The following is a 55561-nucleotide window of genomic DNA, read 5'->3' on the forward strand; positions in this document are numbered from 1 at the left end:
AACGTCGAATCTCTTACGCGGTCAACGGCAGGTCGGCGGGCCGTCGGATGTAACCCGTTGGTTCAACTTCGACACCCGCACCGGCGGCTGACGAGTCAGGCGCGGAATGTCCGGCGTACATCCCCCAATGTGCGAACGCACATCTCATAGTATTGCGGCGTTGGGCTTCGCTTCCCATCCGCCGGAGCGCGCGGCATAGGCGTCGCGAAGGCATCTCTTTCTCGTCACGGTTAATACGCCTCGTCGCGTCACAGGCCAGTGATGGAACAGCGCTGCTATGGTTACGGAATCGTAGGTTTGTCGCGTCTCCGTTTGTTGGTTTCCGTCTGCGATCACATCGCTAGATGACGGGAGCGCCGCCTATGGTGCAAAGCGTTTCGGACCGTTCGAGCCCGGCCAGGTTGCTGTTGTGCGACCGCGGGACAGCGGCGGGCGCTGTGGACGGTGTCTGGTGGCCTGCCAGCACCGACCTGCGAAAAGTTCTCCCCGACCTGGTCACAGTGCTTTCACGACTGATCGGAGCCGTGCATCGCGTGGTCTACGACCCCATGGTCTGGCCGAATGCTCCGTCGCGGATCATTCGGGGGAATACAGCGGTCGCGGTGGACCCGTACGCCATGGTCGCGTCCGACACGATCTACCTGATGGGCACCCATTCCCGCGACGCCGTGCTCTACGTGCTGGCGCCCTCGAGCCGCAAAGACATCGCCGGCCAACTGCTTCGCACGGTTTCTGATGCCCACGCGCCGATGAGCGCGGACATGCTGAGACGGTTGGTCAACGACATCTCTAACGTCGAACCTGTCAGGGGGCAGCGGTGAGCAGATTCTGCGACACCATGTACGCCAATGCTGAAGCCAGCACCAGGGGCCTGGTGACCGGCGAACCGGTCGCGCCGGTCCGGCACACGTGGCAACAGGTGCACCAGCGCGCACGTCGTATCGCCGGTGGCCTGGCAGCGGTGGGTGTGGGACACGGCGATGGCGTGGCGGTACTGGCCGGCGCTCCTGTGGAGATTGCGCCCACCGCTCAGGCCGTCTGGATGCGCGGGGCCCATTTGACGATGTTGCACCAGCCGACACCGCGCACGGATCTGGTGCTGTGGGCCGCCGAAACGGGTGCGGTGGTCGGCCTCATCGGCGCCAAAGTCGTGGTGGTCTCCGAACCGTTTCTGGTGGCGGCCCCGGTGCTGGCCGAAAGCGGCTTTCACGTCGTCACGATTGCCGAGCTTCTGGCGTTCGACCCGATCGACCCGTTGGACGTCGGCGAGGACGATCTCGCGCTGCTGCAGCTGACGTCCGGTTCGACCGGCTCGCCGAAGGCGGTGCAGATCACGCACCGCAACCTGGTGTCCAATGCCGAGGCGATGTTCAAAGGCGCCGAGTACGATTTGGAAACCGATGTCATCGTCAGCTGGCTGCCGTTGTTCCACGACATGGGGATGACCGGCTTCCTGGTGGTGCCGATGTATTTCGGTGCGGAGTTGGTCAAGGTGACCCCGATGGACTTTCTGCGGGACACGCTGCTGTGGGCCAGGCTCATTGACAAGTACAAGGGCACCATGACCGCAGCGCCGAACTTCGCCTACGCGTTGTTCGCCAAGCGGCTGCGTCGCCAGGCAAAGCCCGGTGAATTCGACCTGTCCACGCTGCGGTGGGCGCTCTCGGGCGCCGAGCAGGTCGAACCCGCCGATGTCGAGGATCTGTGCGATGCCGGGGCGCCGTTCGGGTTACGGCCGGAGGCGATCCTGCCCGCATACGGGATGGCCGAAACCACTGTGGCCGTGTCGTTTACCGAATGCGGTGCGGGCCTGGTGGTCGACGAGATCGACGCCGACCTGCTTGCGGTGCTCCACCGTGCGGTACCGGCGACAAAGGGGCACACCCGGCGCTTGGCGACGCTCGGTACATTGCTGGACGGCCTCGAGGCCAGGGTCGTCGACGAGTTCGACGTCGTCTTGCCCACCCGCGGTGTCGGAGTGATCCAGGTTCGCGGAGAACCGGTTACGCCCGGCTATCTGACCGTGGGCGGTTTCATCCCGGCCCAGGACGAGCAGGGGTGGTATGACACCGGGGATCTCGGCTATTTGACGAAGGACGGCCGCATCGTCGTGTGCGGCCGGGTCAAAGACGTCATCATCATGGCGGGCCGCAACATCTATCCGACCGATGTCGAGCGGGCCGCCTGCCGCGTCGAGGGCGTGCGTCCCGGTTGCGCCGTCGCCGTGCGACTCGATGCCGGACATTCGCGGGAAGGGTTCGCGGTCGCCGTGGAGTCCAACGCGTTCGAGGACGGCGCCGACGCGCGACGCATCCAGCATCAGGTGGCCCATGAAGTGTTCGCCGAGGTCGACATGCGACCGCGCAACGTCGCGGTGCTCGGCCCGGGCACCATACCCAAGACACCGTCGGGCAAGCTGCGGCGGGCCCACGCGCTGTCCCTTATCGGCCGGTAGCTTCAGGTCGGGCTACGCGGAGACGCGCTGCGGCGCTTCGTTCTTCATCTGGTTGAACAGGTCGACGTAGTAGGGCAGGCACTCGGCCATCGCCTGAGCTGTGGTGAACAGCGGCCGGTACCCCAGATCGCGCTCGGCTTTGGCGATCGAGAAGTAGTTGTCGAGGTAAAGGCGTTCCACGCCAAGGGGTTCGATCATCGGCTTGGGCAGGCCGAAGCGGAAGTGCATCCACTGCCAGGCCGTCATCGCCAACCACGCCAGCCGGCCGGGGACACGGATGCTGGGATAGCGCTGGCCGCAAGCTTCCACGACCGGGCGGGAGAACTCGAACATGTTGACCGGCTCACCGTCGTTGATGAAGTAGGCCTGACCGGGAGCCGTCCCGCCCGGCACCAGATGCTCGGCGGCCAGGATGAAGCCGTGAACCAGGTTGTGCACGTAGGAGTTGTCCAGCTTGACGTTCTTGCTGCCGACCAGCACCTTGACGTGACCGGCGAGCACACTTTCGAACACCTTGCGGAACATGGTCTGATCGCCGCGGCCCCAGATCCCGCTGGGCCGAACCGAACACGTCAGCAGGCCGTCAACGCCGTTGGCGGCTAACACGAACTTCTCGGCCACGACCTTGGTCTCGGTGTAGAGGTCGTTGAATCGCTCGGTGTAGGGCAGGGTTTCGTCACCGCCGGAGAGCTTCTTGCCGCCCATCACCACGCTGTTGGACGCGGTGTAGACGAACCGCTTCACGCCCGCACGCTGCGCCGCGCGCACGAGGTTCTCCGTACCGTGCACGTTCACCGCGAAGCTGCGCTGCCGGTACTCCTCGGTGACCGACGCCCCGCCCATCAAGTCGATGATCGCCGCGGTGTGAAAGACGGTGTCGATGCCTGCCACCGCCGCCGCCACGGTGTCGGGGTCGCGGATGTCGCCGTCGAGCACCTCGAGGCGCGGATGCCGGGCCAACGGCGACGGCACCCGGTCAAACGAGCGCACGTGATGTCCGCGGTTCAGGAATTCGGTCACGAGGTTGGCGCCGACGAACCCGGATCCCCCGGTAACCAGCACGCGGCCCAGTTCAGTGGTCAACGCTGAATCGCCCATGGAGAAGAAGCGTAACTGAAACGTGTTACAGTTTCGACCCTTCAATGGCCTAAAATTTGAATCTTCAATCTTCGTCGGTGTCCTTGGAGGCCAGCGCCTCTTCCACTCGCTTACGGGCTCCAGCTAAGTGTTCTTCACAGCGTTTAGCTAGTTCTTCGCCGCGTTCCCACAGTTTCAGCGACGCTTCTAAGTCGAGCCCGCCCTGCTCGAGCTGGTGCACGACGGCGATCAATTCGTCGCGGGCTTCTTCGTACCCCAGTTCACTAATGGGCTTCATTCGACTGTCCCTTCTGGGCCTTCGCTCACCGCCGAAATCGCGCCGTCCGTGACGCGGATGCGCAACCGGGTGCCCGCGGGCGCGTCCGCCGTCGTGCGCAGCACGTGCGTCTCCGGCATGGTCTGCACGACGGCGTACCCGCGCGCCAGCGTCGCCGCGGGCCCCAGCGTAGAAAGGCGCGCGGACAGGTGGCCGATGCGATCGCCCTCGGCGGCCACCAGCCGGGTGATGTCGCGTCGGGCGGCGGCAAGGGTGCGGTGCACCTCGTCGGCGCGCGCGGTGATCGCGGCCAGCGGTTGCGCCAGCACTGGCCGGCTTCGCAACTGGTCCAGTGTGTGCTGTTCGCGGTGCACCCAGTTGCGTAGTGCGCGACTGCTGCGACGGCACAGGTCGGCGATGAGCGCCGCCTCGGCGGCGGCGTCAGGCACGATGCGCTTGGCCGCGTCGGTGGGGGTGGCCGCACGCAGATCGGCCACCAGATCGCACAGCGGGTTGTCGGGTTCGTGGCCGATCGCGCTCACCACGGGCGTCGTGCACTTGGCGATCTCGCGGCACAGCGTCTCGTCGTAGAACGGCAGCAGATCCTCCACGCTGCCGCCGCCGCGGGCGATGACGATGACGTCGACGTCGGGGTCGGCGTCCAACCCGCGTAGCGCCTCGACCACCTGGGGCACGGTGTTGGGGCCCTGCACGGCGGTGTTGCGAACGGCAAACCGCACCGCGGGCCAGCGGTTGGTGGCCACCGAGATGACGTCGCGCTCGGCGTGGCTGCCGCGGCTCGTGATCAGCCCGACCGTGTTGGGGAGGAACGGGATCGGCCGTTTGAGCCGCGGGTCGAACAGCCCCTCCGCGTGCAGCAGCTGGCGCAGGCGCTCGATGCGGGCCAACAGTTCGCCGACACCCACCGCGCGAATCTGGTTGACGCGCAACGAGAACGATCCGCGCCCGACGAAGAAGTTCGGTCGTCCGAGCATCACCACCCGGGTGCCCTCGGTGAGCTTGACGGGCGCGTTGAGCACCAGCTCGCGCGGGCAGGTGATCGACAGCGACATGTCGACCGACGGGTCTCGCAGGGTGATGTAGGCAGTGCTGGAGTTCGGTCGCGTGGACAGCTGGGCGACCTGACCCTCGACCCACACCGTGCCGAGGCGCTCGATCCAGTCCTTGATCTTCATCGATACGGAGCGAACCGGGTACGGGTTCTCCGGCGACTGGCCCTGCTCAGCGTCCGTCATCGTCGCCGGCCCGTCGAGGCGATCACTTGGCCGACGCGCGGGTGATCCTGTTGGCTAGCAGGGTCTGAAACGGTGCGCGCGCCTTGGTGGCTTCCTCGTACGCCAGCAGGGCTTCCAGGTCGGGCACCCGCAGCGACGCCAACCGCGCGCGCAGCTGGGCCAGCGTGAGCGACTCGTAGTCCAGCTCGGTGACGATTTCCGGCGTCCCATCCGATGCGACCGAGACGTTGTTGACCCGGGACTCGGACGCAGGCGTGTCGGGCTCCCCGTGGCTGAACAGCGCGAAACGGCCTTCGGTGCGACGCTCCCCGTCGGAGCCTGCGGAGTCCTCGAGGTCTTCGTCGAACGTCGCCCACTCCGGTTGCTCGTCCTTGGGCGGGAACATCGCATCGAGGGTCTCGTCACCCTTGATGACCAGGTCGGCCACGTCCTGCTGCATCTTCATCACCAGATGCGCGACCTGGCTGGCGACCGTCATCGGATACATCAGGATGGTCTGCGGAAGCTTGCGGGTTTCCTCGATGGCGGTGACCGCTGCCCCAACCAGCAGACGGACCCCATACGGTGCAGTTGCCATGGCCCCCAGCCTACGGCTGGCTGCTGCGCTGGTCTGAGACGGCTGCCGATGCGTACCCTGGGTGCCATGCCGCCGACAATTGACATGGGGATTCCGGGCGTCAGCCAGACGGCAGCGGGCTCGGTGACCGGTGGTGTGACGGGCAAACGGGTGTTGCTGGCCGAACCGCGAGGTTACTGCGCCGGCGTGGATCGGGCCGTCGAGACCGTGGAGCGTGCGCTGGAGAAGCACGGCGCGCCGGTCTACGTGCGCCACGAGATCGTGCACAACCGCCACGTCGTGGAAACGCTCGCCAAGGCGGGCGCGGTGTTCGTCGACGAGACCGACGAGGTGCCCGAGGGCGCCATCGTGGTGTTCTCCGCGCACGGCGTCGCGCCGACGGTGCACGCCAACGCCAAGGAGCGCGAGCTCAAGGTCATCGACGCCACCTGCCCGCTGGTGACCAAGGTGCACAACGAGGCCAAACGGTTCGCCCGCGACGACTACGACATCCTGCTGATCGGCCACGAGGGCCACGAAGAGGTCATCGGCACCGCGGGCGAGGCGCCCGACCACGTCCAGCTGGTCGACGGGCCCGACGCGGTCGACCAGGTGAGGGTGCGCGACGAGGACAAGGTGATCTGGCTGTCGCAGACCACGCTGTCGGTCGACGAGACGATGGAAACCGTGCAGCGTCTGCGCGAACGCTTCCCGAAACTGCAGGATCCACCCAGCGACGACATCTGCTACGCCACCCAGAACCGCCAGGTCGCGGTGAAGGCGATGGCACCGGAGTGCCAGCTGGTGATCGTTGTCGGGTCGGCCAACTCGTCGAACTCCGTGCGGTTGGTCGAGGTCGCGCTGGGGGCGGGTTCAGACACTGCCCACCTGGTCGACTACGCCGATGACATCGACCCCGCCTGGCTCGACGGGGTGACGACGATCGGTGTTACCTCCGGCGCGTCGGTGCCCGAGGTGCTGGTGCGCGGTGTTCTCGAACGGCTCGCGGAGTACGGCTACGGCACCGTGCAGCCGGTGACGACCGCCAACGAGACGCTGGTGTTCGCCCTTCCCCGTGAGATCCGGCCCGCCAGGTCATAACCGCGAGAAGACGCAGAAGCGGCCAAAACCATGGCGATTAGGACACTTCTACGTCTGCTCGCCGGGGGACTGGCGCTCGTGCTCGTCCTCGCCGGCTGCTCGAATGCCCAGGATCGGCTGACCGCCGCGGTCAACGAGTTCGCCGAAGCGCTCTCCAAAGGCGACGCGTCGGCCGCCGGTGCGCTCACCACGGACCCCACGCAGGCGTCGGGCACGCTGGCCGAACTGTTCGCCAGCCTGGGCACCGACGTGCAGGTTCAGGCTCAAGCCGCAGAGCCTCGGGAGGACGGCGGCGCGACGTTCACCCTCGACACGACGTGGAAGTTCCGCGACGGCCAGACCCAGTGGAACTACACGACCACCGGCACCGCGGTTGAGTCGGACGATGAGTACAAGATCGACTGGAATCCGGCCACCGTCGCACCGGGCCTGGACGCGGGGTCGCTGTCCAACAGCACGCTCGTCCCCAGCCCGGCGGCGCGGGTGCTCGACCGCACCGGCGCGGAACTGTTGACCCAGCACATCGTCACGCTGGTCAACGTATCGCCGGGCGCGGACCTTGGCGCGCTGGCCGCGCTGCTGAACCCGCTCGCGCCCGGCATCACCGCCGAGTCGCTGCGACAGCACCTCGCTGAGGCCGGTGGTCAACCGATCACCGCAATCACGTTGCGCCAAGAGGACTTTGAGCCGATCGAGTCGCAACTGACGAGCCTTGCCAACGTCACGCTGTCCCCGCAGACACGGCTGCTGGCGGTCGACAAGACGCTAACCTCACCAACGCTGGCCGGGTTGTCGGACCTGTGGCAGCAGCGCACCGAGGCCGCGTCCGGGTGGGCGGTGAACGCGACGACCAGCGCGGGGCCCCGCCGGGTCGGCGGGCAGGACCCCGAGCCGGTCGGCGACATCAGCAGCACCCTCGACATCGGCATGGTGCGCGCGGGGGAGCAGGCCCTGGCGGCTCTGCCGACCCCGGCGGCGATCGTGGCCATCCAGCCCTCGACCGGTGAGCTGTTGGCCGTCGCGCAGAACGCGGCCGCCGACGCGCAGGGACCCATCGCGCTGACCGGGCTCTACCCGCCGGGCTCGACGTTCAAGACCGTCACGGTGTCGGCGGCGCTGCAGGCCGGCCAGGTGACCCCCGACAGCGTCGTCGCCTGTCCGGGCACCGAGAACATCGAGGGCCGCCAGATCCCCAACGACGACAACTTCGACCTCGGGCAGGTGCCGTTGCACACGGCGTTCGCGCGGTCCTGCAACACCACGATGGGCCGGCTGGCGGTGAACCTGCCGCCCGACGCGTTGACCAAGGCCGCCGAGCAGCTCGGCCTGGGCATCGACTACACCGCGCCCGGAATGACGACCGTCACCGGCTCAGTGCCCGTCGCCGACACGGCCGCGCTGCGCGTCGAGGAAGGCATCGGTCAGGGCAAGGTCACCGCGTCACCGTTCGGCATGGCGTTGGTGGCGGCCTCGATCGCGCGCGGCTCGGTGCCGGCGCCGGCGATCGTGGCCGGCCAGCCCGGAACGCCGGATCGGACCCCGGAGCCGCTGGCGGCGACGGTCGCCGAGCAGGTCAAGGCGATGATGCGCGAAACCGTCACCGACGGGACCGCCGCCGAGCTGCGCGACATTCCGGGCCTGCTGGGCAAGACCGGGACCGCTGAGTACATCGACGACACGCATGCGCACGGCTGGTTCGTCGGGATCCGGGGCGACCTGGCGTTCGCGGTACTCGTCAGCGACGCAGGCAGTTCGGGGCCCGCGGTGAACGCCGCGGGCAGCTTCCTGCGCGCGCAGGGCTAGATGTCGTACTCCCAGCTTTCGGCGTCGCGGCCGCGGGTCGGGCGCCGACGGGTGCGGTAGCTCGCACGGTCGTCGTCGCCCTCGGCACCGCGATAGCGCACCCGCGAGATCGGATGGTGTGTGCCGTTTCCGTTTCTGGTGTGCGGTTCGCGCGGCTCGTAGTAGTCGTCGTAGCGGCGGGGACGCTCGGGACGCTCGTAGGCCGAGCGACGGTCAGCCGGCGGTGGGCCCGGCTGACGCGGGTTGGCCGCCTTGCGAGGGCGTCGCCGCGGGGGCGGTGGCGGCTCGGCCTGGCGGTTGGCCCTGCTGCGGCGCGGACGCTCGGCGAGCGGGTCGAAGGGTTCGCCCTCCGGCGGCCGGACATGGCGCGAACGCGACGGCGTCGTACTTCTGGTCGGTTTTCCGCTGCGCCCCGACGTGCCGGCCGGGGTCCTGGCAGGGCGGCGTGGCCGGTCGGGGCGTTCGGCCCGTTGGGGCCGTTGGGGTCGCGCCGGCCGCTCGGCGGTGCGCCGCTTGCGTGGCGGTTCCGCGGCGGCCTCGTCGCCGTCGGCGCGGGGGCGGGCCAACAACGACGACAGTTTTGTGGTCAGCGTCGACGCCAGCGCGGGCTTGTCGGTTTGCGGGGTCGACTTGCGCGTCGCCACGCCGTAGTACCAGCGCGCCGCGCCGATCAGCAGCACCGCTGCCGACGTGAAGAACATCAGCGGGAAGCGTTCGATGAGCGGATAGCCGCAGTTGATCAGCGCGTCTTTGACGCTGGTGATCTGGGCGTTGTGGAACAGGAAGTACGCTGTGGGCACGGCGCCGAACAAAATCAGCGGTGGCTGGATGACGGCGGTGAACAGGCCGGCCTGACGCACCGCGAGCACCGCGGCCAGGCAGCCGAGCACATAGCAAGCCGCGAACACCGTGCTCAGTTCTTTGCTGCCCGACCCGGCGTCGAACGCGAAGCCGATCGTCGTCGCGGTGATAGCGATCAGCACGGCACCCCACCACGGAACACCCGGAAAGTTGGGATGCACGGAACGATGGCCGGCGGTCACTGCCGACCGTGCGCGCTGTGCTGACACAGGTAGACCGTACCGGCTCTTGCTGAGCGCGGCTGTCAGCGCGGTGCTGGCGTGCCCGTCACACTCTCCTAGACTCTGGACCCTGTGGGCCTGAATCTGGGAATCGTCGGACTGCCGAACGTCGGTAAATCGACGCTGTTCAACGCGCTGACGCGCAACGAAGTGCTGGCGGCCAACTATCCGTTCGCCACAATCGAACCGAACGAGGGTGTGGTGCCGCTGCCCGACCCGCGGTTGCCCGAACTGGCGAAATTCTTCGGCTCGGAGAAGATCATCTACGCGCCGGTGACCTTCGTCGACATCGCCGGGATCGTCAAGGGCGCGTCCGAGGGCGCCGGTCTGGGCAACAAGTTTCTGGCCAACATCCGCGAATGCGACGCGATCTGCCAGGTGGTGCGTGTCTTCACCGATGACGACGTCGCCCACGTCGACGGCCGTATCGACCCGAGGTCCGATATCGAGGTGATCGAGACCGAGCTGATCCTCGCCGATCTGCAGACGCTCGAACGAGCGTTACCGCGGCTGGAAAAGGAGGCGCGTACCCACAAGGACCGCCGCCCGATCCACGATGCCGCGGTGGCCGCTCAGGAGATCCTCAACGGCGGCACGACGCTGTTCGGGGCGCGCTTCGACGCGTCGCTGCTGCGTGAGCTGAACCTCTTGACCACCAAGCCGTTCCTGTACGTGTTCAACGCCGACGAAGCGGTGCTCACCGATGAGGCGCGCAAGGCCGAGCTGCGCGAGCTGGTCGCCCCGGCGGACGCGGTGTTCCTGGATGCGAAGATCGAGGCCGAGTTGCAGGAGCTCGACGACGAGTCGGCCGCCGAGTTGCTCGAGTCGATCGGCCAGTCCGAACGAGGTCTGGATGCCTTGGCGCGTGCGGGGTTTCACACATTGAAGCTGCAGACCTTCCTTACCGCAGGGCCGAAAGAGGCGCGGGCGTGGACAATCCGGCAAGGCGACACTGCGCCGAAAGCCGCCGGCGTGATCCACAGCGACTTCGAGAAGGGCTTCATCAAGGCCGAGATCGTGTCGTTCGACGACCTCGTCGAGGCCGGGTCGATGGCCGCCGCCAAGGCCGCGGGCAAGGTGCGCATGGAGGGCAAGGACTACGTCATGGCCGACGGTGACGTCGTCGAATTCCGGTTCAACGTCTGACGAGATGTCCCGCAATCTGGCTACGGAGTCGTGAAATGATCATCCGCGCCGCGATCGAGTAACCGATTGCCGGCCGTTCTTGTACCCCACCTGCCGCCGGCGCGCTATGACCGAGATTGCACACAGGGCAGTGGTCGCCGCGCAACAGCCCTGTGTGCATTCTCGTCGCTAGCGCCAGTTTGAAAGGCCCCCGGTGTCACCTGGCAAGCCAAGCGAACCCTGCCCGCCGAGACCGTGAGGCTCTCACGTGTCTTCGCCGCGGTCGGCATCGTCTTCGGCATCGTGTTCGTCTTGGTCAACGCAGGCGGGCTGCCCAGCCGCTGGGACGTCGTAGCCCGCGTCGCGGGCGTCGTACTGGCGATCGCCGCGGTCGCGCGGATGTTGCTCACCCACGCGCCCAAAGAGAACTGGTTGCTCGCGCTGGTCTCCGCGGCCGGATACCTCATCGCTGACATCGCGTGGGCGCCTCCTGCCGGCGCGGTGCTGGCCGGCGCGGCGCTGTTAGGGTTCGCGGCCGTGCCCAGCATGTCCCGTCCTCGTTCTCTCGCCGATCGTCTGCCCAGCGCCGAGGGTGACGTGACAGTCCGGCGACTGCGCCACGACGACGCCCAGGCTTTCGCCGCCGGCACCCGGGATCCTGCCGTTCGCCGCTACGGGCACCTTCCGTTGCCGCATTACTCACCGCGGATCGTGCGCGAGCAGATCGACGGCGTCATCGCCGACGGTCTGGCCGACGGCTCGCTGGCGGTGCTCGCCATCGCCGACGCCTCCGCTGATGAGTTTCTCGGCAGCATCGTGTTGTTCGACATCGGCGAAACCCGTGCCGAGGTGGGGTTTTGGCTGTGTCCGGAGGCGCGTGGTCGCGGCGCCGCTCAGCAGGCCCTTGCTGCCGTCGCGCGCATCGCTGCCGGCGCAGGGTTGACCCACTTGACGGCCAGAACGGTCCCGGAAAACGCCGGATCACGTCGCGTGCTGGAAGGAGCCGGCTTCGTCCAAAAGGGTGAGCCGGAGCCACAGGTCACGCCGTCAGGAGAGGCGGCGATAGTGATGACGTTCACGCGTGCGCTGGATTGAACTATCCGGCCGCTGCCAGCTCCGGCTCGCGCACCTGGCGGCGCAAGGTGTCGAGTGATTTCGCGAGCAGCCGCGAGACGTGCATCTGCGAGATCCCCATGCGCTCGGCGATCTGCGTCTGCGTCATGTCTTCGAAGAACCGAAGGGTGAGCAGCGTGCGCTGCCGCTCCGGCAGCGCCGCGATCAGCGGGCGCACCGTTTCGAGGTCGAGCACTTTGTCCATGCCGGGGTCGACGTCGCCGAGCGTGTCCACCACCGCGCGCGAATCGTCGCTGGGCCCGGCCTGCACGTCGGTCGACAGGGTCGAGTAGTTGCTGCTGGCGATCGTCGCGTCGACCACCAGCTCACGCGGCACGTCCAGATGTTCGGCGATCTCCGAGGCGTTCGGCGCGCGGCCCAGTACCTGGGACAGCTCCGCACGGGCCCGCACCAGCTGTGCCTGGATGTCCTTGCACCGCCGCGGCACCTTGACCGCCCACCCGTGATCCCGGAAGTGGCGGCGCACCTCGCCCATCAGCGTCGGCACCGCGAACGACAGGAACTCCGCGCCGGTGTCGACGTCGTAGCGGTTCACCGCGTTGAGCAGGCCGACGCGCGCCACCTGAATGAGATCGTCGAGCGGTTCGCCGCGGTCCCGGTAACGGAAGGCGACATGGTCGGCCAACGGCAGGCAGCGTTCGATGATCGCGTCGCGCTGACGCCTGTACTGTGCCGAGCCTTCGGGAAATTTCTTGAGCCGCCGGAACATATCCGTCACATCTTTGTAATCGCCAGACAAGCCAGCCATGCGGCAATCCCCGTTCATCGAGTGAATTCGGCGGCTCTTGGAGCTGAACCTGATGACGGCCGTGTACCCCCCGAGAAGCGATGTTGAAACATCGCAGGTGCCAGGCATGAGAATCGGCCGCCACCGGAGGTCAAGCGGTGGCGGCCGAAGGGGATGGTCGTCACTTTCGAAACCATCCGCGGACAAAGTTAGGTTCTGCGCGCCGCAGATGAATCGGGTGTTTCCCTATGCCTGCACCGGCTCATGCCTGCACCGGCTCGTCGGCGACACATGCGCACGGCTCCTGCGAACCGTCGCCGAAGGTGTCCGAATCGGTGAGCACGGTGTAGACCTCCCACTTCTCACCGCCCGGCCCCGTCGCCCACACCTTGTCCTGGGTGGCGAAACAGCACGTCGTGCCGAGCTCCTCGGAAGTGAACAGACCCTCGCCGGACAACCGTGCGATCTCGGTGTGCACCTGCTCGCTGGTTTGCACCTCCACCCCGAGGTGGTTGATCGTGCCGCCCTGGCCGGGATTCTGCAGCAGAACCAGCTTGAGCGGCGGATCGGCGACGGCGAAGTTCGCGTAGCCGTCCTTGACCTTGTTCGGTGCGGTGTTGAACAGCTTCGAGTAAAAGGTGATCGCCTGGTCGAGGTCGTCGACGTTGAGGGCGAGTTGGATACGGGACATGATGAACCTTCCGGTGATGTGACATATATCGAACTGGCGCCGGTTACAGAATGCTCCTCCTTTTCGATATATGTCAAGAGACTTGGCTATGCTGGGTTCCATGCCGAAAGCACTGCCCATGATCGACATGTCCGCGCCGGTGTGCTGTGCCCCCGTGGCTGCGGGGCCGATGACCGATGAGGCCGCACTCGAGGTGGCACTGCGTCTCAAAGCGTTGGCGGACCCCGCCAGGGTCAAGATCATCTCGTTGCTGTTCGGCGCCGACGCCAGCGAGCAGAACAGCGGTGAACTCGCCGCTGCCCTTGACCTCACCGAGTCCACCGTCAGCCACCACATCGCCCAACTCCGCAAAGCCGGCCTGGTGGAATCCGAACGGCGCGGCATGAACGTCTACCACCGGGCGCACCGTGACGCCCTGGCGGCGTTGTGCGTCGTCCTCGACCCGAATTGCTGTACCTAAGGCGCCGAAAAGTTATGGGAGCACTTCGATTTCGGCGCTGAGCTGGTAGCCCGGCGCCAACGGCAGCGAATCGCCACTCCAAAACGATCCCGGGTCGAACCAGTTGAAGTGCTTCTCGGTGGACAACAAGCCCATCTCTTCGTAGGTGATGGCGACCGTCTCGGCGCAGTACGCGGTTTCCAGGCCGACGTTGAGCTTCTCGGCCTTCTTGCGTCGGCTGGCCTCGCTGACCTTTCTGTGCAGAAAGGGGATGCCGCGCGTCACGTCCGACACCGCGATCCGTCCGCGCAACCAGCGGCCGGTCAGCCGCGCAGTGCTGGGAAACGGGGTGCCGTCCATCCGCGCCACCACTTTCAGCGCGCGATCCTCCTGCTCGCGGTCGGCATGTGGGATCAACTGACGCAGCCAGCAGCGCTGGTGATAGTGGTGCACCCAACGTTCGACCACCTCACGGGCATCGTTGAGTTGCACGCCCCGATGGTTGTCGCCGGTCCACATGTCGGTCAGCTTGTCGCCCAGTTCGGCGTGCCAGATCAACGCAGGCAGGTCCTCGACCGCGATCGTCATGCCGACGTGGTTGACCGGGCTATTGGTCAACGACTGGATCGCGCGGTCGGGGCCCGAACGTCCGCGAAACAGCCACAGATCCCCGGTCCGGGTCTGGTCGAGCGCCTGCTGCAACGGCACCGCGGTTGGCCTCACCCTGGTAGCTTAGGCAGACTCATGCCATGCGCCGGATATGGAAATGGGTCGGGTTGGCCAGTGTCGCCGGCGTGGTGGCCGGCGGGGTGTTGGTCGCCCGCGACCAGCGCCGCCGAAATGCCTATACGCCAGAGGGCATCCGCGCCCGGTTGCATCAACGCGTCGCCGAAAGCGAACAACAACCAGATCAGTCGCCGACGGCGTAGAGCCGCTGTGCGCCGCTGAAACCCTTGAGCTCGGCGTCGCTGCCGTCGTCGAACGCGATATCGGGGGCGTCGGCGAGGGCGTCGCGCACCACCTGGCTGACCAGGATCTGGCCGCCGCTCGCCTCGCCGGCCACCCGCGCGGCCATCGCGACGTTGCGTCCGAACAGGTCGTCGCCGCGACGCACCGACTTGCCCATGTGGATGCCAATCCGAACCCGAATCCGGTTGGGCTGGCGTCGAAGTGAGCGTTGTATGTCGATGCCGCACCGCACTGCCTGCTCGGGTTGCGCGAAGGCCACCATGAAGCCGTCGCCCTGGCTCTTCACCACATGCCCGGAGTGGGTGTACACGTGCCTGCGCACCATCTTGTCGTGTCGGCCGATGAGCCGCACCCATGCGCGGTCCCCGATGCGCTCGTTGAGCGCGGTGGACTCCTCGATGTCGGTGAACAGGATGACCACCACGCCGCTGGTAGCGAGCCGGGCCAGGTCAGGGCGTTCGACCTCGGCCCAGTCGGCCAGATCCTCGATCGACGATCGCACGGCGGCACCCAACCCGTCCTTGCGCAGGATGTTGGCGGTCTGCCACACCTGTTTGACCGCCTCGCGCCCGCCGGTGAGCAGCATGTTCTTGGTGTCGACGCGCCGGCGCGCGTCGTCGAGCTCCACCTGCTGCCTGCGGTTTCGCCGCCACAGTACGACGAGTGCGACGGCCTGCACCACCGCGACCACACCGAGCGCGTAAGCCACGATCTGGGCTGTCATCACCGGTCAAGTATTGGATGCTGAACCTGTGAGGATCCCGAAGGCCCCCTATTACGAGAGTCGCTACATCCGCGCCAACCATCCCGAACTGGCGCAAGCCGTGTGGCTGCGCCAAACGCTGCTGCTTTCCACGGTCGCCGAGCCCGTCGCCGATGTGTGGGTGATGGTGTTCGACCCGGACGGCGCGGGCAACCGGGCGCTCAAGGAGCCCTACCCCATCGACCTGGCCAGCTACGCCGACGAACCGTGGTCGGCGCGCATCGGATCGGCCGTCCTCGACGACCGGTCCGCCCACGGCGTGGTGACCGGTGGTGGCCGCTCGTCGCGCTGGGACCTGCGGATCACGCCCGGCCCCGGGGAACCGGTCAAACTGCTCACCGAGCGGGCGTATGAGACGCGGTTCCCGACAGCGAAGACGATGGTGCGAGATCCCTTGGCGCAGTTCGATGGCCAGCTCGAACTCGACGACGTACCCATCGTGATGGACGGCTGGACCGGCAGCGTCAGCCACAACTGGGGCAGCAGGCACACCCCCGCCTACGCCTACGGGCAAATCTGTGGGTTCGACAATGCCCCCGACTCGACGCTGGAAATCGTCACGGCCCGCGCCGCCGTCGGGTCGCTGCTGTTGCCCGGTGCGACGCTGTTCGTGTTCCGCCATGCCGGAGAGGAATTCGCGGTGCGTTCGGTTCTGGGCAGCCTGCAGACCCACGGACGGTACCGGCCGTTCACGTGGACGTTCGGCGGCAGGGTGGGGGAGCGCATGATCGAGGGTGAGTTGATTGCCGAACCCGCCGACGCCATCGGTCTGACTTACACCGACACCGACGGCCGGTCCAAGTACTGCTACAACTCGGCTCTCGCCACATGTCGAATGCAGGTGGCAGGCAAGGCGTTCGAGCGTGCCGAGCTGGTGGCCGAGCGCCGCGCGATGTTCGAGATCCTCACTGACAACGCCGACGAGCGCGTCCCGCTGTCGGCCTAGCCGGTCCTGTTGCCGAGCAGACGCAAAATCCCCCAAAAGTGGTGCTGTTTAGGGGATTTTGCGTCTGCTCGCGCGGAGAAAGTCAGCGGCAGACGAACTGCACGACGACATCGGAGAACGCGTCGTTATCGTCGCCGGCGGCCGTGTGGCCGGCCTCGGAAAGTTCGACGAACTCCGCGCGGGGCACCTTCTGCAGGAAGTCCGCGACGCCTTCGGGGCTGACCACGTCGGACAGCTTGCCGCGGATGAGCAGGATCGGAATGGACAGGTTCATCACGGCCCGGTCGAGCTTTTCCACCCGCACGAACGGGTCGTCCATGGGCGCGGTCAAAAATGCCGGATCCCAGTGCCAGTACCACCGCCCGCCGCGCAGGCGCAGGTTCTTCTTCAACCCCTCCGGATTGCGCGGCCTCCTGCGATAGGGCAGATACGCCGCGACGGCGTCGGCGGCTTGCTCCAGCGTCTCGAAGCCGTCGATACCGCTGGCCATGAAGTCGCGGATCCGGGCGCTGCCGTCCTTTTCGTAGTGCGGCACGACGTCGACCAGCACCAAATTGGTCACCTTCTGTGGGCCGGCGGCGTCAGCGACCAGCATCCCGGTCATTCCGCCCATGCTCGCGCCGATCAGCGCCACCGGCCGGCCGATCTGGTCCACCACCCCCAGCGTGTCGGCGCACAACGCGTCGACGGTGTAGTTGGCGTTGGGTGCCCGGTCGCTGTCACCGTGGCCGCGGCTGTCCAGCGCCACCACGTGCAGGCCGTGATCGGCCAGGATCTGCCCGGTGTTTTTCCACGAGAAGCGGTTCTGGCCGCCGCCGTGCAGCAGCAGCACGGTGGGCCGGTCGACCGGCGGCGCATCGCGGTTCCATTCGTCGGCGACCAGGGTGATGCCTTCGCTGCCCCGAAACTGCACAGTGCGCGATTCGCTGCGGGTGGTGCTCACGGACATCCTCTCGGCTGGTTCCGAGCGCTCACGTTACCCAGCGGGCATTTGCGCCGATCTGCGGCCCGTGACGGGCGCGGCTCCCTACAATCCGCCGTGTGCGGTCCGATACGGGGGATGACCGCCGCTGCATCATCGAGGCGGCCTACCGGTGCCTGTCTGAACCGCACAGCGGTGCGATCCCGGTGGCCGCGATCCTGGCGCGGGCCGGGGTGTCGACGCGGGCGTTCTACCGCCACTTTCAGTCCAAGGACGAACTGTTCCTGGCGATGCTGCGCCACGAGACCGACGCGCTGGCTCAACGCCTGGACCACATCGCCGCGCAACCCTGCGGCGGTCCGGCCGCGCAGCTGGCGGCGTGGATCGACGGCATGTTCGCGTTGATCACCGACGACACGCTGCGGACGCACTTCACGGTGATCGACACCGATGAGGTCCGCGCCGCACGGGGCTACCGCGAGACCCGCGAAAAGGCCCACAGCGACCGGGAATGCTCCCTGGTGACGATCCTGCGCCGGGGCCGCGACGACGGAACGTTTCCGCTGGCCGACCCCGAACCCGACGCGGTCGCGATCAACGCGATCGTCAGCAGGGTGATGCCGAACCAGTCGTTTCGCGACCTCGAACGGGTCAACCAGACCAAGGCCCGGGTGCTCGACTTCGCGCTGCGCGCGCTGGGCGCCGAACGTCACCGATGAGTTCGGTCCGCTTCGGCGGTCGGTACTCACATGCCGACCATCACACCGTCCCTCTGGTTCGACAACAACCTCGAGGAGGCCGCGCAGTTCTACGTATCGGTCTTCCCCAACTCGTCGATCGAGAAGATCAGCCGCTACACCGACGCCGGACCCGGCACGCCGGGCCAGGTGGTTTCGGGCACTTTCGTGCTCGACGGCAACCGGTTCGTCGCCATCAACGGCGGCCCGCACTTCAGCTTCACCGAGGCGGTGTCGTTCCTCGTCAGGTGCAAAGACCAGCGCGAGGTCGACTACTACTGGGACCGGCTCAGCGAGGGCGGGGAGGAGTCGCAATGCGGCTGGCTCAGGGACCGCTTCGGGCTGAGCTGGCAGATCGTGCCGGACCGCCTCTACGAGCTGCTCGACGATCCGGACCCGACCCGGGCCGCCGCAGCGACGAAAGCGATGCTCGGAATGCGAAAGATCGTCGTCGCCGACCTGGAGGCCGCCGTCCGGGGTAGCTGACAGCGCCGCAGCCGCTTGGCCGGTTTTGGTGTCACGGTCTGGTGTTCGGCCGCAAATGCCGATATCCGTTTCCCCGCCGCCCACCCCTGTGTACCCTTGCGCCACAGCCATCACAGGCGCGTGTTGTTGGTGTCAGGGAAGGTCGGCGTTGCTATGGCGGTGCAGGGCACGCGGGTGAGAGCCGACTGATGGTCGCTGTCAACGCAATTGCCAAACCGGTGCGCGCCTTCGGTGGGTTCTATTCGATGGCCCTCGACACATTCGTGTGGATGTTCAGACCGCCCTTCGCATGGCGTGAGTTCATCTCTCAGGCGTGGTTTGTCGCGCGGGTGTCGATTCTTCCGACCCTGATGCTGACCATTCCGTACACGGTGTTATTGACGTTCACGTTCAACATCCTGCTGCGGGAATTCGGCGCCGCGGACTTCTCCGGTACCGGCGCCGCGCTCGGGACCGTCCGTCAGATCGGGCCGATCGTGACGGTGTTGGTCGTCGCGGGCGCCGGCGCTACCGCCATGTGCGCCGACCTGGGCGCCCGCACCATCCGCGAAGAACTCGATGCGCTGCGGGTCATGGGCGTGAATCCCATTCAAGCGCTGGTTGTTCCGCGCGTACTGGCCGCTACCTTGGTGTCGCTTGCGTTGTCGGCGACGGTGATCCTCGTCGGACTGGCGGGCGCCTACTTCTTCGTGGTCTACATCCAGAACGTCTCACCGGGTGCGTTCGCGGCCGGTCTGACATTGCTCATCGGAACCACCGATGTCACGATCGCGTTGCTCAAGGCCGCGCTGTTCGGCCTGTCCGCAGGCATGATCGCTTGCTACAAGGGCATTTCCGTCGGCGGAGGGCCAGCGGGTGTCGGCAACGCGGTCAACGAGACCGTGGTTTTCACGTTCATGGCCCTGTTCGCGATCAACATCGTCGCGACCGCGGTTGCGGTGAAGGTGACGTTGTGACAGTTTCGAGGCCGCATTCCCAGTTCCCCTGGCTGAAAGCCCGGTTCCGCAGCGTCGCCGATCCCTGGAACCGGGTCGGGATGCAGGCCAAGTTCTTTGGCCGGACCCTGAGTTCGATCCGCTACACCGTCGTTCATTATCAGGTCGAGTTGATCCGCATCATCGCCCAAATGGGCCTTGGCGCCGGGGCGCTCATCATCATCGGCGGCACCGTCGCGATCGTCGGGTTCCTCACCGTCACGACGGGCGCGCTGGTGGCGGTGCAGGGCTACACCGACTTCTCGGAGATCGGTGTCGAGGCCCTGACCGGCTTCGCGTCAGCGTTCTTCAATGTGCGCCTGATCGCACCGGCCACCACTGCGGTGGCGTTGTCCGCCACCATCGGAGCGGGCGCGACGGCACAACTCGGTGCCATGCGGATCAACGAGGAAGTCGACGCGCTTGAAGTGATGGGCATCCGAAGCGTCGCCTATCTCGCCTCCACGCGGGTCGTCGCCGGCTTTCTCGTGGTGATCCCGCTGTACTGCGTCGGTGTGATCGCCGCGTTCTGGGCGGCACGGTTCGGCACCACCGTGCTGTACGGTCAGTCGACGGGTGTGTACGACCACTACTTCCGGACGTTCCTCAATCCCACCGACCTGATGTGGTCATTCGGTCAAACCATCGCGTTGTCGGTGATGATCATGCTCGTGCACACCTACTACGGCTACACCGCCCGTGGCGGCCCGGCGGGCGTTGGCGAGGCCGTCGGACGGGCGGTGCGCACCTCGCTGATCGTTTCGGCCTTCGTGCTGGTGATGCTCTCCCTTGCGGTCTACGGTCAATCCGGCAATTTCAACCTGGCGGGCTGATCGATGGATGTCGAAGACGAAGGCCTGCATCCCGCTTGGTGGACGTTGATCCTCGCGGTGATCATCGCCGTCGCCATCTGGCTGACGTGGGCCCTGTTCGTCGGCGCCTTCAGGGCCACCGAGACCGTCACTTTGACATCTGAGCGCGCCGGTTTGGTGATGGAAACCGACGCCGATGTGAAGTTGCGCGGCGTGCAGGTCGGCCGGGTGTCGGCAATCCAGGGCGGCAGCACTCCGGTGTCCTTGAAACTCGAGATCGACAAGGACAAGATCGAGTACATCCCATCGAACATCGAGGCGCAGATCAGGGCGACGACGGTGTTCGGCGCCAAATTCGTCGACTTGATCTATCCGAGCGATCCCAGTTCACAGCGACTCACCGCCGGTCAGGTGATCCAGTCGCGCAATGTCACCGTCGAAGCCAACACGGTGTTCCAGAACATCGTCGATGTGCTCGAACAGGTCGACCCGGTCAAGCTCAACAGCACCCTGTACGCCCTCGCCGAGGGCGTCCGGGGGCAGGGCGAGCTGATCGGTGAGGCCACCACCGCCGCGAATCAAGTTCTGCTCGAAGTCAATCCACGTCACCAAACGGTGACCGAAGACCTGCGCGCGCTGCGCGATTTCAACGACACGTACAGCGCTGCAGCACAGGACATTCTGACCACCCTCGATGCCCTCAGCACCACGAGCGCCACGATCACGGGCCAGGCCAGCCAATTGGATGCGTTGCTGCTGGCCACCATTGGCCTCTCCAACAGCGGAATCAACCTGCTGGCGCCGAACCAGGCGAACCTGATCAAGTCCATCAACGTGCTCGAGCCGACGACGAACCTGCTGCACAAGTACAGCCCGGAGTACACCTGCCTGCTGACCGGCGCCAAGCACCTGCTGGACAACGGCGGATACGACGGACCGGGCGGTAACGGTCGGACGCTGGTTTTGGATGTGGCACTGGGCCTCGGCGACGACTCTTACCGGTACCCCGATCACCTGCCGATCATCGGCGCCAAGGGCGGGCCGGGCGGCAAACCCAGTTGCGGCTCGCTGCCCGTCGTCGCGGAGAACTGGCCGGTGCGCAACCTCGTCACGAACACCGGCTTCGGTACCGGACTCGACTGGCGGCCCAACCCCGGCATCGGCTTCCCCGGGTACGCCAACTACCTGCCGACGACCCGCGCTGTGCCCGAACCGCCGAGCGTCCGCAACCTCTTCGGTGGACCCGCGATAGGCCCGGTCCCGTACCCGGGGGCTCCGGCTTACGGTGCGGACCTGTACGCAGACGACGGCACCCCGCTGTGGCCGGGGCTGCCGGCCGCACCGCCGCCGATGGCGCCGCGGGATCCGGGCCCGGCGCCGGGTTCAGAGCCGTTCATCGTTCATTCGCCTGCGCAGATGCAGCCCACGCCGCTACGACCGACACCCTTGCCGACGCCGGCGCGACCCGGTCCGCCGTTCGGATGAGCCACCACGCCATGAGAGGTGAAACGCCATGTCCAGCATGAACGCCAGGGTCCGACGAGACGCAGTGCGTCTCGGCGTGTTCCTGGCTGTGTGCCTGCTCGGCGTATTCGGATTGTTCGCGGTCTTCGGCGAGTTTCGCTTCGGGGAAGCCACCAACAGCTATGTCGCCGAGTTCACCAACGTCACCGGGTTGGAGAACGGCGATTTCGTCCGCATCGCCGGCGTGGAGGTCGGCAGCGTGGAAGACGTTGCCATCCAACCCGATACCACGGCACGGGTGGAGTTCACCGCAGACGAGTCGGTGGTGCTGACCGAGGGCAGCAGGGCGGTCATCCGATACGACGATCTCATCGGCGGCCGCTACCTGGCGCTCGAGGAAGGCGCAGGCGGAGTCAAGAAACTCGAGCCCGGCGGCACGATTCCCTTCGCCCGCACGTCTCCTGCGCTCGATCTCGACGCGTTGATTGGCGGCTTCCGGCCGTTGTTCCGCGCGCTGGATCCCGATCAGGTCAACGCGCTGTCGGGTCAGCTGATCCAGGCCTTGCAGGGCCAGGGCGCGACAATCAACTCGTTCCTCGCCCAGACCGCGGCGCTGACAACGACTCTGGCCGACCGTGACCGACTGATCGGGGATGTCATCGTCAACCTCAACGTGGTGCTGGGATCACTTGGCGACCAGAACGACCAGTTCGCGAAGGCAGTCGACGCGCTCAGCGAATTGGTAGGGACGCTGGCGGAGCGCCGAGAGGACATCAGCAACGGGTTGGCGTACACCAACGAAGCGGCCGGAACGGTCGCGGATCTCTTGTCGCAGGCTCGACCACCGTTCAGCAAGACGGTGCAGGAGACCGACCGCGCGGCCGGAATCGTGGTGGCCGATCACGAGTACTTCGACAACCTGCTGAACACTTTGCCCGACGCCCATCAAGCGCTCGCACGCCAAGGGCTCTACGGCGACTTCTTCAACTTCTATCTCTGTGACATCGTGCTCAAGCTAAACGGCAAGGGCGGCCAACCGGTCTATGTGAAAGTCGCCGGGCAGTCCACCGGGAGGTGTGCGCCGAGGTGAAGTCCTTCTCTGAACGGAATCAGACCGTCATCGGTGCCGTCGGGCTGGTGTTGACGGTCGGCATCGTGCTCGGGGCGTTGAACTACGACCGGCTGCCGTTCCTGCAGGGCAGCGAGTACTCGGCCTACTTCGCCGAAGTGGGCGGGCTACAAGCCGGTAAGGCCGTACGTGTTTCGGGCTTCGAAGTCGGCCAAGTCAAATCCATCGAGGTGGACGGGCCCCGCGCCCTGGTGACGTTCACCGTCGACAGTGACATCCGGTTGGGCGATCGCACCGAGGCGGCGATCAAGACCGAAGGCCTGCTGGGCACGAAGATCCTCGAAGTGACCTCCCGCGGTGACGGCCAGCAGGAGGGCACGATCCCACTCGATCGCACGACGTCGCCCTATGAATTACCCGATGCATTGGGAGAATTGGCCACGACGATTAGCGGCCTGAACACCAACCAGTTGTCGGATTCGCTGAGGGTGCTCTCGGAGACATTCTCCGACACGCCGCCGGAACTGAAGATTGCGATCGAGGGGGTGGCGCGGTTCTCCGACACGCTGAATGAACGTGACGCGCAGCTGCGAGGTCTACTCGGCAACGCCAACAAGGCCACCACGGTGCTGGCCGAGCGCAGCAACCAGATCGTGAGTCTGGTCGCCGATACCAACGCGCTACTGGCCGAGCTCGAAAATCAAAGCGCCGCACTCGATGAGGTTTCCGGCAACATCTCGGCGCTCAGCGCGCAGTTGCAGGGCTTCATCGGCGAGAACCGCGAAACCCTCCGACCCGCCCTGGACAAGCTCAACGGCGTGCTGACGATCATCGACAACCGCAAGGAACGCTTGCAGAAGTCGCTCGAGCTGGTTACCGACTACGTGATGTCACTGGGTGAATCGGTGTCGGGCGGGCCGTTCTTCAAGAACTACGTCGCCAACCTGCTGCCGGGCCAATTCCTGCAGCCGTTCATCGATGCTGCGTTCTCCGACCTCGGCCTGGATCCCAATGTGAAGCTGCCATCGGAACTCAGCGACCCGCAGGTCGGGCAGCCGGGAACACCGGCGCTCCCGGTGCAGTTCCCGCGGACGGGCCAGGGCGGCGAACCGCGGCTGACGGTCCCCGACGCCATCACCGGCAATCCGGGCGATCAGGCGTGTGGACCGCCCGGGCTGCCATTGCCCGGCCCCGGCTGTTATCCATACCGTGAGCCGCTGCCGGCGCCGCCCCCCGGCGGGTCGCCGCCGGGGCCGCCCGCCGAGGCACCGCCGGGCCTGCAATCGACGCCCGATCCGACACCGTCTCCGGTCGCGGTGCCCGCTCCCGGTGGCGTCGCCCACCTTGCACCGGAAGAGGCCGGACGATGACCCGCGCCGCCCGCAACATGTTGGCCGTCGCGCTGGTGGTGATACTGGCCGGCGGCGCAATCGTGGTGTTCGGCAACACCGAACGGATCAACCGCACACACGTCGTCGCCTACTTCGACAACGCCAACGGCATCTACCCCGGCGATGACGTCAACATCGTCGGCGTACCCGTTGGCAGGATCGAATCAATCGAACCGCAGCCCGAGCGGGTCAAAATTTCGTTCTGGTACGACAGCAAGTACAAGGTGCCGGCCGACGCCAAGGCCGCGATCCTGTCGCCGACGCTGGTGACCGCGCGCGCCATTCAGCTGACCCCGCCCTACACCGGCGGACCGGTGATGCAAGACGATACGGTCATCCCGCAGTCGCGCACCGCTGTCCCGGTGGAGTGGGACGAGGTCCGACAGCAGTTGGAGAGGCTCGCCGAAACCCTGCAGCCGACCGAGCCGGGAGACGTGAGCCCGTTGGGATCGGTCATCAACACCACTGCCGAAAACCTGCGTGGTGAAGGCGCCAACATCCGGGACACCCTCATCAAGCTGTCGCAGGCCGTGACAGCCCTGGGCGATCACAGCACCGACATCTTCTCTACGGTCAAGAATCTCGCGATCCTGGTTTCGGCGCTGCAGGACAGCACCGACGTGATGCGCCAGCTCAACCAGAACCTTGCGAGCGTGACCGGACTGCTTGCCAACGACCCCAACGAGGTCGCTGACGCGCTGCGCGACCTCAACAACGTGGTCGGCGAAGTCCAGGCGTTCGTCGCCGACAACCGCGAAGCGCTGGGCACCACGTCGGACAAGTTGGCCGGGGTGACCCAGGCGCTGACCGACAGCCTCGCCGACGTCAAGCAGTTCCTGCACGTGGCGCCCAACACACTGCAGAACTACGTCAATATCTGGCAACCCGCCCAGGGGGCAGTGAGCAGCTTGCCGATGCTCAACAACTTCGCCAACCCGATTTCGTTCCTGTGCGGCGGAATTCAGGCGGCGTCCAGGCTGAACGCCGAGCAGTCGGCCAAGCTGTGCGTGCAGTACCTGGCGCCGATCCTGAAGAACCGCCAGTACAACTTCCTGCCCATCATGCAGAACGTCTTCTCCGGTGCCACGACACGACCGAACGAGCTGACCTACAGCGAGGATTGGCTGCGGCCGGATTACATCCCGCCGCAACCTGCCCCGGCAGCTTCACCGCCGCCGGCTTCAGGTCCACCGGCACCGGCACCGCCGCCGGCCGCGGGCCCGCCGCTGCCGGCGGAGGCACCGGTCTCCACGAACCCGGTCGATGGTCTGCACGGGATGATGGTGCCCCAGGGAGTCGGGCCATGATGCGGCGCAAGCTCTTTCGCAGAGTGGCGGTGCTGGCCGTGGCGGCCGCGCTGCTGTCGGGCTGTTCGGACTGGCAGGGGCTGAACTCGCTACCGTTGCCCGGCGTCGAGGGCACCGGGCCGGGTGCGTTCACGATCCAAGCGCAGATGCCCGATGTCGACAACATCGAGCCGAACTCGCGTGTCCGCGTCGGCGATGTGAACGTCGGCACCGTGCGCAAGATCGAACGCCAGGACTGGCATGCGCTGGTGACGATGGAACTCAACGGTGACGTCGAGCTGCCCGCGAATGCGACGGCCAAGCTCGGGCTGACCAGCCTGCTTGGTTCACTGCACATCGAGTTGGCACCGCCGACCGATGTGGCGCCGGTCGGCAAGCTGAAAGAGGGCTCGCTGATCCCGTTGGAGTCCTCGAGCGCGTATCCGAGTACCGAGCAGGCGCTGGCCGCCGTTGCGCTGCTGCTCAACGGGGGCGGCATCGGCAACATTCACGACATCACCGAGGCCTTGAGCGTCGCGTTCACCGGCCGCGAGAACGACCTGCGCAGCCTCATCGAGCAGCTCGACATCGCGATCGGCCATCTCGATGACCAGAAGCAGGACATCATCGACGCCGCCGAGAGCCTGAACAACCTGATGGGTCAGATTGCCGAGCAGAAGCCGGTGGTGGACAAAGCCCTAAGGACCATTCCCGATGCTCTGGCCGTGCTCAGGGACCAGCGGCAGAACCTGGCCGAGGTGCTGACCCAGCTCGGCCGGTTCAGCGCGCTGACCGCCGATTCGGTCGACCAGACCAAAGACGCTCTGGTGCAAGAGCTCAAGGACCTCGGCGTGGTGCTGGAGGAGTTGGCCGACGCCGGTCCTGCGTTGACCCGCGCGCTGAGCTTCCTACCGACCTTCCCGTTCCCCAAGGAGACATTGCTCAATTGGATGCGCGGCGACTACGCGAACCTGACGTTGGTCGTCGACCTGACGTTGAGCAGACTCGATGCGAGCTTCTTCACCGGAACGCGGTTCGAGTGCAACCTGACCTGGTTGGAGTTGCAATGGGGACGGACCATCGGCCAGTTCCCCAGCCCGTGCAACCACAACGTGCCGCCACCAGGCGGCAACCCGTTGGTTGCTCCGTACCGCTGGGATCAGGGGCCGTAGCATGCGAATGACCCGGCAGATCCTTATCCAGATGGCGATCTTCTCCGCCATCGCGATCCTGGCGTTGGGCATCATGGTCTTCGGATACATGCGGCTCCCTACGCTTCTCGGGGTCGGTCAGTACCGCGTCACGGTGGAATTGCCGGAGACCGGAGGGCTGTATCCGAGGGGAAACGTCACCTACCGCGGTGTCCAGGTCGGCGAGGTGAAAAGCGTCGAGCTGACCGATACCGGTGTCGAGGCGGTGCTGTCGCTGGACTCCGACGTCCCGATTCCCGCTGACCTCGAAGCCGAGGTGCACAGCGTGTCTGCGGTCGGCGAGCAGTACGTCCAGTTGCTTCCGCGTAGCGGCGAAGGTCCGGACCTGAAGGACGGCGACGTGATCCCGTTGGATCGCACCACGGTTCCGACGGATATCAATACGGTCCTCAACGATACGGCGCGCGGCCTACAGGCGATCCCGCAGGAGAATCTGAAGACCGTCGTCGACGAGGCTTATACCGCGGTGGGCGGGCTCGGGCCCGATTTGCGCCGGTTGGTCGGCGGCAGCGCCAAGCTGGCCATCGACGCCCGCGAGAACCTCGACCCGCTGCTCACGCTCATCGACGAGTCCAAGCCGGTGCTCGACACCCAGACCGAAACCGCCGGCTCGATTGAGGCGTGGGCGGCCAATCTGGCGAACATCAGCGGTCAAGTGCAGAGCCAGGATCCGGCGGTGAGAGGAATCCTGGCCAAGGGGCCGGGTGCTGCCGACGAGGTGCGTGCACTGTTCGACCGGCTGCAGCCGACGCTGCCGATCGTGTTGGCCAACCTGGTCAGCATCGGAGAGGTCGCGGTGGCCTATCAGCCGAGCCTCGAGCAGCTACTGGTGCTGCTGCCGCAGGGCACCGCGGTCACGCAGGCCGTGGGTGTGCACAAGCGCGGCACCAAACAGGACTACATGGGTGACTCGTTGATCTTCAACCTGAACGCGATCCTGCCTGCGTTCCCGGCGCCGCTGCCGCTGCCCCCGCAGAACCTGCCGCCGCCGTGTACGACCGGGTTCCTGCCTGCGCAGCAGCAGCGGGTGCCGGTCTTCGAGGACTACCCAGACCGGCCGGAGGGCGATATGTACTGCCGGACACCGCAGGACGCGCCATTCAACGTCCGCGGCGCCCGCAACCTGCCGTGCGTCACCGTGCCCGGTAAGCGCGCTCCGACGTGGCAGATGTGCGAGAGCGACGAGCAGTACGTGCCGCTCAACGACGGCTACAACTGGAAGGGCGATCCCAACGCCACGCTGTCGGGTCAGCCCATTCCGCATGTGCCCCCGGACGTGCCCGTCGACATCACGCCCCCTCCGCCGGGTACGCCGCCACTGCCCGTCGCCGCCGCCGAATACGACCCGGCCAGCGGCAGTTACGTCGGGCCGGATGGGAAGGTCTACACGCAGTCCAACCTGGCAGGTGGGTCGGCAGAAGAGCAGACGTGGCAGTCGATGCTGGTGCCGCCAGGGCGGTGATCGTCCCGCGGAACCGGCTCAGTCCATGATGTCGCGGACCCTGGTCTGCTCGTGGCCCCGAAGCATCGCTGCGCCTGCGGCTTCCATATGCCGACGCCAGTGCGCTTCGACGGCGTCGCCCTTGCGGGCCTCGACCAGGTCGGCCAGCTTCGTGTAGGACTTGAGCAGTTTCGAGTACTCCGCCTCGCTCATCCCGGTCTTGTTGTCGGCTCCGAGTAGCGCTGCGGCCGTGTGCCTTTCGCCGATCTCGTGCAGCATTCCGGCGATCATGCCCAGCGTCGCGTTCCCGGAGAGCTCGACCATGCGGCGGTGCAGGAGCGCAGTTGCCGCCGCCAGCGTGCCGTCCTCCCAGGCTTGCGGTACGGCGTCGATCAACGCGCGAAGCTCGCGGTGCGCCTCGACGGTGCCCTCCTCGGCGAGCAGCTTGGCCGCCGGCGGCTCGATCGCGGTGCGCGCCGTCAAGACGTCGGCGAGCGTGGTGCCCGACAGCGCCAGCAGCAACCCGGCCGGTCGCGCGACGATCTCGGCACCCGGTACCCGGACCCGCGCTCCGGTGCGGGAGCCGCGGCGCACCTCGACCAGGCGTTCGGACTCCAGCACCCGAACCGCTTCGCGCAGCGTGGGCCGGCTGACCTGGAAATGCGCCATCAACTCAGCCTCGTGCGGCAGGAAGTCGCCGTCCGTCAGCTGGCCCTCGACGACCATGCGTCGAAGCGTACGAGCCACGAGCTCGGCCGTCTTGGGCGACCGGACGGCCCCCGACGCCGGGTCGGGCGAGATCATCGGGGCGAGCGGTTCTCGTCGTGACACCGCAGGTTCCTCCTCGGTGCTTCAGTTGTAGCACTCAGTAAACCATGTCGGCCGTCCCTGGCGCCCGCGACGGCGAAAGCGTCGTCGGGTATGGGCCAAAGCTCCCAAAGACGGATCCCGATTTGGTAGGGATGTCCTGGACTTCTGAACTCCGACGATAAGGTGTCGCACGTAAGTTGGAGCCGATCTATGCAATCCACCCGACCAGGCCCGCTGGGCCGCAGAGGAACCTGATGGCAGACGATGCGAACCCCCCCGCGGGGAACCCGGACGATTCGACGTCTGAGGACCCCGCCGACCCCGGCCCAGTCGAGGCCACGGCCGACCCAGGCCCAGTCGAGGCCGAAACCGACGTCGTCGATACCGCTGCCGAAGGGGAGGACTACGACGCCGCCGCCGGCCACGAGGACTCCGCCCAGGAGGTCGCCGCCAAGCCGCGGATGTCGCACGTGCGGCTGGCCACGATCGTCGGTGTCGTCCTCGTGCTGGGGCTGGGCGGATTGGTCGGGTGGCTGGGCTATCAGGCCTATGAGGCGCACCAGGCCGAGGAACAACGTCAACTGTTCGTGCAGGTGGGCCGGCAGGGCGCGCTGAACCTCACGACGATCGACTGGGAGAACGCCGAGGAGGACGTGCAGCGCATCCTCGACTCGGCCACCGGGACGTTCTATGACGACTTCCAGCAGCGCTCGGCACCGTTCGTCGAGGTCGTCAAGCAGGCGCAGTCGAAGTCGGAGGGCACCATCACCGAGGCCGGCCTGGAGTCCGTATCGGGCGACGAGGGGCAGGTGCTGGTGGCGGTGACCGTCAACACCAGCAACGCGGGTGCTCCGGAGCAGCAGCCCCGGTCGTGGCGAATGCGGATCACCGTGCAGCAGATCGACGACGAGGCGAAGGTGTCCAACGTGGAGTTCGTCCCGTGAGCCGGCACAGCATGCCGCGAGGCGGCGACAAGGCAGGAACGCCGGACAAGACCGAGGCGACGGCAGAAGAAACCCAGGAGGCGGCCATTACCGAAACGGCTGAGGAGACCGTCGCGGATACGGCGGAGGACCCCACGGAAGCCCCAGCCGAGGACGTTGCCGCCGAGGAAGCCGAACCTGCCGCGACGGGTAAACGCCGGGTCGACTGGTCGCGTGTGCTGGCCTACGGCATCCTGCCCGGTCTGGCATTGGTGCTCGCCCTGGCCGCGGGCTACCTCAAGTGGCAGCACGATTCCGTCGACAATGCCGAAACCGTGCGTATCGAGTCGGTGCAGACGGCCAAGGACAGCACCGTCGCGATGCTGTCCTACAAGCCGGACACCGTCGGTGAACAGCTCAACGCCGCGCGCGACCTGCTGACCGGGGAGTTCCGCGACTCCTACACCTCGTTGATCAACGACGTGGTGATCCCAGGCGCCCAGGAACAACAGATCTCCGCGGTCGCCACCGTGCCCGCCGCGGCGTCGGTGTCGGCCGATCCGAACCACGCGGTGGTGCTGTTGTTCGTCAACCAGACGGTGGTCGTCGGCCAGGACGCTCCCACCGACACCGCTTCGAGCGTGCGGGTCGGATTGGAGAAGGTCGGGGATCGCTGGCTGATCTCGCAGTTCGACCCGGTGTAGTGGACGCGCCCGAGGTCATCGAGGTGGCGTCGCCCAACGTGACGCTGCAGGCGCTGACGTGGGGGCCGCCGGACGCTCCGATCGCCCTGTGCCTGCACGGGTTTCCCGACAGCGCCCACGGGTGGCGCAAGGTCGCACCGCAGTTGGCCGACGCGGGCTGGCGGGTGGTGGCGCCGTTTCTGCGCGGCTACGCACCCTCGTCGCTGCCGTCCGACGGCAGCTACCACGTCGGCGCGCTGATGGACGATGCGCTTCGGGTCCTCGACGCCGCGGGTCCGACCGGGCGCGACGTGTTCGTCGGGCACGACTGGGGTGCGATCGCCGGTGCCGGTCTGGTCGCGATGTCCGACAGCCCGTTCACCAAGGCCGTGATCATGTCGGTGCCCATGCCCGCGTCGTTTCGGCCGCTGGGCCGCGTCCCCGACGCTGGGCGCCTCGCGGGTCAGATACCCCGTCAGCTGCTGCGCAGTTGGTACATCATGTATTTCCAATTGCCCTGGCTTCCCGAACGCTCGCCGTCGTGGGTGCTGCCGAGGCTGTGGCGGCAATGGTCGCCGGGATATCGGGCCGACGAGGATCTGCGCCACGTCGAGGCGGCCATCGGCGCCCCGGAGCGGTGGCGCGCGGCACTCGGGTACTACCGCGCCGCGGTGCGCAACACCAAGCCGCCCGCGCAATACGCCGACCTGCACCGCCACTGGTTGTCTGAGCCGCGGGTGCCGACGCTGTACATGCACGGCCTGGACGACGGTTGTGCCTCACCGGATTACGCCCATTGGGTCCAGCGGGTGTTGCCGGAGGGCAGCAAGGTGGCGCTGGTCGAACGCGCGGGCCACTTCCTGCAGTTGGAGCAGCCGGAGGCGGTCGCACACCACATCGTCGACTTCGTGGGCGCCGCCTAGTCTGGGCCCATGACGCCCCGCCGACTATCCGCGGTCGACGCGCAGACGTACTGGATATCGGCGATGATCCCCAACGATCAGTTCCTGCTGTACGGCTTCGTCGGGGCGCCCTCGGATATGCACGGTGCGTTGCAGCAGATCCGGGGGAGGGCGAACGGGTGTCCTGAACTGGGGTTGCGGGTGCGCGACCGGCTGCTGGGCTATCCCGAATGGGTGTGTGGCGCCGTCGTGTCCGATCAGGTCGTGGTGCACGAACCACCCGGTGCCTGGCCGGATTGTCTGGCTGCGGTGGCCGAACTCGCCGGCGACCAGTTGGACCCACGGGCCTATGCGTGGAAGTTGCATGTCTTTCCCGAGGTGTCCGGACCGGTCGACGGCGGCGTGGCCACGGTGGCGGTGCTGCAGGTCGCGCACGTGCTGGGCGACGGTGTTCGGTCGTCGGCGTTGGCGGCCCTGCTGTTCGGCCGCGCCGCGACGGTGCCCACCGCCCCGTCGCGCCCGGCGCTGCAGAGCCTGAGCCTGCCGTGGCGCGCGTACCGGGCCGCGCGGGCCCACCGCCAGCTGGCCCGCGACACCGACACCGGATTAGTTGTGCCACAGGCGAAGTCGCGTCCCGCCCTGCGGAGCAACAGCCTGCCCGATGGTGCCCGCAGTGTGCGAACCGTGATCCTGCATCGGTCGCAGATCCCAGGCCCGACGGTGACGGTCGGTGTGCTCGCAGCGGTGTCGTCTGCGTTGTCCGCGCATCTTCGCGAGCTCGGCGACGACCCGGCCCGGTTGGGAGCCGAGGTGCCCATGGCGAAAGGTGGTATCCGGCTGGCGCACAATCATTTCGGCAACGTCGGCGTCGACCTGCACCCGGAGCTGACGTACTCCGAGCGGGTCGCGCGTATCGCGGCGGAACTGGACCAGCGCCGTCGTCGCGCCGCGCATCCGGCGCTGCTCGCGGCAAGCCGCGCGTCCGCCGCGGTGCCGGCGCCGCTGTTGCGGTGGGGAGTGCGCCAGTTCGATCCGACGCTGCGTTCGCCGACGGTCACCGGCAACACCGTGGTGTCCAGCGTCAATCGCGGCGCCGCCGACCTGCGGTTCGGGGATGCGCCGGTGGCGCTGACGGCTGGCTATCCCGCGTTGTCGCCGATGATGGGCCTGACACACGGTGTGCATGGCATTGGCGACACCGTCGCGGTCAGCGTGCACGCCGCGCAGTCAGCGATCGGTGACGTCGACGCGTATGTGCAGCGGTTGTCCGCGGCGTTGACCGCGCACCGGTAGGGGTGTTAGTGCGTTGCTACATGGCCTAAGTTCTGTTGCATGACTGCTTACGACTCGGCCTTGGATTTCGGGTTGCTATTCCTGCGGGTGGTGCTAGGCCTGACGATGGCCGCGCACGGCTACAACAAGTTCTTCGGCGGCGGGCGGATCCCCGGTACCGCCGGCTGGTTCGAGAGCATCGGAATGAAGCCGGGCACCTTCCACGCCCGCATCGCCGCCACCACGGAGATGGCCGCCGGCATCGGCCTGGCTGTCGGGCTGCTGACGCCCGTGCCTGCCGCGGGGTTTGTCGCGTTGATGCTGGTCGCGGCATGGACGGTGCACCGCGCCAACGGCTTCTTCATCGTCAAGGAGGGCTGGGAGTACAACCTGATTCTGGCGACGACGGCGGTGGCCATCGCGACCATCGGCGCGGGCAAGTACAGCCTCGACTACCTGCTGTTCGGCGAGAGCGGCTTCGCCGAGCTGCTGCACGGCTGGTGGGGTCTGATCATCGCGCTGGGGCTGGGGTTGGCAGGCGGCATCGGTCAGCTGGCGATCTTCTACCGTCCGCCGGCCAAGACCGACGCCTAACGAGCGCCCCACGCAGTTCGCGAACCGCACACCACGGTCGTGAACCGCGCGGCGATCGCGACCATGTTGTAGTTTTCGCGAAGCGGACGTGAGGATCTAGGGCCGCCGAGCTAGAACACGTTCTAGTCTTTGAGCATGGGGTTCTTGAAACAAGACGCGCCGGTCGTCGACTACGAACAGTGGAGCAAGGGCACCCGCGCCGAGAAGATCGTGCCGATGGCGCGGCACTGGGCCGAGGTGGGGTTCGGGACGCCCGTCGTCCTGCACCTGTTCTACGTCGTCAAGATCTTGCTCTACATCCTCGGCGCTTGGCTGGTGTTGCTCACCACCGAGGGCATCGACGGGTTCACCAACGTCACCTCCTGGTACAACGAGCCGATCGTGTTCGAGAAGGTCGTGCTCTACACGATGCTGTTCGAGGTCGTCGGCCTGGGATGCGGGTTCGGGCCGCTGAACAACCGCTTCTTCCCGCCGATGGGCTCGATCCTGTATTGGTTGCGGCCCAACACCATTCGGCTGCCACCGTGGCCGACCCGCATCCCGCTGACCAAGGGGACCAGGCGCACACCGTTCGATGCGCTGCTGTATGCCGCGCTGGTGGTGATGCTCGTCGTGGCCTTGTTCTCCGACGGCACCGGCCCGATCCCCGAACTCGGGACGACGGTGGGTGTGCTGCCGGTGTGGCAGATTTGGGCGATCCTGGGCCTCCTCGCGGTGCTGGGGCTGCGCGACAAGGTGATCTTCTTGGCCGCCCGCGGCGAGGTGTATGCCTCGCTGGCGGTGTGCTTTCTGTTCGCAGACGCCGACATCATCCTCGCCGCCAAGCTGGTCTGCCTGACGATTTGGCTGGGCGCGGCCACATCCAAGCTCAACAAGCACTTCCCGTTCGTCATCTCGACGATGATGAGCAACAACCCGGTGTTCCGGCCGAAGTGGATCAAACGCAAGTTCTTCGAACGCTTTCCGGACGATCTGCGGCCGGGTCGGCTGTCGCGATGGCTTGCGCACTTCAGCACCGCCATCGAGGGCCTGGTCCCGCTCGTATTGTTCTTCTCGGGCGGCGGCTGGCCGACCTACATCGCCGCGTTCATCATGGTGTGCTTCCACTTCGGCATCCTGTCGTCGATACCGATGGGTGTTCCGCTGGAGTGGAACGTCTTCATGATGTTCGCCGTGGTGGCGTTGTTCGTCGGGCACGCCGGGATCGGGCTGGGCGACCTGCAGAGCCCCTGGCCGATCGTGCTGTTCGCCGTCCTGGCCACGACGGTGGCGCTGGGAAACCTTTTTCCCCGCAAGGTGTCCTTCCTGCCGGGGATGCGCTACTACGCGGGCAACTGGGACACCGGGCTGTGGTGCATGAAACCCTCAGCCGCCGAGAAGCTCGAGAAGGGCATCGTGTCGATCGCGAGTATGCCGCAGGCGCAGATGGAACGCTACTACGGCAGCCCCGAGACCGCGCAGATGTACCTCTACATGGGATATGCGTTCCGCGCCTTCAACACTCACGGCCGCGCGATGTTCACGCTTGCGCACCGCGCGATGGCCGGACACAACGAGGACGACTATGTGTTGACCGACGGGGAGCGCATCTGCAGCACCGCGATCGGATGGAACTTCGGCGACGGCCACATGCACAACGAGCAGCTCATCGACGCGCTGCAGGAGCGCTGTCACTTCGAACCCGGTGAGGTCCGGGTCGTGTTGATCGACGGCCAGCCCATCCACCGCCAGACCCAGCAGTACCGGTTGGTGGACGCGGCCACCGGCGAATTCGAGCGGGGCTTCATCCGGGTCGCCGACATGGTGACGCGCCAACCCTGGGACGACACCATCCCGGTGCAGGTGACGTGGCGGGATTCCGCGCAACCGCGGGCGGATCGAGACCCCGCGCATTAGCAATTCCGCCTACCAACCAGTAGGTTGACCTAGTAAACCTTGTTCGTTTACGTTCAGGGGTGACCCGTTTCGGGCCGAGCCCTGCGTGGGAACAACATCGAACTTCGAAGGAGAAGGTCATGGCTGAAGCCGTCATCGTCGAGGCCGTGCGGTCGCCGGTCGGCAAGCGCAACGGCGGACTGTCGGGCGTCCATCCCGGCGAGCTGTCGGCGCAGGTCCTCAACGGTCTCGTCGAACGCGCGGGCGTCGATCCCGCGCTGGTCGACGACGTCATCTGGGGTTGTGTCATGCAGGCCGGTGAGCAGGCGCTCGACATCGCCCGCACCGCGGTGCTCGCGGCCGGGTGGCCTGAGACCGTGCCGGGGGTCACCGTCGACCGCCAGTGCGGTTCGAGCCAGCAGTCAGTGCACTTCGCCGCCGCGGGCGTGGTCGCCGGCCACTACGACGTGGTGGTCGCAGGCGGCGTGGAGTCGATGTCACGCACGCCGATGGGTTCCTCGCTGGCCAACGGCGGGCACCCCTACCCCGATGCGTTCCGCAACCGCTACCAGCAGACCCCGAACCAGGGCATCGGCGCCGAGATGATTGCCGAACAGTGGGGCTTCGACCGCACCGCGCTCGACCAGTTCTCGCTGGATTCCCATGAGAAGGCCGCCGCTGCACAGGATTCGGGCGCCTTCGATGACGAGATCGTCGGGATCAAGGACCAGGACGGCAATCCAGTGCTCAAGGACGAGGGCATCCGCCGCGGCACCACCCTGGAGAAGATGGGCCAGCTGAAGCCGGCGTTCAAGGAGGACGGCGTCATCCATGCCGGTAACTCCTCGCAGATCTCCGACGGCTCGGCTGCGCTGTTGTTCATGTCCGCCGAGAAGGCGAAGTCGTTGGGCCTCAAGCCGATCGCGCGCGTTCACACCGCGACGCTGGCCGGTGCCGACCCGGTGATCATGCTGACAGCACCGATTCCCGCTACCCAGAAGGCGCTCAAGAAGTCCGGTCTGAGCGTCGATGACATCGGCGTGTTCGAGGTCAACGAGGCGTTCGCCCCGGTGCCGCTGGCGTGGCTGAAGGACATCGGCGCCGACGAGAAGAAGCTCAACCCCAACGGTGGTGCGATCGCGCTGGGACATCCGCTCGGCGGCTCGGGCGCCCGCATCATGACGACGATGCTCTATCACATGCGGGCCAAGGGCATTCAGTACGGCCTGCAGACCATGTGTGAGGGTGGCGGGCAGGCCAACGCCACCATTCTCGAGCTGCTGTGACCGAAGAGGCGACCGCCCCGGCCGCTCTGAGCGAGCGGCGGGGCAGGAATGATGACGTACTGCTCATCACCCTCAACCGGCCCGAGGCGCGCAACGCCGTCAACAGCGCGGTGAGCACCGCCGTCGGCGACGCGTTGCAGCAGGCGCAAGACGATCCCGAGGTGCGCGCGGTGGTGCTCACCGGCGCCGGCGAATCGTTTTGTGCTGGAGCCGATCTCAAGGCGATTTCGCGTCGTGAGAACCTGTTCCACCCAGACCATCCGGACTGGGGTTTCGCCGGGTACGTCCGGCACTACATCGACAAGCCGACCATCGCCGCGGTCAACGGCACCGCACTGGGCGGTGGCACCGAGCTGGCGCTGGCCAGCGATCTGGTGGTGGCCGAGCGGCGGGCCAAGTTCGGTCTGCCCGAGGTCAAGCGTGGCTTGATCGCGGCGGCCGGCGGGGTGTTCCGGGTCGTCGATCACCTGCCGCGCAAGGTCGCGATGGAGTTGTTGTTCACGGGTGAACCGATGACGTCGGACGACGCGCTGAAGTGGGGCCTGATCAACGAGGTGGTGCCCGACGGCACCGCGGTCGACGCGGCATTGGCGCTGGCCGAACGGATTACGTGCAATGCACCGCTGGCGGTGTGGGCCAGCAAGCGGGTGGCGATGGGCGTCGACGACGGCGTGATCGTCGGCGACGAACCGGGCTGGACCAGAACCATGAGCGAGATCGCCACCGTGATCCGCTCCGAGGACGCCAAAGAAGGACCGCTGGCCTTCGCCGAGAAGCGCCAGCCCGTATGGAAAGCAAAGTAAGCAAGTAATGAAACGACTGGTTTTCGAACCCGAGCACGAGCAGTTGCGCGAGACGGCACGCCAGTTCCTGGAAAAGGAATGCGCACCGCACGTCGAAAAGTGGGAGCAGGACCGGCTGGTCGCGCGCGAATCCTACGCTGCCGCAGGCAAATACGGGCTCATCGGGTTCAACATGCCCGAGGAGTACGGCGGCGGCGGTGTCGACGACTTCCGGTTCAACGCGGTCATCGTCGAGGAGTTCGCGAAGTTCGGCCCGGCCACCCCGGGGCTGAGCCTGCAGAACGACATCGTCGGGCCCTATTTCGCGTCGCTGGCCAACGAGGAACAGAAGCGGCGCTGGCTGCCCGGCTACATTACCGGCGAGCTGATCGGCGCCATCGCGATGACCGAGCCCGGTGCGGGCAGCGACCTCGCCGGCATCAAGACCACCGCCGTCCGCGACGGTGACGACTGGATCCTCAACGGCTCCAAGACCTTCATCTCCGCAGGCATCAACAGCGACCTGGTCATCGTGGTGGCCCGCACCGACCCAGAGGCCGGGCACAAGGGCTTCTCGCTGCTGGTCGTCGAGCGCGGCATGGAAGGCTTCGAACGCGGCCGCAAGCTCGACAAGATGGGGCTGCACGCCGCCGACACCGCCGAGCTGCACTTCGAGAATGTTCGGGTGCCCGGTAGCAACCTGCTCGGCAAGGAGGGGCGGGGCTTCTACCACCTGATGACCAACCTGCCGTCGGAGCGGTTGTCGATCGCCGTGGCCGCCATCGCCGGCGCGCGCGCGACGTTCGATGAGACGCTGCAATATGTCAAGGACCGCAAGGCTTTCGGGCAGCCCATCGGTAGCTTCCAGCACAACCGGTTCGTGATGGCCGAGATGGCCACCGAGCTGGAGATCGCCGAGCAGTACATCGACCGGTGCCTGCGCGCGGTGGTCGACGGGGAGCTGACGGCCGTGCAGGCGTCCAAGGCCAAGTGGTGGTGCACCGAACTCGGCAAGCGCGTGGTCGACAACTGTGTGCAGCTGCACGGCGGCTACGGCTACATGAACGAGTACAAGGTCGCCCGCGACTACGTCGACGTGCGCATCCAGACGATCTTCGGCGGTACGACCGAGATCATGAAGGAGATCATCGGCCGCGACCTGGGTTTGTAATCCGTCGAGACCAACGTTTTGGCGGATTCAACGCGCATGTATCCGCCAAAGCGTCCGTCTCGGCGAAACCGGGTCAGCCGATGGGGGCTTCGGCGGCCGGGACCGGCGACGGCTCCGTCGTCGTGGTGGGCGTCTCGGTTGTCGTCGTCGCCGAGGCCGTCGGGGTGGCGGCCGCCGGCGGGTTGGTCGGATCCAGCACCGTGTCGATCAGATAGATGCGGGCATTATCGGCCTGGATACCGCCGCAGACCACCTTGGCGGTGTCGTTGACGGTGATGTCGCCGCCCGTACCGGTCACCTTGATCTCCGCGCCCTGCTGGGTGGGCCGCTGCCCCTTGACGTCGTTCGGGCCCAGAATGCCGAGGAACACGTGGTAGTAGTCCAGGTCGGTCAGCGCGGCCGGATCAGCTTTCAACGCGTCGAGCTGCGCAGGCGGCAGCGCCGCGAAGGCCTCGTTGGTCGGCGCGAACACCACATACGGGCCGTTCTCCAACACCGGCACGACGTTGACCGCCGGGTTGAGTCCACCCGAGATCGCCGAGTAGAAGGTGCTGGCCTCCGGGATGCTCTGCAGCGCCTGCCCGACCGGCAACTGGGCTAGCGCCTCCCAGTTCGGCACCGCCTCCCTGAAGGCGTCGCAGCCCGGCCCCTCCGGATTGGGAATCTCGACGGTGGGCTCCGGCTCCTCGGCCGGCTGGGCATACGCGGTTACCGCCAACGGCACAGAGAGGGCCATCGCCGCGATTCCGGCGGCGGCGCCAATGGCCTTGCTGGTGCGAGTCTTCACTTACAGCTCCTCGGCTCGGTTCACGTCGTCACGCATGTTAAAGGCACTCGAGCGACAACACCAAAGCGATGACCACGCAAAACACCAGCGGCACCCGGCCTGAGCTGCGGGTTTTCATTGGTCAACGGTCGCGTCACACAGCGTCTCCGATACCTTCCACAACGCGGCGGCGCCACGGCCCGTCAGCACCATGTGCGCGCCCGTCGACGCCGTCGACCACGTCCACCGCAGTGCGCACGGCTGCTCAGGTTATCTGAACGGGTCATGCCTACGATGGCGCGCATGCCCGAACCGCTGATCCTGCCCATCCGTGGCAACACCCCCCAACTCCACGCCGAATCCTGGGTGGCGCCGAACGCGGCGGTGATCGGTCAGGTCACCCTCGCGGCCAGGGCCAGCATCTGGTACGGAGCGACGCTGCGCGCCGAGTTCGAGCCGATTGAGGTCGGCTCCGGCACGAACCTCCAGGACGGGGTCACCGTGCACGTCGACCCCGAATTCCCGGTGAGCGTCGGCGCGGGCGTGAGCGTCGGCCACAACGCCGTGCTGCACGGTTGCGTGATCGAGGACGACGTGCTCATCGGCATGGGCGCGGTTATCCTCAACGGTGCGCGGATCGGAAGCGGGTCGCTAATCGCTGCGGGCGCGCTGGTGCCGCAGGGGATCGTGGTGCCACCGCGCTCGCTGGTTACCGGCATCCCCGGGACCATCCGCCGCGAGCTCAGCGAGGCCGAGGTCGCAGGGAACCGGTACAACGCACAGGCGTATCAACGGCTCATCGAACTGCACCGCGAAGCGACCGGCTAAATTCCGGGTCTATCGGGTACAGCCCTACTGTGAAAACTGTGCGGATCCTGGTCACCGGCGCGACCGGCTACATCGGTTCACGTCTTGTCACGACCCTGCTCGACCAGGGCCACGACGTCGTCACCGTCAGCCGAAACCCGGCTCGGCTGGCCGGTTTCGGCTGGTACGAACGCGTCACCGCGGTGTCGCTGGACGCGCACGACGCGGCGTCGGCGCGGCAGGCTTTCGCCGACGCGGGCCCGATCGACGTCGTGTACTACCTCGTGCACGGCATCGGCGAACCCGATTTCCGGGACGCCGACAAGCGCGCGGCGACCAACGTGGCCAACGCCGCCAAGGACGCCGGTGTGCGACGGATCGTGTATCTGGGCGGCTTCGTGCCCGACGAGCACGACCTGTCCGAGCATTTGACCAGCCGCGCGGAAGTCGCCGAGGCGTTGCGGGTGGACGGTGGCGCGGACGTGGTGTGGTTGGGCGCGGCGATGATCATCGGGGCTGGGTCGACGTCGTTTGAGATGCTGCGTTACGTCGGTGACCGGTTCCTGGTCATCCCGTTGCCTGCCTGGTCGGCCAACCCGATCGATCCGATCTCGATCCAAGATGTGCTGTACTACTTGGTCGCTGTGGCCGACGTCGACCGTGTGCCCGCAGGCGCCTACGACATCAGCGGTCCGGAGACCACGTCCTACGGCGATCTGATGCGCAGCTATGCGCGTATCGCGGGCAAGTGGCGCGCCGAACTGCCGGTCGTCGGTATCGATGTCGGCGTGGTGTCGTGGATGACGGCTGCGGTGCTGCCGGTCCCGGGCGGGCTGGCCGCGGATCTCGTTGAGTCACTTGATCATCCGATGATGGCCTCCGATTCGGGGCTGCGTGACCTCGTCGGTGAGCCGCCCGGCGGGCTGGTGGACATCGACGAGGCGATCACCCGTGCACTTTCGAGTCGGCGGCCGATGCCGGTCGACGAACTCGCCGACCCGCATCATCTGGCCGACACCGATCCGGTGTGGGCCGGCGGCGACACGCTGCGCATCCGCCAACTGGCCCGTGCCGTAACGCCGTCGATCGCGCGGCCGGCGCTGGGGTTGATCGGCGCGGTGCCGGGGCCCGTCGCGGCGGCCGTGCGCACCGGACTCGACACCTTGCTGGGCTTGGTGCCGAAGGCCCGCCCCGCATGACCTCTACCGACGGGTTCCTCAGCGAGGTGCGCGATATCGCCACCACCGTCGCCGTCCCACATAACGAACCGCCCGGGGTGATCCGTCGCCGCCGCATCACCGTGGCTGTGGTGTTGGTGGTCGGCGCTGTGCTGCTTGGCTATTCGCTCACCCGGTCGCCCGGCGACGAATCTTTCTACTGGCTGACGCTGGCGCTGGCCGCGGTGTGGGCGCTCGGTGCGCTGGTGTCGGGCCCGCTGCATCTGGGGTGCGTGAGGTTTCGTGGACGCAACCAACGGCCGGTGATCACCGGCACGGTCGTCGGGCTGGCGTTGGGCGGCGCGTTCGTCGTGGGCGGCCTGATCGCACGCGAGATCCCCGGCGTGCGCGAATACATCACCCGTGTCCTCGAATTCGCCGACTACGGTCCGCTGGTGTTGGTCGTCTTCATCACGGTGGTCAACGGGGTGGCCGAGGAGATGTACTTTCGCGGTGCGCTCTACACCGCACTGGGCGGTTTTCATCCGGTACTGGTCTCGACGGTGCTCTATGTCGTTGCGACATCGGCGACCACTGGGAACCCGATGCTGGGCTTCGCCGCGATCATCCTCGGCACGGTCTGCGCGCTGGAGCGCCGAGCGACCGGCGGCGTGCTCGCACCGATGCTCACCCACTTCTTCTGGGGTTTGGTCATGGTGCTCGCACTGCCGCCGATCTTCGGCGTCTAGCTCACCGCAGCGGGTGGGCCAGCTCGTCGCGGCGCATCCGCGCGGCCCACATCGCGATCGCGGCCAGCAGCGGCGGCGCGATTCCGGCCACCAGGAAGATCGTTTGCATGGAAACGACTTTCGACAGTGGTCCGACGATCGCGAACGACACCGGCAGGAACGCCAGCGAGACGAAGAAGTCCAGGCTGGACACTCGGCCCAGCATCGCCCTCGGCACCCGCCGCTGCAACAGCGTGCCCCAGATGACCATGCCTGCACCGTCGGTGACGCCGATGACGAACGTCGCCGCCGCCATCAACGCAAACGACGCGGTGAAACCAAACACCACCAGCGGTATGGACCCCAGGCCCCACATGGCCATCATCACCGTGAGGTAGCGCCGTGGTAGCCGGCCCGACGAAACCACCAGCGCGCCAAGGGCGCTGCCCATACCGAAGAACGCGAGGATGAAGCCGTAGCGGCGGGCGCCGTCGGCGAACCGGTCGTTGGCCACGAACGGCAGCAGCACCTCGATCGGGCCCAGCACCACGAGCACGAACATGCTGGCGAACAGCAACGTCCACAACAGCCACGGGGTGCCGAGCACGAACACGAAGCCGTCGCGCAGATCCCGCAGCACATGCGAATTATGCGTGGAAGCAACAGGTGTCAGGTCCGGACGGGTCGCGATCAGCAACGCCAGGCCGAGGGTGAACAGGACCGCGACGACCGTGGCGCCCAGTGCCGGGAACGTCGCTCCGATGACGACGCCTGCGACGGCGGGGCCGACGGCGCGTTGAAACACCGGGCGCACCACGCCTTCGACGCCGTTGGCGGCGAGCAACTGCTCGGGCGGCAGGATCCGCGGCAGGATCGCGCTGTAGGCCGGGAAGAAGAACGCCGCCCCGCCGCCCAGCGCCGCCGCACCCACCGCCAGATGCCAGATCTGCAGCGAGCCAAACATTCCCAGCGCCGCGATGGTCGACGAGGCGAGTACGTTGACCGTCTGGACCGCGATGATGATCGCGCGTTGCGGCAACCGGTCGGCGGCGATCCCGCCCACCAGCACCAACCCGACAAGGGCGGCGCCGAAGCACGTCGTCACCAGCGACAGCGACACCGGGTCGTTGTTGAGTTCGATCACCTGCATCGCCAGCACGACCGCGAACATGCCGTCGGCGAAGATCGACAGCGTGACCGCCGTGATCAGCAGCCGGTACTCGCGGAACCGAAACGGTGCGAGTACGCGCCAGCCGCCGGCGTCGCGGACCGGCTTGATATCGAATTGCATACTCACCCACAGATGGTCGCCGACGCGTCATCGCGGCGTCCACCGATTTTTCTCCCTGTGCGCGGGGCCCGCGGGGTGAGCGGGAGCCTAGAAGTCGGAGAACTTGGCGGGGCGGCGCTGCTGGAATGCGGTGATGCCCTCGATGAAGTCCGGCGAGGTCAGCAGCGCCAGCTGACCCTCCCGCTCACGACCCAGCGCCGATTCGAACTCGGTCAGGGTCGCGGCGTTGATGGCGTGCTTGGTCTTTCGCAGCGCCACTGCCGGCCCCGACACCAGCGTGGTGAGCATCTCGTCGACCATGGCGTCGAACTCGTCGGCCGGATGGACCGCGGACACCAGGCCCCAATCGTAGGCGTCCGCGGCGGTGATCCGCTCGGCCAGCAGCGCCATCCGGAACGCGCGGATGCGGCCGATCGCGGCGGCCACCAGCGCCGAGGCCCCGCCGTCGGGCATCAGCCCGATCTTGGTGAACGCCAACATGAAATAGGCGTTCTCTGAAGCGAGTACGACGTCGCAGGCCAGCGCCAGCGACACGCCGACACCGGCCGCCGGGCCGTGCACCGCCGCGACGACGGGCTGGGGCAGGTTCACGATCGAGCGGACCGCGCGGTTGGCCGCATCCAGCACCGAGGCCGGACCGTCGACGCTCTTCTGCGCCTGGTCGTCGTCGCCGATGCCGGCGCCGGAACAGAACCCGCGACCCGCGCCGCCGAGCCGCACCGCCTTGACGCGCGAATCAGCGGCCGCGGTTTCGAGTGCGTCCGCGATACCGTCCAGCATCGGTCGGGTCAGTGAGTTGAGGCTGTCCGGCCGGTTCAGCGTCACCGACAGCACGCCGTCGGACAACTCCACAAGAAGATTGTCGGTACCGGTGTAGGTATGCACGCTGGAACCCGCGGTTGTCATGGCTGCACCCTAAATCCGGTCCACTTGGTTATACAAGTAAGCTATGTCGGCGGTCGGCAGCGTTCGCGCGGATGAAGGGCGGTTGAGTATGGCTGGACCACTGCACGGACTTCGAGTCATCGAACTGGCCAGCATCGGCCCGGGTCCGCACGCCGCGATGATCCTCGGCGACCTCGGCGCTGACGTGGTGCGCGTCGACCGGCCCGGCAAAATGGGCGGCGTCGGAACCAAGAACCGCGAAGCCACCCTGCGCAACCGCCGGTCGGTGACCGCCGACCTCAAGTCAGAGGAAGGCCGCGACCTGGTGCTGCAGCTCGTCGCCAAGGCCGACGTACTCATCGAAGGTCTGCGCCCGGGGGTGACCGAACGGTTGGGCCTGGGCCCCGAGGACTGCGCGAAGGTCAACGAACGCCTCATCTATGCCCGGATGACCGGTTGGGGCCAGACCGGTCCGCGGCGGCTGCAGGCGGGCCACGACATCAACTACATCTCGCTCAACGGTGTGCTGCACAGCATCGGGCGGGCGGGGGAGCGGCCCGTTCCGCCGCTGAACCTCACCGGCGACTTCGGCGGCGGATCGATGTTTCTGCTCGTCGGCATCCTCTCGGCGCTGTGGGAACGGCAGACCTCCGGCAAGGGCCAGGTGGTCGACGCCGCGATGATCGACGGGTCCAGCGTGCTGGCCCAGATGATCTGGGGCTTCCGCCAGGACGGGCTGTGGTCCGACGAGCGCGGGGTCAACATCCTCGACGGCGGCGCCCCGTACTACGACACCTACACCTGCGCCGACGGCCGCTACATCGCCGTCGGCTGCATCGAGCCGCAGTTCTACGCGGAGTTCCTCAAGGGCCTGGGCCTGGACGGGGAGGACCTGCCCGACCAGAACGACGCCGGTCGCTGGCCTGAACTGCGCGCCCGCTTCACCGAGGTCATCGGCGGAAAGGACCGCGGCCACTGGGCGAAGGTGTTCGCCAACAGCGATGCCTGCGTGACGCCGGTGTTGTCGTTCGGTGAGGTGGAGTCCGAACCGCACGTCACCGAGCGCAGCACCTTCTACCGGGACGGTGACCATCTGCAGCCGATGCCCGCGCCTCGGTTCTCGCGCAGCGTGTTGCCGACCCCAACACCGCCCGGCGAGGCCGGCGCGGACACCGAAGCCGTCCTGCGGGACTGGACGTAGAGAAGGGAATTCATTTCAGTGGAGATCAAAGACGCTGCAGCCGTCGTCACCGGAGGCGCTTCGGGCCTCGGCCTGGCGACCACGAAGCGACTGCTCGACCGCGGCGCATCGGTCGTCGTCATCGACCTCAAGGGTGGTGACGCCGTCGCGGAACTCGGTGATCGCGCCAAGTTCGTCGAGGCCAACGTGACCGACCCCGATGCGGTGACCGCGGCGCTGGACGAGGCCGAGAAGATGGGTCCGCTGCGCATCAACGTCAACTGCGCGGGCATCGGCAATGCGGTCAAGACGCTGTCCAAGGACGGGCCGTTTCCGCTGGACGGCTTCAAGAAGGTCGTCGAGGTGAACCTGATCGGCACCTTCAACGTGCTGCGGCTGTCGGCCGAGCGGATCGCCCGGCAAGAGCCCCTCGCCGGAAAGAACGGGAGTGAGCGCGGCGTCATCGTCAACACCGCGTCGGTGGCAGCGTTCGAAGGGCAGATCGGCCAAGCCGCGTACTCGGCGTCCAAAGGCGGGGTGGTCGGCATGACGCTGCCGATCGCGCGCGACCTCTCGCGCGAGTTGATCCGCGTCTGCACCATCGCACCGGGTCTGTTCAAGACGCCGCTGCTGGGCTCGCTGCCCGAGGAGGCGCAACAGTCGCTGGGCAAGCAGGTGCCGCATCCGGCCCGCCTCGGCGATCCCGACGAGTACGGCGCGCTGGCCGTGCACATCGTGGAGAACCCGATGCTCAACGGTGAAGTGATCCGCCTCGACGGCGCCATCCGAATGGCCCCGAGGTAGGCCCCGATGGCAATCAGGACGAAGTTCACCGAGACGTTTGGGGTCGAGCACCCCATCGTGCAGGGCGGTATGCAGTGGGTTGGTCGCGCGGAACTCGTTGCAGCGGTGGCCAATGCGGGTGCGTTGGGTTTCATCACCGCGTTGACCCAGCCGACGCCTGCGGATCTGGCCAAGGAGATCGACCGGTGCCGCGAGCTCACTGACAAACCGTTCGGGGTGAACCTGACGATCCTGCCGACCATCAACCCGCCGCCCTATGACGAGTACCGGCAGGTGATCGTCGACTCCGGTATCAAGATCGTCGAGACCGCCGGCTCCAACCCGGCGCCGCACCTGCCGATGTTTCACGACAACGGGATCAAGGTGCTGCATAAGTGCACATCGGTGCGCCACGCGGTCAAGGCGCAGAGCCTCGGTGTCGACGGCATCAGCATCGACGGTTTCGAATGTGCGGGCCATCCCGGTGAGGACGACATCCCGGGGTTGGTGCTCATCCCGGCGGCGGCCACCAAGATCGACATCCCGATGATCGCCTCGGGCGGCTTCGCCGATGCGCGGGGTCTGGTGGCCGCGCTGGCGCTCGGCGCCGACGGCATCAACATGGGTTCGCGGTTCATGTGCACGGTCGAGTCGGCGATCCATCAGAACGTCAAGGAAGCGATCGTGGCGGGCAGCGAACTCGACACCGAGCTGATCTTCCGGCCGCTGCGCAATACCGCCCGCGTCGCCAGCAACAAGGTGTCGCGCGAGGTGGTGGAGATCCTCGACCGCGGCGGGCAGTTCGAGGACGTCAAGGACCTGGTCGCGGGAACCCGCGGCGTCAAGGTGTTCGAGGTCGGCGATTTGGATGCCGGCATCTGGAGTGTCGGCACGGCGATGGGCCTCATCAACGACATCCCCACCTGCGGTGAGTTGGTGTCGCGGATGGTGGCCGAGGCCGAGGAGATCATCAGCGACCGGCTGACCGGCATGGTCGAAGCCGACCAGGAAGAAAGTGTGGCGTAAAGCAGGGATCAGCGAGGGGCCCGCGGTGGGCAAACAGTCACGGCCGACCGCGCCGCTCGCTCGGGGCGCGTGAGGTCAGACCGCGGTGCGCAGCGGCTGGTCGTCGTCGAGCTGTTCGGAGGTGTCGCCTTCTACCAGGACATCGCCGTGGTAGAGCGCCTCGAAATCAACCTTGATGACATCGGCACTGGTGTCGTCGATCCACATGTACTGAACAGTAACCATTACGTCTAAGGATTCATTGAGTCACGATTCGGAATATCGTGGCAATTCTTACCGCCGGGTAGGTTCCGCGGCCTGTTTTGGCGCGGCTCTTAGCGCCGAGCAGACGCAAAGTCGCGTGTTGACACGCCGAAATGTGCGAGTTTGCGTCTGCTCACCCGGGGAAAGTTACCGAGCCGGCGCGGTGAAGTGGATCGGGTTCGTGCCGTTGAGCGCGACCCAGGTCAAGATCGCTGCCGCGAACGCCGCGACCAGCAGTCCCACGGCGATCCGCGGCGACCAGGTGGTGCGGCCCAGGACCCGAGCATCGACCGAATATGCCCCCGCCCCGGCGAACAGCAGCGCAGCTGTGCCGATGCCGATCAGGAACGGCACGTTGAACGGCTGCGACCAGAACGCGGCCGTCGAGACGTTGACCGCCCAGGCGTCGATCATCGCCGCGATCACCGCGAACGCGGCCAGCGGCGTCAGCACGCCGAGGATCAACGCGATGCCGCCGAGGGTCTCGGCGGTGGTGACCATCAGCGCGGCCAACGTGGGGGCCCGCCAACCGCCGGCCGTCATGAACTCGACCGTCGTGCTGAAGTCGAAAGCCTTGATCAGACCGGCCTGAAGAATCGCCGCGCCGACCCCGATACGCAGGATCAACAGGCCGATACCACCGGTGGCCGCCCGGGCTGGGGTGTGCAGTTCCGTTGTCGTCATATCGAATACGACTACCAGAGCAGGCTGAACTCATCGCACGATCTCTCGCTGAACGGTTCCGGGTAGTCGGTGCGTGTCATCGGTGGGGCGCATTGACCCGCATTGGTTACCGCTGTTAAGTTACCCGCGTTATCCACGGATTGGAGGGACGCGACGTGCTGCAACGCATCGCCCGCCGGGGGCTGGCCGCGCCGCGCCGGATCATCGCGGTCGCGGCGCTCGGCATGGTCGCCTGCGGAATCTTCGGCGTCCCCGTCGTCAAGCATCTGTCCGCGGGCGGCTTCGCCGATCCGACGTCGGAGTCCGCCCAGGCCAACCAGCTACTCGTCGACAAATTCGGCCAGGGCGATATGGAGTTGCTGATCAGCGTCACCGACGACGACGGCGCGCTCAGCCCGGCCGCACGGACAGTTGCCACCGACATCGCCGCCCAGCTGCAGGCATCACCGCACGTCGTGCAGGTCGTCTCCGCATGGACGGCGCCGGAGGTGGCGACGCCAGCGTTGATCAGCAAGGACGGCAAGACCGGGTTGCTTGTCGTCGGCATCACCGGTGGTGAGAGCGGTGCGCAGAAGCACGCCAAAGAACTCACCGACCGGCTGGTGCATGACCGCGACGGGGTCACCGTGCGCGCCGGCGGTGAAGCGATGACCTACGTGCAGATCAACGGGCAGACCGAACGGGATCTGCTGTTGATGGAGTCGATCGCGATCCCGCTGAGCTTCGTCGTGCTGGTGTGGGTGTTCGGCGGGCTGGTGGCCGCCGCGCTGCCGCTGGCGGTCGGCGGGTTCGCGATCCTGGGTTCGATGGCGGTGCTGCGGGCCGTCACCCTCGTCACCGATGTGTCGATCTTCGCGCTGAACCTGACCGTGGCGATGGGGCTGGCCCTGGCCATCGACTACACGCTGCTGATCATCAGCCGGTACCGCGACGAGCTGGCCGACGGCGCCGAGCGCCACCGTGCGCTGATCCGCACCATGGTCACCGCCGGGCGCACGGTGTTGTTCTCGGCGTTGACCGTCGCGTTGTCGATGGTCGCGATGGTGCTGTTCCCGATGTACTTCCTCAAGTCGTTCGCCTACGCAGGTGTCGCGGTGGTGACGTTCGCGGCGCTGGCCGCGGTCGTCGTCGCACCTGCGGCGATCGTGCTGGCCGGCGATCGGCTGGACGCGTTGGACGTGCGCCGGTTGGCGCGTCGGCTGCTGGGCCGTCCCGAGCCGGTGCGCAAATCCGTCGAGCAGACGTTCTGGTACCGCAGCACGAAGTTCGTCATGCGCCGGGCGATGCCGATCGGTGCGGCGATCGTGGCGTTGCTGCTGGTGCTCGGCGCGCCGTTCCTCGGCGCCAACTGGGGCTTCCCCGACGACCGGGTGCTGCCGGCGTCGGCGTCGGCGCGACAGCTCGGCGACGAACTGCGCAGCGACTTCGCCGTCGATTCCGCCCGCAACGTCACCGTCGTGATACCGGATGCGCGCGCCGTCACACCCGCCGACCTCGACCGTTACGCCCGCGCGCTGTCGCAGGTGCCCGACGTGTCCTCGGTGTCGGCGCCCAGCGGCACATTCGTGGCCGGTGCGCCGGTCGGCCCGCCGTCGGCGCCGACGGGCATCAAGGACGGCAGCGCCTTCCTGACGGTGGCCAGCACCGCGCCGCTGTTCACCGAAGCCGCCGAAGACCAGCTCGTCGCGTTGCGGGAGGTGGACACGCCGGATGGCGCTGCGGCGCAGTTGACCGGCGTCGCGCAGACCAACCGCGACAGCTCCTCGGCGGTCACATCGCGGCTGCCCCTGGTGCTCGCGGTGATCGCCGGCATCACGTTCATCCTGCTGTTCATGTTGACCGGCAGCGTGGTGCTGCCACTGAAAGCGTTGATACTCAACGTGTTGTCGCTGACCGCGGCGTTCGGCGCGCTGGTGTGGATCTTCCAGGACGGCCATCTGGGCGCGCTGGGCACGACGCCGACGGGCACCTTGGTGGCCAACATGCCGGTGCTGCTGTTCTGCATCGCGTTCGGGCTGTCGATGGACTACGAGGTGTTTTTGGTGTCGCGGATCCGGGAGTACTGGCTGCGGTCGGGCCGCACACCAGCCGACAATGACCAGAGCGTCGCGCTCGGGCTTGCCCGCACCGGCCGGGTCATCACCGCCGCGGCGCTGATCATGTCGATCTCGTTCGCCGCGCTGATTGCCGCCGAGGTGTCGTTCATGCGGATGATGGGGGTCGGCCTGACGCTGGCGATCGTCGCGGATGCGACACTGGTGCGCATGGCGCTGGTTCCCGCCTTCATGCACGTGCTCGGCCGATGGAACTGGTGGGCGCCCAAACCGCTGGCCCGGCTGCATGCGCGGATCGGCATCAGCGAGTCCGCCGAAGAGCAGGCACCGGCCAGCGGCCCGTCGTCTGAGGTAGTCGGATCGCGATGAAACGGCGGCGTGCGCCGCGCGGATCCGGTGAACGGTTGCGCGAGGAGATCCTCGACGCCACCACCGATCTGCTGCTGGAGACCGGTCACGCCAAGGCGGTGTCGATCCGGTCGGTCGCGCAGCGGGTGGGGGTGACGCCCCCGTCGATCTATCTGCACTTCGCCGACAAGGACGCGCTGCTGGACGCGGTGTGCGTGCGGTACTTCGAGAAGCTCGACGAGGAGATGCAGAGTCTGGCCGCCGACGCGCCGTCGGCGATCGAGGTGCTGTGCGCGCAGGGACTGGCCTACGTGCGGTTCGCGGTGAGAACCCCTGAGCTGTACCGGATCGCGACGATGGGCGAGGGCCGGCCCGGTAGCGATGTCGACATGATGTTGAACACGTCGGCGTTCGTGCACCTGCGCAGCTCAGTGGAGCAGCTGATGGCCGAAAATGTGTTCCCACCCGGCGACCCAATTGCGCTCGCGCTGCAACTGTGGACGGCCGCCCATGGCGTGGCCGCGATGCTCATTTCGCGGCCATATCTGCCGTGGGGTGATGCCGAGGAGTTCACCGACCGGGTACTGCGGTCCGTGGTGGTGGGCGAGATCGTCTCGGGCACAGTCGATCCCAAGGTCAACCCGCAGGAAGCTCTCACCATGTTGAAAGGACTGCTTGATGAGCAACACCGTTGACAACCCGTTCTTCGCGCGACTGTGGACGTTCATGTCCCGCCACGAGACGGAGGCGATTCAGCGGCTGCGCCGCGAGAACCTCGCAGGTCTGTCCGGGCGGGTGCTCGAGGTCGGGGCGGGCACCGGCACCAACTTCGAGTTCTACCCGGACACGGTGACCGAGGTGGTGGCGGTCGAACCCGAGCGCCGACTGGCCGAGTTGGCGCAGCGCGCCGCCGCCGTCGCACCGGTCCCGGTGACCGTCACCGCCGACACCGTCGAGCACTACGCAAGCCACGGCGCTGAACCGTTCGACGCGGTGGTGTGCTCGCTGGTGCTGTGCTCGGTCGATGAGCCTGAAGCGGTGCTGCGCCAACTGCATTCGCTGCTGCGCTCCGGCGGTGAGTTGCGCTACCTCGAGCACATCGCCGGCACCGGGGCCCGCGCACGGATGCAGAAGCTGGCCGACGCCACGCTGTGGCCGAAGCTGTTCGGCAACTGCCACACCCACCGCCACACCGAGCAAGCCATCGGCGGCGCGGGATTTCAGGTGGCCGGCGCGCGCCGCGAGTGGACGTTGCCGACCTGGGCGCCGATTCCGGTGGCGGAGTTCGCGCTGGGCCGCGCCGTCAAGTAGCGATTTGTGTGCGTTATGGCGCGGTCAGCGCAACAGAACGCACACGAATCGCTCAGGAACTGAGTGCGTGTTTGATTTCGGCGAGCACCCGCTGCGGGTTCACGGTGAGGTCAAACCACGTGAAACGCAGTACTTTCCATCCGCGCAATGAGATGGCGTTCTGCCGTTTTCGATCGCTGACGAACACCTCTGCGTCGCTGTGGAACGCCCAGCCGTCGACCTCGATCGCCACCTTCTCGTCGGGAAACGCCACATCTACCTTGTAGCCGCCAACCGGATAATTCGTTCGCCAGCCCGTGATGCCCCCTTCGCGCAGGAGTTTCCCGAAGAGGCGTTCAGCTTCGGATCGGGCACCGTCGGAAGCTGCCTGTAACAGCCGCCTGGCTGCTGGTGATCCGTGCCGACCCTTGTTCTTTAGATGGGCGCGCCATAGGTCGCGAAGTTCGACGTGGCGCTGCAGTGCAGAATCCATCAACACGGCACCCCCGCGTAACCGGACGGCAGCCTCAAGGACGGTCAACGCCAACGCGGTAACCCTCAGATCGTCTCGCTCGACGATGTCTGCGGGGTTCAGGTCACGTCGCCGCATCCGGATACCGTCACGGTGCGGATGGTGGCTCGCCCTCGGCACCGTCACGTCGACGACTGGTGGGGCATACCGCGTCAGCCCATGCCACCAGGCTGCTGCGATGCCGCTGGCAACCGCTTGCGGACCGTAACCCCAGACGGCAGCTCGGATTCGCGCTGCATCGGTGAACGGCCGGTCGTCGGCGAAGAACACGCCGGGCGAGCACCGTCGCCAATGTCCGGCGCGGACACGGCGGTCGACCGCATACCTGCTCAGCCCGGCCTGCTGCGCCTGCGCAAGTGTGATCACTCCGTCGTGCCGGCGTAGATAGTCGTCGACCACATTAGGGTTGGACGCGGGACGCGCCCAACCGGTTCCACCCACCGTGATTTGTGTGCGTTATGGCGCGGTCAGCGCAACAGAACGCACACAAATCGCTCAGCTGAGCAGGGCGGGCAGGCGCTGCAGCAGGCCGGGCAGCGCGTCGACCGCGGTCTCGCGCAGCGACACCGTGGCGGCGTCCGACAGCGGGGTGCGGTCGGGGTTGACCTCGACGACGGCCGTGCCCCGGGCCAGCGCCATCTCGGGCAGGCCGGCGGCGGGGTAGACGATCGACGAGGTTCCCACCACGATCACGATGTCGGCGCCGATGACCGCATCCACCGAACGCTGCCAGGCGTCCTCGGGCAGGGCCTCGCCGAACCACACCACTTTCGGCCGGATCAACCCGCCGCACGGACACACCGGTGGCTCGACGGCCTCCACCGGCTCGGGCATCGCGGGCAGATCGCCCTCGAACGCGGAGTTGCAAGCATCGCAATGGAATTCGAACAAACTGCCGTGCAGATGGTAGACCTTCGTGCTGCCGGCACGCTCGTGCAGATCGTCGACGTTCTGGGTGACGACGTGCACGTCGGCGTAGTCCTGCCAGGCCGCGACGGCCAGGTGACCGCTGTTGGGCTGCACCGAACGCATCATGTAGTGGCGCCACAGGTACCACGCCCACACCTTCTCCGGGTTCGCGCGCCAACCCTCGGAGCTGGAAATCTCGTACGGGTCCACCTTTGCCCACAGCCCCGTCTCGACATCCCGGAACGTGGGCACCCCGCTTTCGGCTGAGATGCCCGCACCACTGAGAACTGCAACCTGCACATGTCCAAAGTAGCCGCTTTGGGCGATACTGATGCACGTGGCGGGGTTGGCGGAGTGGGTACGCATCGATCAACGGGCCTCCGGCGCCCTGTTTGACCAGCTGAGAACGCAAGTCATCGACGGAATTCGCGACGGCAGGCTGCCTCCTGGCACTCGGCTGCCGACGGTGCGGGAGCTGGCTGGCCAGTTGGGGCTGGCCGTCAACACGGTCGCGCGCGCCTACCGCGAGCTGGAGTCGAGCGGAATCCTCGAAACGCGGGGGCGGTTCGGCACATTCGTGGCCCGGGTGGACCCCGTCGATCAGGCGATGGCCGCCGCAGCGCACAACTTCGCCTCGGCGGCCAAGGCGATGGGCATGGGCAAGGCCGACGCCCTGCGCTACGTCGAGGCGGCCTTCGACTGAGCCGCGGTGTCGGTCAGCCGAACTCGAGCAGCGTGAACACCGGTCGCACCGGATCGAAGACCGGAATCCGCTGAGCGCTCCACACCAACGTGTTGAAGATCTTGCCGCGGCCGGGCGGGATGGGCACATCGTGCACGGCCCGGATACCCGCGATGTCGTGCACCAGGTCCGCAGCTCGGGACGGGGTCAGGCTGAACGGCATCGCCGGCACCCGGTAACGCAGCGAGGGCCGCAGCAGTCCACTGCGGGCGGCGGCCGCGAACCACGCCGGCGGCAGGTCGAACATCATCTGCCCGCCGGGGAACCGTCTGGCGCATTCGGTGATCAACCCGAGCGCGTCCTCGGGTTGCAGGTACATCAGCAGGCCCTCGGCGGTGACGAACACCCCGTGCTCGGTGTCGACACGGTCCATCCAGCTGTAGTCCAGCGCCGACTGTGCGGCCATCTGCACCCGATCGGAGACAGGCAGCAGCTTGCGGCGCAACTCGATCATCGGCGGGAGATCGACGGTGAGCCAACGAAACTCATGTCCGACATCGGCCGTGTCGAGCCGGTAGAAGCTGGTCTGCAGCCCCTCGGCCAACGCCACCACGGTGGCTTTCGGGTGGTCGCGTAGGTAGCGGCGGGTATGCCGGTCGAAGGCCAACGCCCGCACTGCCATGTCCTGGCGTCGCGAAGACCCGAATTTGGCGAAGTCGAAATCGATGGAATCGACCAGTTGCACGGCCATCGGGTCGTCGAGGATGGAGTCGGGCCGGCGCGCCTCGGTCGCGCGGACCTGCAGGGTCATCAGTGCGGTTTCCGAGACGCCGGTCAACACGGTGCCGTCGGCCTTTGCGGTGGGTGTGGAGCTCACCTGTCCGAATCTACCTACCGCAGAACTTTCTCGACGGTGCGCAGGTTGCGGGTGGTGGTCGACGACTTGTAGCGCTTCTTGCCCATGGTCTTGCCCATGACCGAGCCCAGCGTGGCCGATTTGGCCACCTGCCAGTAGACGACACCTTCCCCGCGGCGGATCTTCTCGAGGTCTCCGGGATCGAGGCTGGCCAGTTCGTCGAGCACTTGCGGGTCGCTGACGAAGGTGACGTAGGAGTGGTGACCTTCGACCTCGCGCTCGAACGGATACGCCTCCGAGATGGCCCTGACCGTGTCCAGGTCGTAGGCCAGCACCCAGGCGTCGTAGCCGAACCGCTCGCGCAGCGCCTTCTCAGCGCGCCGCCGCACTGCTGTCACGTCGGCGGGGCTGTCCAGGAGCACGTTGCCGCTCGCCAAAACCGTTCGGACATCGCGGAATCCGGCCGTCTCGAACGCGTCGGCGACGTCGGCCATCTTCAGGTTGACACCGCCGACGTTGACCCCGCGCAGAAAGGCCGCGTAGCGCGTCATGCGCCGAACTCGAGCAGCGTGAACGAAGGCCTTCGGCGCCGGAACGCACCCAACCGGTCGAGCACCTGGGAGCCGGCCAGCTTCCACAGGCCCCGTGCGGGCGGCATCGGGACATCGCGGGCGACGCGTACGCCCGAGATGCGCCCGGCGAGTGCGACGGCGTCGTCGGGGCTGAGCCCGAACGGCATCGGCGGCGCGATGTAACGGTCGGAGAGCTTGAGCCCGGCCAACGTGCGTTGGCTGAGCCAGGGCGGCACGGAATCGAACATCATCTGCCCGCCGCCGAAGCGTTCGGCG

General features: G+C 66.8%; 59 protein-coding genes (1 of these 59 only partly in view). 38 read left to right on the forward strand and 21 right to left on the reverse strand.

The genetic code is table 11. From position 1 onward, the window contains the following. Positions 1-362: 362 nt before the first annotated feature. Positions 363-821 (forward strand): DUF5994 family protein, encoded by a 459-nt coding sequence (locus ABQE44_RS02795; RefSeq protein ID WP_448428153.1) that lies wholly within the window; start codon positions 363-365, stop codon positions 819-821. Further along, on the forward strand, positions 818-2455 hold the full coding sequence (locus tag ABQE44_RS02800; protein ID WP_448428155.1) for a fatty acyl-AMP ligase: 1638 nt from the start codon (positions 818-820) through the stop codon (positions 2453-2455). Before ABQE44_RS02795 ends, ABQE44_RS02800 begins: the two co-directional genes overlap by 4 nt. A gap of 12 nt (positions 2456-2467) precedes the next feature. Here ABQE44_RS02800 and ABQE44_RS02805 read toward each other — a convergent pair whose 3' ends face one another. From ABQE44_RS02805 to ABQE44_RS02820, 4 genes are all read right to left on the reverse strand, one after another. Then, positions 2468-3553, reverse strand: a complete 1086-nt coding sequence (locus ABQE44_RS02805; RefSeq protein ID WP_448428157.1) for a 3-beta-hydroxysteroid dehydrogenase — start codon at positions 3551-3553, stop codon at positions 2468-2470. Positions 3554-3617: 64 nt separating this feature from the next. After that, on the reverse strand, positions 3618-3830 hold the full coding sequence (locus tag ABQE44_RS02810) for an exodeoxyribonuclease VII small subunit (protein WP_448428159.1): 213 nt from the start codon (positions 3828-3830) through the stop codon (positions 3618-3620). Then, positions 3827-5065, reverse strand: coding sequence for an exodeoxyribonuclease VII large subunit (gene xseA / locus ABQE44_RS02815; protein WP_448428161.1), 1239 nt, complete (start codon positions 5063-5065; stop codon positions 3827-3829). The genes ABQE44_RS02810 and xseA overlap by 4 nt, the downstream gene beginning before the upstream one ends. A 22-nt stretch (positions 5066-5087) precedes the next feature. Continuing rightward, the gene (locus tag ABQE44_RS02820; protein ID WP_448428163.1) at positions 5088-5642 is read right to left on the reverse strand and encodes a lipid droplet-associated protein; all 555 of its coding nucleotides are present in this window, start codon (positions 5640-5642) and stop codon (positions 5088-5090) included. Between the two features lie 66 nt (positions 5643-5708). Between ABQE44_RS02820 and ABQE44_RS02825 the strand changes: the two genes are divergently transcribed. Both ABQE44_RS02825 and ABQE44_RS02830 read left to right on the forward strand, forming a co-directional pair. Beyond that, entirely contained in the window at positions 5709-6722 is a 1014-nt protein-coding gene (locus ABQE44_RS02825; protein ID WP_448393294.1) for a 4-hydroxy-3-methylbut-2-enyl diphosphate reductase, read from the forward strand. Positions 6723-6752: 30 nt separating this feature from the next. Further along, positions 6753-8525, forward strand: coding sequence for a penicillin-binding transpeptidase domain-containing protein (locus tag ABQE44_RS02830; RefSeq protein ID WP_448428165.1), 1773 nt, complete (start codon positions 6753-6755; stop codon positions 8523-8525). Here ABQE44_RS02830 and ABQE44_RS02835 read toward each other — a convergent pair. Next, on the reverse strand, positions 8522-9595 hold the full coding sequence (locus ABQE44_RS02835; RefSeq protein ID WP_448428167.1) for a DUF6542 domain-containing protein: 1074 nt from the start codon (positions 9593-9595) through the stop codon (positions 8522-8524). The genes ABQE44_RS02830 and ABQE44_RS02835 overlap by 4 nt on opposite strands. Positions 9596-9679: 84 nt before the next feature. Between ABQE44_RS02835 and ychF the strand changes: the two genes are divergently transcribed. Continuing rightward, complete coding sequence (gene ychF / locus ABQE44_RS02840; RefSeq protein WP_448428169.1) at positions 9680-10753, forward strand: redox-regulated ATPase YchF; 1074 nt, start codon at positions 9680-9682, stop codon at positions 10751-10753. A gap of 234 nt (positions 10754-10987) precedes the next feature. Next, positions 10988-11827: a GNAT family N-acetyltransferase gene (locus ABQE44_RS02845; protein WP_448393298.1), complete on the forward strand. Its 840-nt coding sequence runs from the start codon at positions 10988-10990 to the stop codon at positions 11825-11827. Between the two features lies 1 nt (position 11828). Here ABQE44_RS02845 and ABQE44_RS02850 read toward each other — a convergent pair whose 3' ends face one another. Further along, complete coding sequence (locus ABQE44_RS02850; protein WP_448393299.1) at positions 11829-12614, reverse strand: SigB/SigF/SigG family RNA polymerase sigma factor; 786 nt, start codon at positions 12612-12614, stop codon at positions 11829-11831. A 241-nt stretch (positions 12615-12855) separates the two neighbouring features. Then, on the reverse strand, positions 12856-13284 hold the full coding sequence (locus tag ABQE44_RS02855; protein ID WP_448428171.1) for an ArsI/CadI family heavy metal resistance metalloenzyme: 429 nt from the start codon (positions 13282-13284) through the stop codon (positions 12856-12858). 100 nt (positions 13285-13384) lie between these two features. Here ABQE44_RS02855 and ABQE44_RS02860 point away from each other — a divergent pair, with 100 nt between their 5' ends. Next, positions 13385-13744 carry an Rv2640c family ArsR-like transcriptional regulator gene (locus ABQE44_RS02860; RefSeq protein WP_448428173.1) on the forward strand — a complete coding sequence of 120 codons (360 nt, stop codon included), beginning with the start codon at positions 13385-13387 and terminating at the stop codon, positions 13742-13744. Between the two features lie 12 nt (positions 13745-13756). Here the strand turns inward: ABQE44_RS02860 and ABQE44_RS02865 are convergent, their stop codons facing one another. Further along, a complete protein-coding gene (locus ABQE44_RS02865; protein ID WP_448428300.1) occupies positions 13757-14431 on the reverse strand; it encodes a guanylate cyclase in 675 nt (224 codons plus the stop codon). 41 nt (positions 14432-14472) lie between these two features. Between ABQE44_RS02865 and ABQE44_RS02870 the strand changes: the two genes are divergently transcribed. After that, the gene (locus tag ABQE44_RS02870; protein ID WP_448409466.1) at positions 14473-14652 is read left to right on the forward strand and encodes a hypothetical protein; all 180 of its coding nucleotides are present in this window, start codon (positions 14473-14475) and stop codon (positions 14650-14652) included. Here the strand turns inward: ABQE44_RS02870 and ABQE44_RS02875 are convergent. Further along, the gene (locus ABQE44_RS02875) at positions 14634-15416 is read right to left on the reverse strand and encodes an adenylate/guanylate cyclase domain-containing protein (protein WP_448428175.1); all 783 of its coding nucleotides are present in this window, start codon (positions 15414-15416) and stop codon (positions 14634-14636) included. The genes ABQE44_RS02870 and ABQE44_RS02875 overlap by 19 nt on opposite strands. 34 nt (positions 15417-15450) lie before the next feature. On the opposite strand from ABQE44_RS02875, the gene ABQE44_RS02880 reads away from it, so the two are divergent. Beyond that, positions 15451-16401, forward strand: coding sequence for a hypothetical protein (locus tag ABQE44_RS02880; RefSeq protein WP_448428302.1), 951 nt, complete (start codon positions 15451-15453; stop codon positions 16399-16401). Positions 16402-16483: 82 nt separating this feature from the next. On the opposite strand, the gene ABQE44_RS02885 is transcribed toward ABQE44_RS02880, so the two are convergent. Further along, positions 16484-17344 (reverse strand): alpha/beta fold hydrolase, encoded by an 861-nt coding sequence (locus ABQE44_RS02885; protein WP_448393303.1) that lies wholly within the window; start codon positions 17342-17344, stop codon positions 16484-16486. Between the two features lie 98 nt (positions 17345-17442). Between ABQE44_RS02885 and ABQE44_RS02890 the strand changes: the two genes are divergently transcribed. The 10 genes from ABQE44_RS02890 to ABQE44_RS02935 all read left to right on the forward strand — a co-directional run bounded on the left by ABQE44_RS02890 (position 17443) and on the right by ABQE44_RS02935 (position 28215). Then, complete coding sequence (locus ABQE44_RS02890; RefSeq protein ID WP_448393304.1) at positions 17443-18042, forward strand: TetR/AcrR family transcriptional regulator; 600 nt, start codon at positions 17443-17445, stop codon at positions 18040-18042. A 30-nt stretch (positions 18043-18072) separates the two neighbouring features. Then, positions 18073-18546: a VOC family protein gene (locus tag ABQE44_RS02895; protein WP_448393305.1), complete on the forward strand. Its 474-nt coding sequence runs from the start codon at positions 18073-18075 to the stop codon at positions 18544-18546. A gap of 188 nt (positions 18547-18734) precedes the next feature. Beyond that, on the forward strand, positions 18735-19502 hold the full coding sequence (locus ABQE44_RS02900; RefSeq protein WP_448393306.1) for an MlaE family ABC transporter permease: 768 nt from the start codon (positions 18735-18737) through the stop codon (positions 19500-19502). Next, entirely contained in the window at positions 19499-20353 is an 855-nt protein-coding gene (locus tag ABQE44_RS02905; RefSeq protein WP_448393307.1) for an ABC transporter permease, read from the forward strand. Before ABQE44_RS02900 ends, ABQE44_RS02905 begins: the two co-directional genes overlap by 4 nt. 3 nt (positions 20354-20356) lie before the next feature. Continuing rightward, positions 20357-21817, forward strand: a complete 1461-nt coding sequence (locus ABQE44_RS02910) for an MCE family protein (protein ID WP_448393308.1) — start codon at positions 20357-20359, stop codon at positions 21815-21817. A gap of 37 nt (positions 21818-21854) precedes the next feature. Next, entirely contained in the window at positions 21855-22886 is a 1032-nt protein-coding gene (locus ABQE44_RS02915) for a virulence factor Mce family protein (protein ID WP_448393568.1), read from the forward strand. Then, positions 22883-24235, forward strand: a complete 1353-nt coding sequence (locus tag ABQE44_RS02920) for an MCE family protein (protein WP_448393309.1) — start codon at positions 22883-22885, stop codon at positions 24233-24235. The genes ABQE44_RS02915 and ABQE44_RS02920 overlap by 4 nt, the downstream gene beginning before the upstream one ends. Beyond that, positions 24232-25563 (forward strand): virulence factor Mce family protein, encoded by a 1332-nt coding sequence (locus tag ABQE44_RS02925; protein ID WP_448428177.1) that lies wholly within the window; start codon positions 24232-24234, stop codon positions 25561-25563. Before ABQE44_RS02920 ends, ABQE44_RS02925 begins: the two co-directional genes overlap by 4 nt. Beyond that, complete coding sequence (locus ABQE44_RS02930) at positions 25563-26714, forward strand: MCE family protein (RefSeq protein ID WP_448428304.1); 1152 nt, start codon at positions 25563-25565, stop codon at positions 26712-26714. Before ABQE44_RS02925 ends, ABQE44_RS02930 begins: the two co-directional genes overlap by 1 nt. Position 26715: 1 nt before the next feature. Continuing rightward, positions 26716-28215, forward strand: coding sequence for an MCE family protein (locus ABQE44_RS02935; RefSeq protein WP_448428179.1), 1500 nt, complete (start codon positions 26716-26718; stop codon positions 28213-28215). An 18-nt stretch (positions 28216-28233) separates the two neighbouring features. Here ABQE44_RS02935 and ABQE44_RS02940 read toward each other — a convergent pair whose 3' ends face one another. After that, complete coding sequence (locus ABQE44_RS02940) at positions 28234-29025, reverse strand: FadR/GntR family transcriptional regulator (protein WP_448428181.1); 792 nt, start codon at positions 29023-29025, stop codon at positions 28234-28236. A 233-nt stretch (positions 29026-29258) separates the two neighbouring features. Here ABQE44_RS02940 and ABQE44_RS02945 point away from each other — a divergent pair, with 233 nt between their 5' ends. The 9 genes from ABQE44_RS02945 (at position 29259) to ABQE44_RS02985 (ending at position 38492) form a co-directional block, all read left to right on the forward strand. Beyond that, positions 29259-29948, forward strand: coding sequence for an Rv1363c family protein (locus ABQE44_RS02945; RefSeq protein ID WP_448393314.1), 690 nt, complete (start codon positions 29259-29261; stop codon positions 29946-29948). Between the two features lie 11 nt (positions 29949-29959). Then, complete coding sequence (locus tag ABQE44_RS02950) at positions 29960-30631, forward strand: Rv1363c family protein (RefSeq protein WP_448428306.1); 672 nt, start codon at positions 29960-29962, stop codon at positions 30629-30631. Then, positions 30631-31533 carry an alpha/beta fold hydrolase gene (locus ABQE44_RS02955; RefSeq protein WP_448393315.1) on the forward strand — a complete coding sequence of 301 codons (903 nt, stop codon included), beginning with the start codon at positions 30631-30633 and terminating at the stop codon, positions 31531-31533. The genes ABQE44_RS02950 and ABQE44_RS02955 overlap by 1 nt, the downstream gene beginning before the upstream one ends. A 9-nt stretch (positions 31534-31542) precedes the next feature. Beyond that, complete coding sequence (locus ABQE44_RS02960; RefSeq protein ID WP_448428183.1) at positions 31543-32805, forward strand: WS/DGAT domain-containing protein; 1263 nt, start codon at positions 31543-31545, stop codon at positions 32803-32805. Between the two features lie 39 nt (positions 32806-32844). Continuing rightward, positions 32845-33378 carry a DoxX family protein gene (locus ABQE44_RS02965; RefSeq protein ID WP_448393317.1) on the forward strand — a complete coding sequence of 178 codons (534 nt, stop codon included), beginning with the start codon at positions 32845-32847 and terminating at the stop codon, positions 33376-33378. A 135-nt stretch (positions 33379-33513) separates the two neighbouring features. Next, a complete protein-coding gene (locus ABQE44_RS02970) occupies positions 33514-35274 on the forward strand; it encodes a DUF3556 domain-containing protein (RefSeq protein ID WP_448393318.1) in 1761 nt (586 codons plus the stop codon). 119 nt (positions 35275-35393) lie between these two features. Further along, on the forward strand, positions 35394-36539 hold the full coding sequence (locus ABQE44_RS02975) for a thiolase family protein (RefSeq protein ID WP_448428186.1): 1146 nt from the start codon (positions 35394-35396) through the stop codon (positions 36537-36539). Further along, entirely contained in the window at positions 36536-37342 is an 807-nt protein-coding gene (locus ABQE44_RS02980) for a crotonase/enoyl-CoA hydratase family protein (RefSeq protein ID WP_448393320.1), read from the forward strand. Before ABQE44_RS02975 ends, ABQE44_RS02980 begins: the two co-directional genes overlap by 4 nt. A 7-nt stretch (positions 37343-37349) precedes the next feature. Further along, complete coding sequence (locus ABQE44_RS02985) at positions 37350-38492, forward strand: acyl-CoA dehydrogenase family protein (protein ID WP_448428188.1); 1143 nt, start codon at positions 37350-37352, stop codon at positions 38490-38492. Positions 38493-38565: 73 nt separating this feature from the next. On the opposite strand, the gene ABQE44_RS02990 is transcribed toward ABQE44_RS02985, so the two are convergent. Next, complete coding sequence (locus ABQE44_RS02990; protein WP_448393322.1) at positions 38566-39279, reverse strand: fasciclin domain-containing protein; 714 nt, start codon at positions 39277-39279, stop codon at positions 38566-38568. 282 nt (positions 39280-39561) lie between these two features. Here ABQE44_RS02990 and ABQE44_RS02995 point away from each other — a divergent pair, with 282 nt between their 5' ends. From ABQE44_RS02995 to ABQE44_RS03005, 3 genes are read left to right on the forward strand one after another with little or no spacing between them, the layout of a single operon-like run. Beyond that, the gene (locus ABQE44_RS02995; protein ID WP_448393323.1) at positions 39562-40086 is read left to right on the forward strand and encodes a gamma carbonic anhydrase family protein; all 525 of its coding nucleotides are present in this window, start codon (positions 39562-39564) and stop codon (positions 40084-40086) included. 29 nt (positions 40087-40115) lie between these two features. Beyond that, positions 40116-41264 (forward strand): NAD(P)H-binding protein, encoded by a 1149-nt coding sequence (locus ABQE44_RS03000; RefSeq protein ID WP_448393324.1) that lies wholly within the window; start codon positions 40116-40118, stop codon positions 41262-41264. Continuing rightward, positions 41261-41971, forward strand: coding sequence for a CPBP family intramembrane glutamic endopeptidase (locus ABQE44_RS03005; protein WP_448393325.1), 711 nt, complete (start codon positions 41261-41263; stop codon positions 41969-41971). The genes ABQE44_RS03000 and ABQE44_RS03005 overlap by 4 nt, the downstream gene beginning before the upstream one ends. A 1-nt stretch (position 41972) precedes the next feature. On the opposite strand, the gene tet(V) is transcribed toward ABQE44_RS03005, so the two are convergent. Continuing rightward, positions 41973-43241 carry a tetracycline efflux MFS transporter Tet(V) gene (tet(V), locus tag ABQE44_RS03010; protein WP_448428308.1) on the reverse strand — a complete coding sequence of 423 codons (1269 nt, stop codon included), beginning with the start codon at positions 43239-43241 and terminating at the stop codon, positions 41973-41975. A gap of 87 nt (positions 43242-43328) precedes the next feature. Next, on the reverse strand, positions 43329-44147 hold the full coding sequence (locus tag ABQE44_RS03015) for an enoyl-CoA hydratase (protein WP_448428190.1): 819 nt from the start codon (positions 44145-44147) through the stop codon (positions 43329-43331). Between the two features lie 88 nt (positions 44148-44235). On the opposite strand from ABQE44_RS03015, the gene ABQE44_RS03020 reads away from it, so the two are divergent. The 3 genes from ABQE44_RS03020 to ABQE44_RS03030 are packed head-to-tail and all read left to right on the forward strand — an operon-like array spanning position 44236 to position 47115. Beyond that, a complete protein-coding gene (locus tag ABQE44_RS03020) occupies positions 44236-45327 on the forward strand; it encodes a CaiB/BaiF CoA transferase family protein (RefSeq protein ID WP_448428192.1) in 1092 nt (363 codons plus the stop codon). 18 nt (positions 45328-45345) lie between these two features. Next, entirely contained in the window at positions 45346-46110 is a 765-nt protein-coding gene (locus ABQE44_RS03025; protein WP_448393328.1) for a 3-hydroxyacyl-CoA dehydrogenase, read from the forward strand. A 6-nt stretch (positions 46111-46116) separates the two neighbouring features. Continuing rightward, positions 46117-47115: an NAD(P)H-dependent flavin oxidoreductase gene (locus ABQE44_RS03030; protein ID WP_448393329.1), complete on the forward strand. Its 999-nt coding sequence runs from the start codon at positions 46117-46119 to the stop codon at positions 47113-47115. Between the two features lie 75 nt (positions 47116-47190). Here ABQE44_RS03030 and ABQE44_RS03035 read toward each other — a convergent pair whose 3' ends face one another. After that, entirely contained in the window at positions 47191-47322 is a 132-nt protein-coding gene (locus ABQE44_RS03035; protein WP_448428194.1) for a hypothetical protein, read from the reverse strand. A 183-nt stretch (positions 47323-47505) separates the two neighbouring features. After that, positions 47506-48042 (reverse strand): DoxX family protein, encoded by a 537-nt coding sequence (locus tag ABQE44_RS03040; RefSeq protein WP_448428196.1) that lies wholly within the window; start codon positions 48040-48042, stop codon positions 47506-47508. Between the two features lie 155 nt (positions 48043-48197). On the opposite strand from ABQE44_RS03040, the gene ABQE44_RS03045 reads away from it, so the two are divergent. From ABQE44_RS03045 to ABQE44_RS03055, 3 genes are read left to right on the forward strand one after another with little or no spacing between them, the layout of a single operon-like run. After that, positions 48198-50465 carry an MMPL family transporter gene (locus tag ABQE44_RS03045; RefSeq protein ID WP_448428198.1) on the forward strand — a complete coding sequence of 756 codons (2268 nt, stop codon included), beginning with the start codon at positions 48198-48200 and terminating at the stop codon, positions 50463-50465. Next, positions 50462-51139 carry a TetR/AcrR family transcriptional regulator gene (locus ABQE44_RS03050; RefSeq protein WP_448428200.1) on the forward strand — a complete coding sequence of 226 codons (678 nt, stop codon included), beginning with the start codon at positions 50462-50464 and terminating at the stop codon, positions 51137-51139. The genes ABQE44_RS03045 and ABQE44_RS03050 overlap by 4 nt, the downstream gene beginning before the upstream one ends. Then, on the forward strand, positions 51123-51755 hold the full coding sequence (locus tag ABQE44_RS03055; RefSeq protein WP_448428202.1) for a class I SAM-dependent methyltransferase: 633 nt from the start codon (positions 51123-51125) through the stop codon (positions 51753-51755). The genes ABQE44_RS03050 and ABQE44_RS03055 overlap by 17 nt, the downstream gene beginning before the upstream one ends. Before the next feature lie 52 nt (positions 51756-51807). Here ABQE44_RS03055 and ABQE44_RS03060 read toward each other — a convergent pair whose 3' ends face one another. Together ABQE44_RS03060 and ABQE44_RS03065 are read right to left on the reverse strand one after the other, a co-directional pair. Continuing rightward, the gene (locus ABQE44_RS03060; RefSeq protein WP_448393571.1) at positions 51808-52665 is read right to left on the reverse strand and encodes a PDDEXK-like endonuclease domain-containing protein; all 858 of its coding nucleotides are present in this window, start codon (positions 52663-52665) and stop codon (positions 51808-51810) included. Positions 52666-52761: 96 nt separating this feature from the next. Next, positions 52762-53475 carry an NAD-dependent deacylase gene (locus ABQE44_RS03065; RefSeq protein WP_448393334.1) on the reverse strand — a complete coding sequence of 238 codons (714 nt, stop codon included), beginning with the start codon at positions 53473-53475 and terminating at the stop codon, positions 52762-52764. A gap of 37 nt (positions 53476-53512) precedes the next feature. Here ABQE44_RS03065 and ABQE44_RS03070 point away from each other — a divergent pair, with 37 nt between their 5' ends. Further along, entirely contained in the window at positions 53513-53878 is a 366-nt protein-coding gene (locus ABQE44_RS03070; protein ID WP_448393335.1) for an Rv1152 family transcriptional regulator, read from the forward strand. Positions 53879-53891: 13 nt separating this feature from the next. On the opposite strand, the gene ABQE44_RS03075 is transcribed toward ABQE44_RS03070, so the two are convergent. The 3 genes in view from ABQE44_RS03075 to ABQE44_RS03085 are tightly spaced (at most 14 nt apart) and all read right to left on the reverse strand, a layout consistent with a single transcriptional unit that may run on beyond the window. Next, positions 53892-54734 carry a class I SAM-dependent methyltransferase gene (locus ABQE44_RS03075; protein ID WP_448393336.1) on the reverse strand — a complete coding sequence of 281 codons (843 nt, stop codon included), beginning with the start codon at positions 54732-54734 and terminating at the stop codon, positions 53892-53894. Between the two features lie 14 nt (positions 54735-54748). After that, complete coding sequence (locus ABQE44_RS03080; protein WP_448393337.1) at positions 54749-55264, reverse strand: DUF1697 domain-containing protein; 516 nt, start codon at positions 55262-55264, stop codon at positions 54749-54751. Beyond that, positions 55261-55561: the 3' end of a class I SAM-dependent methyltransferase gene (locus ABQE44_RS03085; protein ID WP_448393338.1), read on the reverse strand. The gene runs 527 nt beyond the window's last position; the window shows 301 of its 828 coding nt (coding positions 528-828); the start codon falls outside the window, past its right edge; it ends in the stop codon at positions 55261-55263. The genes ABQE44_RS03080 and ABQE44_RS03085 overlap by 4 nt, the downstream gene beginning before the upstream one ends.

Source organism: Mycolicibacterium sp. XJ2546 (genome assembly GCF_053483195.1).

Excerpts from the sequence above, each read along its gene's own strand:
- ABQE44_RS02795 (WP_448428153.1), top strand. The coding sequence starts at position 363 with ATGGTGCAAAGCGTTTCGGACCGTTCGAGCCCGGCCAGGTTGCTGTTG.
- ABQE44_RS02805 (WP_448428157.1), bottom strand. The coding sequence starts at position 3,553 with ATGGGCGATTCAGCGTTGACCACTGAACTGGGCCGCGTGCTGGTTACC.
- ABQE44_RS02810 (WP_448428159.1), bottom strand. The coding sequence starts at position 3,830 with ATGAAGCCCATTAGTGAACTGGGGTACGAAGAAGCCCGCGACGAATTG.
- xseA (WP_448428161.1), bottom strand. The coding sequence starts at position 5,065 with ATGACGGACGCTGAGCAGGGCCAGTCGCCGGAGAACCCGTACCCGGTT.
- ABQE44_RS02820 (WP_448428163.1), bottom strand. The coding sequence starts at position 5,642 with ATGGCAACTGCACCGTATGGGGTCCGTCTGCTGGTTGGGGCAGCGGTC.
- ABQE44_RS02825 (WP_448393294.1), top strand. The coding sequence starts at position 5,709 with ATGCCGCCGACAATTGACATGGGGATTCCGGGCGTCAGCCAGACGGCA.
- ABQE44_RS02830 (WP_448428165.1), top strand. The coding sequence starts at position 6,753 with ATGGCGATTAGGACACTTCTACGTCTGCTCGCCGGGGGACTGGCGCTC.
- ABQE44_RS02850 (WP_448393299.1), bottom strand. The coding sequence starts at position 12,614 with ATGGCTGGCTTGTCTGGCGATTACAAAGATGTGACGGATATGTTCCGG.
- ABQE44_RS02855 (WP_448428171.1), bottom strand. The coding sequence starts at position 13,284 with ATGTCCCGTATCCAACTCGCCCTCAACGTCGACGACCTCGACCAGGCG.
- ABQE44_RS02860 (WP_448428173.1), top strand. The coding sequence starts at position 13,385 with ATGCCGAAAGCACTGCCCATGATCGACATGTCCGCGCCGGTGTGCTGT.
- ABQE44_RS02870 (WP_448409466.1), top strand. The coding sequence starts at position 14,473 with ATGCGCCGGATATGGAAATGGGTCGGGTTGGCCAGTGTCGCCGGCGTG.
- ABQE44_RS02875 (WP_448428175.1), bottom strand. The coding sequence starts at position 15,416 with ATGACAGCCCAGATCGTGGCTTACGCGCTCGGTGTGGTCGCGGTGGTG.
- ABQE44_RS02895 (WP_448393305.1), top strand. The coding sequence starts at position 18,073 with ATGCCGACCATCACACCGTCCCTCTGGTTCGACAACAACCTCGAGGAG.
- ABQE44_RS02900 (WP_448393306.1), top strand. The coding sequence starts at position 18,735 with ATGGTCGCTGTCAACGCAATTGCCAAACCGGTGCGCGCCTTCGGTGGG.
- ABQE44_RS02910 (WP_448393308.1), top strand. The coding sequence starts at position 20,357 with ATGGATGTCGAAGACGAAGGCCTGCATCCCGCTTGGTGGACGTTGATC.
- ABQE44_RS02915 (WP_448393568.1), top strand. The coding sequence starts at position 21,855 with ATGAACGCCAGGGTCCGACGAGACGCAGTGCGTCTCGGCGTGTTCCTG.
- ABQE44_RS02925 (WP_448428177.1), top strand. The coding sequence starts at position 24,232 with ATGACCCGCGCCGCCCGCAACATGTTGGCCGTCGCGCTGGTGGTGATA.
- ABQE44_RS02930 (WP_448428304.1), top strand. The coding sequence starts at position 25,563 with ATGCGGCGCAAGCTCTTTCGCAGAGTGGCGGTGCTGGCCGTGGCGGCC.
- ABQE44_RS02935 (WP_448428179.1), top strand. The coding sequence starts at position 26,716 with ATGCGAATGACCCGGCAGATCCTTATCCAGATGGCGATCTTCTCCGCC.
- ABQE44_RS02945 (WP_448393314.1), top strand. The coding sequence starts at position 29,259 with ATGGCAGACGATGCGAACCCCCCCGCGGGGAACCCGGACGATTCGACG.
- ABQE44_RS02950 (WP_448428306.1), top strand. The coding sequence starts at position 29,960 with ATGCCGCGAGGCGGCGACAAGGCAGGAACGCCGGACAAGACCGAGGCG.
- ABQE44_RS02960 (WP_448428183.1), top strand. The coding sequence starts at position 31,543 with ATGACGCCCCGCCGACTATCCGCGGTCGACGCGCAGACGTACTGGATA.
- ABQE44_RS02965 (WP_448393317.1), top strand. The coding sequence starts at position 32,845 with ATGACTGCTTACGACTCGGCCTTGGATTTCGGGTTGCTATTCCTGCGG.
- ABQE44_RS02970 (WP_448393318.1), top strand. The coding sequence starts at position 33,514 with ATGGGGTTCTTGAAACAAGACGCGCCGGTCGTCGACTACGAACAGTGG.
- ABQE44_RS02975 (WP_448428186.1), top strand. The coding sequence starts at position 35,394 with ATGGCTGAAGCCGTCATCGTCGAGGCCGTGCGGTCGCCGGTCGGCAAG.
- ABQE44_RS02985 (WP_448428188.1), top strand. The coding sequence starts at position 37,350 with ATGAAACGACTGGTTTTCGAACCCGAGCACGAGCAGTTGCGCGAGACG.
- ABQE44_RS02995 (WP_448393323.1), top strand. The coding sequence starts at position 39,562 with ATGCCCGAACCGCTGATCCTGCCCATCCGTGGCAACACCCCCCAACTC.
- ABQE44_RS03005 (WP_448393325.1), top strand. The coding sequence starts at position 41,261 with ATGACCTCTACCGACGGGTTCCTCAGCGAGGTGCGCGATATCGCCACC.
- ABQE44_RS03015 (WP_448428190.1), bottom strand. The coding sequence starts at position 44,147 with ATGACAACCGCGGGTTCCAGCGTGCATACCTACACCGGTACCGACAAT.
- ABQE44_RS03020 (WP_448428192.1), top strand. The coding sequence starts at position 44,236 with ATGGCTGGACCACTGCACGGACTTCGAGTCATCGAACTGGCCAGCATC.
- ABQE44_RS03030 (WP_448393329.1), top strand. The coding sequence starts at position 46,117 with ATGGCAATCAGGACGAAGTTCACCGAGACGTTTGGGGTCGAGCACCCC.
- ABQE44_RS03035 (WP_448428194.1), bottom strand. The coding sequence starts at position 47,322 with ATGTGGATCGACGACACCAGTGCCGATGTCATCAAGGTTGATTTCGAG.
- ABQE44_RS03040 (WP_448428196.1), bottom strand. The coding sequence starts at position 48,042 with ATGACGACAACGGAACTGCACACCCCAGCCCGGGCGGCCACCGGTGGT.
- ABQE44_RS03050 (WP_448428200.1), top strand. The coding sequence starts at position 50,462 with ATGAAACGGCGGCGTGCGCCGCGCGGATCCGGTGAACGGTTGCGCGAG.
- ABQE44_RS03055 (WP_448428202.1), top strand. The coding sequence starts at position 51,123 with ATGAGCAACACCGTTGACAACCCGTTCTTCGCGCGACTGTGGACGTTC.
- ABQE44_RS03080 (WP_448393337.1), bottom strand. The coding sequence starts at position 55,264 with ATGACGCGCTACGCGGCCTTTCTGCGCGGGGTCAACGTCGGCGGTGTC.